The sequence below is a fragment of the Thiohalobacter thiocyanaticus genome (genome assembly GCF_002356355.1).
GTDB classification, from domain to species: domain Bacteria; phylum Pseudomonadota; class Gammaproteobacteria; order Thiohalobacterales; family Thiohalobacteraceae; genus Thiohalobacter; species Thiohalobacter thiocyanaticus_A.
Genome location: NZ_AP018052.1, coordinates 2745535 through 2802894, shown reverse-complemented (window position 1 = coordinate 2802894; position 57360 = coordinate 2745535). Strand labels below are relative to the sequence as shown.

General features: G+C 64.4%; 52 protein-coding genes (2 of these 52 cut by a window edge). 32 read left to right on the top strand and 20 right to left on the bottom strand.

The features are described 5' to 3' along the window. The 5 genes from CFK21_RS12905 to CFK21_RS12885 form a co-directional block, all read right to left on the bottom strand. A protein-coding gene (locus CFK21_RS12905) for a tetratricopeptide repeat protein (protein ID WP_096367042.1) crosses the window boundary here: on the bottom strand, positions 1 to 1875 show its 5' portion. Its footprint begins 162 nt before the window's first position; 1875 of the gene's 2037 nt are visible here — the first part of the coding sequence; it begins with the start codon at positions 1873 to 1875; its stop codon lies beyond the left edge, outside the window. A gap of 62 nt (positions 1876 to 1937) precedes the next feature. Next, the gene (locus CFK21_RS15610) at positions 1938 to 2345 is read right to left on the bottom strand and encodes a pilin (protein ID WP_096367041.1); all 408 of its coding nucleotides are present in this window, start codon (positions 2343 to 2345) and stop codon (positions 1938 to 1940) included. Positions 2346 to 2709: 364 nt separating this feature from the next. Next, positions 2710 to 4059, bottom strand: coding sequence for a sigma-54-dependent transcriptional regulator (locus CFK21_RS12895; RefSeq protein WP_096367040.1), 1350 nt, complete (start codon positions 4057 to 4059; stop codon positions 2710 to 2712). A gap of 306 nt (positions 4060 to 4365) precedes the next feature. Then, complete coding sequence (locus tag CFK21_RS12890; RefSeq protein WP_096367039.1) at positions 4366 to 5988, bottom strand: ATP-binding protein; 1623 nt, start codon at positions 5986 to 5988, stop codon at positions 4366 to 4368. Beyond that, positions 5985 to 6224 (bottom strand): PP0621 family protein, encoded by a 240-nt coding sequence (locus CFK21_RS12885; RefSeq protein WP_096367038.1) that lies wholly within the window; start codon positions 6222 to 6224, stop codon positions 5985 to 5987. Before CFK21_RS12885 ends, CFK21_RS12890 begins: the two co-directional genes overlap by 4 nt. 227 nt (positions 6225 to 6451) lie before the next feature. On the opposite strand from CFK21_RS12885, the gene sucC reads away from it, so the two are divergent. From sucC to CFK21_RS12865, 4 genes are all read left to right on the top strand, one after another. Beyond that, positions 6452 to 7636 (top strand): ADP-forming succinate--CoA ligase subunit beta, encoded by a 1185-nt coding sequence (gene sucC, locus CFK21_RS12880; RefSeq protein ID WP_096367037.1) that lies wholly within the window; start codon positions 6452 to 6454, stop codon positions 7634 to 7636. 211 nt (positions 7637 to 7847) lie between these two features. Continuing rightward, on the top strand, positions 7848 to 8717 hold the full coding sequence (gene sucD / locus CFK21_RS12875; RefSeq protein ID WP_096367036.1) for a succinate--CoA ligase subunit alpha: 870 nt from the start codon (positions 7848 to 7850) through the stop codon (positions 8715 to 8717). A gap of 13 nt (positions 8718 to 8730) precedes the next feature. Further along, entirely contained in the window at positions 8731 to 10383 is a 1653-nt protein-coding gene (locus CFK21_RS12870) for an NAD+ synthase (protein WP_096367035.1), read from the top strand. Between the two features lie 284 nt (positions 10384 to 10667). Further along, positions 10668 to 11006 carry a P-II family nitrogen regulator gene (locus CFK21_RS12865; RefSeq protein ID WP_096367034.1) on the top strand — a complete coding sequence of 113 codons (339 nt, stop codon included), beginning with the start codon at positions 10668 to 10670 and terminating at the stop codon, positions 11004 to 11006. A gap of 197 nt (positions 11007 to 11203) precedes the next feature. Here the strand turns inward: CFK21_RS12865 and CFK21_RS12860 are convergent, their stop codons facing one another. Continuing rightward, positions 11204 to 11956, bottom strand: a complete 753-nt coding sequence (locus CFK21_RS12860; RefSeq protein ID WP_096367033.1) for an outer membrane protein assembly factor BamD — start codon at positions 11954 to 11956, stop codon at positions 11204 to 11206. A gap of 94 nt (positions 11957 to 12050) precedes the next feature. On the opposite strand from CFK21_RS12860, the gene rluD reads away from it, so the two are divergent. From rluD to def, 5 genes are all read left to right on the top strand, one after another. After that, positions 12051 to 13013 (top strand): 23S rRNA pseudouridine(1911/1915/1917) synthase RluD, encoded by a 963-nt coding sequence (rluD, locus tag CFK21_RS12855; protein WP_231971517.1) that lies wholly within the window; start codon positions 12051 to 12053, stop codon positions 13011 to 13013. Beyond that, on the top strand, positions 13010 to 13744 hold the full coding sequence (pgeF, locus tag CFK21_RS12850; protein ID WP_096367031.1) for a peptidoglycan editing factor PgeF: 735 nt from the start codon (positions 13010 to 13012) through the stop codon (positions 13742 to 13744). The genes rluD and pgeF overlap by 4 nt, the downstream gene beginning before the upstream one ends. A gap of 287 nt (positions 13745 to 14031) precedes the next feature. Next, positions 14032 to 14826, top strand: coding sequence for a ZIP family metal transporter (locus CFK21_RS12845; RefSeq protein WP_096367030.1), 795 nt, complete (start codon positions 14032 to 14034; stop codon positions 14824 to 14826). Positions 14827 to 15030: 204 nt separating this feature from the next. After that, entirely contained in the window at positions 15031 to 15552 is a 522-nt protein-coding gene (locus tag CFK21_RS12840; RefSeq protein ID WP_096367029.1) for a glycine cleavage system protein R, read from the top strand. Between the two features lie 25 nt (positions 15553 to 15577). Continuing rightward, on the top strand, positions 15578 to 16087 hold the full coding sequence (def, locus tag CFK21_RS12835) for a peptide deformylase (protein ID WP_096367028.1): 510 nt from the start codon (positions 15578 to 15580) through the stop codon (positions 16085 to 16087). A gap of 138 nt (positions 16088 to 16225) precedes the next feature. Here the strand turns inward: def and CFK21_RS12830 are convergent, their stop codons facing one another. Continuing rightward, on the bottom strand, positions 16226 to 16819 hold the full coding sequence (locus CFK21_RS12830) for a DUF502 domain-containing protein (protein WP_157745682.1): 594 nt from the start codon (positions 16817 to 16819) through the stop codon (positions 16226 to 16228). Positions 16820 to 17067: 248 nt separating this feature from the next. Here CFK21_RS12830 and clpB point away from each other — a divergent pair, with 248 nt between their 5' ends. From clpB to CFK21_RS12815, 3 genes are all read left to right on the top strand, one after another. Further along, a complete protein-coding gene (gene clpB / locus CFK21_RS12825) occupies positions 17068 to 19668 on the top strand; it encodes an ATP-dependent chaperone ClpB (protein ID WP_096367026.1) in 2601 nt (866 codons plus the stop codon). A 395-nt stretch (positions 19669 to 20063) separates the two neighbouring features. Further along, positions 20064 to 21227: an alkaline phosphatase family protein gene (locus CFK21_RS12820; protein WP_096367025.1), complete on the top strand. Its 1164-nt coding sequence runs from the start codon at positions 20064 to 20066 to the stop codon at positions 21225 to 21227. A gap of 147 nt (positions 21228 to 21374) precedes the next feature. Then, positions 21375 to 21593 carry a hypothetical protein gene (locus CFK21_RS12815; RefSeq protein ID WP_096367024.1) on the top strand — a complete coding sequence of 73 codons (219 nt, stop codon included), beginning with the start codon at positions 21375 to 21377 and terminating at the stop codon, positions 21591 to 21593. A gap of 94 nt (positions 21594 to 21687) precedes the next feature. Here CFK21_RS12815 and CFK21_RS12810 read toward each other — a convergent pair whose 3' ends face one another. From CFK21_RS12810 to CFK21_RS12795, 4 genes are all read right to left on the bottom strand, one after another. Further along, a complete protein-coding gene (locus tag CFK21_RS12810; protein WP_096367023.1) occupies positions 21688 to 22527 on the bottom strand; it encodes an SDR family oxidoreductase in 840 nt (279 codons plus the stop codon). 152 nt (positions 22528 to 22679) lie between these two features. Then, positions 22680 to 23330 carry a DUF1614 domain-containing protein gene (locus CFK21_RS12805; protein ID WP_096367022.1) on the bottom strand — a complete coding sequence of 217 codons (651 nt, stop codon included), beginning with the start codon at positions 23328 to 23330 and terminating at the stop codon, positions 22680 to 22682. Then, positions 23330 to 24223: a ribose-phosphate diphosphokinase gene (locus tag CFK21_RS12800; protein ID WP_096367619.1), complete on the bottom strand. Its 894-nt coding sequence runs from the start codon at positions 24221 to 24223 to the stop codon at positions 23330 to 23332. Before CFK21_RS12800 ends, CFK21_RS12805 begins: the two co-directional genes overlap by 1 nt. Positions 24224 to 24473: 250 nt before the next feature. Beyond that, positions 24474 to 26039, bottom strand: a complete 1566-nt coding sequence (locus CFK21_RS12795; protein WP_096367021.1) for a thymidine phosphorylase family protein — start codon at positions 26037 to 26039, stop codon at positions 24474 to 24476. Positions 26040 to 26360: 321 nt separating this feature from the next. On the opposite strand from CFK21_RS12795, the gene pomA reads away from it, so the two are divergent. From pomA to CFK21_RS12780, 3 genes are read left to right on the top strand one after another with little or no spacing between them, the layout of a single operon-like run. Continuing rightward, positions 26361 to 27128 (top strand): flagellar motor protein PomA, encoded by a 768-nt coding sequence (gene pomA / locus CFK21_RS12790; RefSeq protein ID WP_096367020.1) that lies wholly within the window; start codon positions 26361 to 26363, stop codon positions 27126 to 27128. 30 nt (positions 27129 to 27158) lie between these two features. Further along, positions 27159 to 28283, top strand: coding sequence for a MotB family protein (locus CFK21_RS12785; RefSeq protein WP_096367019.1), 1125 nt, complete (start codon positions 27159 to 27161; stop codon positions 28281 to 28283). A gap of 2 nt (positions 28284 to 28285) precedes the next feature. Continuing rightward, on the top strand, positions 28286 to 28903 hold the full coding sequence (locus tag CFK21_RS12780; RefSeq protein WP_096367018.1) for a PilZ domain-containing protein: 618 nt from the start codon (positions 28286 to 28288) through the stop codon (positions 28901 to 28903). 38 nt (positions 28904 to 28941) lie between these two features. Here the strand turns inward: CFK21_RS12780 and CFK21_RS12775 are convergent, their stop codons facing one another. Together CFK21_RS12775 and CFK21_RS12770 are read right to left on the bottom strand one after the other, a co-directional pair. Then, on the bottom strand, positions 28942 to 30288 hold the full coding sequence (locus CFK21_RS12775; protein WP_096367017.1) for a porin: 1347 nt from the start codon (positions 30286 to 30288) through the stop codon (positions 28942 to 28944). A 28-nt stretch (positions 30289 to 30316) separates the two neighbouring features. Beyond that, the gene (locus CFK21_RS12770) at positions 30317 to 30775 is read right to left on the bottom strand and encodes a DsrE family protein (RefSeq protein ID WP_231971516.1); all 459 of its coding nucleotides are present in this window, start codon (positions 30773 to 30775) and stop codon (positions 30317 to 30319) included. Between the two features lie 153 nt (positions 30776 to 30928). On the opposite strand from CFK21_RS12770, the gene CFK21_RS12765 reads away from it, so the two are divergent. Both CFK21_RS12765 and CFK21_RS12760 read left to right on the top strand, forming a co-directional pair. Then, positions 30929 to 31480, top strand: coding sequence for an RNA polymerase sigma factor (locus CFK21_RS12765; RefSeq protein WP_096367016.1), 552 nt, complete (start codon positions 30929 to 30931; stop codon positions 31478 to 31480). After that, on the top strand, positions 31477 to 32181 hold the full coding sequence (locus tag CFK21_RS12760; RefSeq protein WP_096367015.1) for a hypothetical protein: 705 nt from the start codon (positions 31477 to 31479) through the stop codon (positions 32179 to 32181). Before CFK21_RS12765 ends, CFK21_RS12760 begins: the two co-directional genes overlap by 4 nt. Before the next feature lie 225 nt (positions 32182 to 32406). Here CFK21_RS12760 and CFK21_RS12755 read toward each other — a convergent pair whose 3' ends face one another. Next, positions 32407 to 34221, bottom strand: coding sequence for an ABCB family ABC transporter ATP-binding protein/permease (locus tag CFK21_RS12755; protein ID WP_096367014.1), 1815 nt, complete (start codon positions 34219 to 34221; stop codon positions 32407 to 32409). Positions 34222 to 34336: 115 nt separating this feature from the next. Here CFK21_RS12755 and CFK21_RS12750 point away from each other — a divergent pair, with 115 nt between their 5' ends. The 3 genes from CFK21_RS12750 (at position 34337) to aspS (ending at position 36994) form a co-directional block, all read left to right on the top strand. Further along, complete coding sequence (locus CFK21_RS12750; protein WP_096367013.1) at positions 34337 to 34618, top strand: hypothetical protein; 282 nt, start codon at positions 34337 to 34339, stop codon at positions 34616 to 34618. 120 nt (positions 34619 to 34738) lie between these two features. Beyond that, on the top strand, positions 34739 to 35026 hold the full coding sequence (locus tag CFK21_RS12745) for an FmdB family zinc ribbon protein (protein WP_096367012.1): 288 nt from the start codon (positions 34739 to 34741) through the stop codon (positions 35024 to 35026). Positions 35027 to 35197: 171 nt separating this feature from the next. Further along, positions 35198 to 36994: an aspartate--tRNA ligase gene (aspS, locus tag CFK21_RS12740; protein ID WP_096367011.1), complete on the top strand. Its 1797-nt coding sequence runs from the start codon at positions 35198 to 35200 to the stop codon at positions 36992 to 36994. A gap of 132 nt (positions 36995 to 37126) precedes the next feature. Here the strand turns inward: aspS and CFK21_RS12735 are convergent, their stop codons facing one another. After that, on the bottom strand, positions 37127 to 38821 hold the full coding sequence (locus CFK21_RS12735) for a proline--tRNA ligase (RefSeq protein ID WP_096367010.1): 1695 nt from the start codon (positions 38819 to 38821) through the stop codon (positions 37127 to 37129). Positions 38822 to 39043: 222 nt separating this feature from the next. Next, positions 39044 to 39493 carry a DUF4124 domain-containing protein gene (locus tag CFK21_RS12730; RefSeq protein ID WP_096367009.1) on the bottom strand — a complete coding sequence of 150 codons (450 nt, stop codon included), beginning with the start codon at positions 39491 to 39493 and terminating at the stop codon, positions 39044 to 39046. 292 nt (positions 39494 to 39785) lie between these two features. On the opposite strand from CFK21_RS12730, the gene CFK21_RS12725 reads away from it, so the two are divergent. The 5 genes from CFK21_RS12725 to pssA all read left to right on the top strand — a co-directional run bounded on the left by CFK21_RS12725 (position 39786) and on the right by pssA (position 44888). Next, complete coding sequence (locus tag CFK21_RS12725; protein WP_096367008.1) at positions 39786 to 41480, top strand: acetolactate synthase 3 catalytic subunit; 1695 nt, start codon at positions 39786 to 39788, stop codon at positions 41478 to 41480. Between the two features lie 235 nt (positions 41481 to 41715). Then, positions 41716 to 42207 (top strand): acetolactate synthase small subunit, encoded by a 492-nt coding sequence (gene ilvN / locus CFK21_RS12720; RefSeq protein ID WP_096367007.1) that lies wholly within the window; start codon positions 41716 to 41718, stop codon positions 42205 to 42207. Positions 42208 to 42382: 175 nt separating this feature from the next. Continuing rightward, complete coding sequence (gene ilvC / locus CFK21_RS12715; RefSeq protein WP_096367006.1) at positions 42383 to 43399, top strand: ketol-acid reductoisomerase; 1017 nt, start codon at positions 42383 to 42385, stop codon at positions 43397 to 43399. A 44-nt stretch (positions 43400 to 43443) separates the two neighbouring features. Beyond that, positions 43444 to 44088, top strand: coding sequence for a phosphatidylserine decarboxylase (locus CFK21_RS12710; protein WP_096367005.1), 645 nt, complete (start codon positions 43444 to 43446; stop codon positions 44086 to 44088). A 14-nt stretch (positions 44089 to 44102) separates the two neighbouring features. Further along, complete coding sequence (gene pssA / locus CFK21_RS12705) at positions 44103 to 44888, top strand: CDP-diacylglycerol--serine O-phosphatidyltransferase (protein WP_369801208.1); 786 nt, start codon at positions 44103 to 44105, stop codon at positions 44886 to 44888. A 5-nt stretch (positions 44889 to 44893) separates the two neighbouring features. On the opposite strand, the gene CFK21_RS12700 is transcribed toward pssA, so the two are convergent. Next, positions 44894 to 46951 (bottom strand): HD domain-containing phosphohydrolase, encoded by a 2058-nt coding sequence (locus CFK21_RS12700; protein ID WP_096367004.1) that lies wholly within the window; start codon positions 46949 to 46951, stop codon positions 44894 to 44896. A 15-nt stretch (positions 46952 to 46966) separates the two neighbouring features. Continuing rightward, on the bottom strand, positions 46967 to 47596 hold the full coding sequence (locus tag CFK21_RS12695; RefSeq protein WP_096367003.1) for a transglutaminase-like cysteine peptidase: 630 nt from the start codon (positions 47594 to 47596) through the stop codon (positions 46967 to 46969). A gap of 186 nt (positions 47597 to 47782) precedes the next feature. Here CFK21_RS12695 and CFK21_RS12690 point away from each other — a divergent pair, with 186 nt between their 5' ends. From CFK21_RS12690 to CFK21_RS12665, 7 genes are all read left to right on the top strand, one after another. Next, positions 47783 to 49057, top strand: coding sequence for a tetratricopeptide repeat protein (locus CFK21_RS12690; RefSeq protein ID WP_096367002.1), 1275 nt, complete (start codon positions 47783 to 47785; stop codon positions 49055 to 49057). A 266-nt stretch (positions 49058 to 49323) separates the two neighbouring features. After that, a complete protein-coding gene (locus CFK21_RS15325; RefSeq protein WP_157745680.1) occupies positions 49324 to 49749 on the top strand; it encodes a hypothetical protein in 426 nt (141 codons plus the stop codon). Positions 49750 to 49859: 110 nt separating this feature from the next. Further along, a complete protein-coding gene (locus CFK21_RS15435) occupies positions 49860 to 50462 on the top strand; it encodes a VPLPA-CTERM sorting domain-containing protein (protein ID WP_096367001.1) in 603 nt (200 codons plus the stop codon). Between the two features lie 351 nt (positions 50463 to 50813). After that, positions 50814 to 52361 carry a 2-isopropylmalate synthase gene (locus CFK21_RS12680; RefSeq protein ID WP_096367000.1) on the top strand — a complete coding sequence of 516 codons (1548 nt, stop codon included), beginning with the start codon at positions 50814 to 50816 and terminating at the stop codon, positions 52359 to 52361. Continuing rightward, on the top strand, positions 52361 to 53119 hold the full coding sequence (locus CFK21_RS12675) for a uracil-DNA glycosylase (RefSeq protein WP_096366999.1): 759 nt from the start codon (positions 52361 to 52363) through the stop codon (positions 53117 to 53119). Before CFK21_RS12680 ends, CFK21_RS12675 begins: the two co-directional genes overlap by 1 nt. Beyond that, positions 53116 to 53583, top strand: coding sequence for a ribosomal protein S18-alanine N-acetyltransferase (gene rimI / locus CFK21_RS12670; protein ID WP_231971515.1), 468 nt, complete (start codon positions 53116 to 53118; stop codon positions 53581 to 53583). The genes CFK21_RS12675 and rimI overlap by 4 nt, the downstream gene beginning before the upstream one ends. Positions 53584 to 53764: 181 nt before the next feature. Continuing rightward, positions 53765 to 55345: a peptide chain release factor 3 gene (locus CFK21_RS12665; protein WP_096366998.1), complete on the top strand. Its 1581-nt coding sequence runs from the start codon at positions 53765 to 53767 to the stop codon at positions 55343 to 55345. A gap of 314 nt (positions 55346 to 55659) precedes the next feature. Here the strand turns inward: CFK21_RS12665 and glgC are convergent, their stop codons facing one another. Together glgC and CFK21_RS12655 are read right to left on the bottom strand one after the other, a co-directional pair. Next, complete coding sequence (gene glgC, locus CFK21_RS12660) at positions 55660 to 56889, bottom strand: glucose-1-phosphate adenylyltransferase (protein ID WP_172844305.1); 1230 nt, start codon at positions 56887 to 56889, stop codon at positions 55660 to 55662. 289 nt (positions 56890 to 57178) lie between these two features. Further along, positions 57179 to 57360: the end of a YSC84-related protein gene (locus tag CFK21_RS12655; protein ID WP_096366997.1), read on the bottom strand. Its footprint extends 379 nt past the window's final position; the window shows 182 of its 561 coding nt (coding positions 380-561); its start codon lies off the right edge, out of view; its stop codon occupies positions 57179 to 57181.

The following is a 57360-nucleotide window of genomic DNA, read 5'->3' as shown; positions in this document are numbered from 1 at the left end:
CAAGAGGGATTTGGTGGCGGATTTCATATCCTTCAACTCAATGCTGCTGAGGACGGAGCCTTCCAAAGCCATTAGACGATGTATGTACGGTGCATGTGATTGGTATTTTGTCGCTTTGTTAAAGCTTGATCGCGCTGCTTCAGCCTGTCCGTCAGCTAGATAGACACGGCCTAATTGGAGAAGAAGGTAATAGCGTATCTCGTTGTTAATACGATGATTTTCTAGGAAAGCGAGTAGAAACTTTGCAACTTCATTGGTTTTTACTGCAATGCATTCGCCTTTGTTTTTCAGCATGGCTAGCGAGTATGCGCCGTTTTGGGCATAAACCGTGGCGATTCCTGTGCGGAGGGTGTGTACGATCCTGTCATGCAACTCTTCCGGGTAGGAGTCGGCCTTGCAGTATGTGAAAAGCAGGTGAAGTGCCGGGCCGGCCTGATCCGGGGCTGCCTCGACCGCGGATTCGATATAATGGCGAGCGTATTCCACTGAGCCGCGCTTCAGGTTGATGTTGGCAAGATGGCTGAGCGCCCGAACAGAATTCGGGTATTTCTCCAGCGCAGCTATGGTGATCAGTTCTTCTTTTTGCCATGTCAGTGCGCGCGTGTGTGCCATGAATGAGAAAAGTGCAATGATGCTGACGACGGTTGTGTATCTTGCAAATTTCAATTTTTCTGCTTGCCCGGGTGTTCCCACGATATAATACGTCAATGTGAACATTATTCCCCAGGTTGCCAGATAATTCCTGTGCTCGAACACCAGTTCAAGTGGAATAAAGGTGGATTCAAGCGCGTGTGAAATGTAAAAAACGCTTATTCCTAAGGCAAGCACAGGCGCTTTACGTGCCATTGATATCATTGTTATCAACGATATGGCATGGCCGGCGAAAGCGGCTGTGGTGGCAATGTCGAGCTGTGACTGTATTGGATAGGCGTCGTGAAACAGGGTCATATCCGCTACGCGGGGGAATATGATTGCTTTCAAGTAAAACCACACGACATGAGCTTCGGTTAGCAGGCGCTCTGGCAAGGTGAACTGACGATTGGTGTAGCCATGCGTGAGGTCTGACCAATTGATAATGACGTATATAAGAGCGGCGCTAAGCGGTATCACTACAAAAATGGCATGAAATGCAATCAGAATGTGCCGTGCTGCTTTCGTGCCATTCTTGCGGCTGGTGCTCTCTGCGTGTGATCTTGGCTTCTCTGTTCGTGGAAGTTTCCATTGGAAGACGATGCATTCCACGGCTAAGAGATAGAGGGGGAGTAATGCGGCATTTTCTTTGCTGAAAACCCCCATGAGACCGGAGATTCCAACCGTCAGTAACATGCCGGCGCCATACATGAACGGGCGCTGGTGTAGTCTCGCACGGAATGCGACATAGCTGAGCAATGCAATGATAATGAACAGTGTGGACAGCTGTGTCATGCGCTGAACCGCATACAGCGTTGTGCTGACAAGAAGCGGGTGTATCAACCACAGAATGGCGGCGGCTCCAGCGATATACCAGGCACGGGTTTCGGAAATTCGATTAGGTAGACTGATGAGTATTCTGTGGCCCAGCAGCCACAGCAGAATTCCTGTGATCAGATGCAGGAGCAGGTTGTGATACTTGAATGCAGCCGGATCCAGTCCATGAAACAGGCTGGTGAAGGCAAAGCTAGCTGCGGAGATTGGGCGGCCAAGGGTGCCGGAGTCGTTACTGAAGGCGGCGTGTATCCAGGACTCGCTGGTGGATTCTTTGATTACCGCCTGATTGATATTGGCAGTGTCATCGAGAATGAAAGTGCCATCAATTCCGATCCAGTATATCGCGATGCATAGCAGCAGGCCTGCAATGAATAGCGATGAAACGACAGCCTGATTACGTAATTTCATTGTCTTTAACTGAGTGGGCCGCCATGCGGCGGCCCTGTTGTGAGTAAATTGAAGGGTTTTGATTAACGGCAGCTTGCAGGAGCAAGGTTCTGAGCTGCAGTTGCGGCGCAATCCCACTCGACTGCTCCCGCTGCGTTGATTGTCGGGGTGAGTTCAAGGACCAGACCATCAACCTCGGTTGCGTTACCAGTGATGACGATGGCGCTGCCATTCCAGACCATGCTGTCAACGATGGTGGTGGACTGATCCTCGAAGCCGGCTTCTGTCTGGTCTGTCGGCATTGACCCTCTAGTAACAATGTACTCGCCCACAGATGCCTTCGCACCGGAGGCAATGCTGAGCAACTCAGAACCCTTGGCACGCTTGGTGTAGTCCTGATAGGCCGGGATCGCGATGGCGGCCAGGATGCCGATGATCGCGACCACGATCATGAGTTCGATAAGGGTAAAACCCTGTTGTGTCTTCTTCATGGTGAATCTCCCAAAATTTATTTGTCGGTGGCGACGGCGGGGCCATGCTGGCGCCGGTCGTGGTCTTAGGGAAGCATGAGGTGTGCCAGGCTGCCTCCTGTGTGACCGAAAGGCATAAAATAACAAGAAAAATCAATAAATAACTTTCATTTGTGTTGCTGTCAGAGAGTTCTTGGTGGCTCGTGATTGTGAGGCTGGTCACAAATCACAAGGCTGCATGTGACAATTTTTGTCACTCGGGTGACGTGATGTGTCGTTGCTCGGAAGGATGGCGCACCGGTGGCCTTATAGTGATGGCGGTTTCTGGATCCCCGCCTGCGCGGGGATGACGGAAAACACGGATGGGGGATTGGCGCAGCGGGAATCAGTCCAAGCCCAGCTTCTTCAGGCGATAGCGCAGGGCGCGGAAGCTCAGGCCCAGCAGTTCGGCGGCGGCGGTCTTGTTCTGATGGGTCTGGTCGAGGGCGTCGAGGATGGCCTGTTTCTCGATCTCGCCCAGGTAGTCCTCCAGCGGGACGCTGCCGGGCGGCGGAGGACTGCCGGCCGTGGTCGGTTGGTCGCTTGCCGTGTTCGTCTGCAGGTGCAGGTCTTCGGCTTCGATGATTTCACCTTCGGCCATGGTGACGGCGCGCTCCAGGATGTTTTCCAGTTCACGTACGTTGCCGGGAAAATCGTAGGCCTGCAGGGCCTGCACCGCGGTGTCGCTCAGCCGGTGCCGGGCGTCGTGGCCGAGTTTGCTCAGCAGGTGCTCGACCAGCCGGGGGATGTCTTCGCGCCGCTCGCGCAGGGGCGGCACCTTCAGTTCGATCACGTTGATGCGGAAGTACAGGTCCTGGCGGAAGTGACCGTCGCGCACCAGCTGCTCCAGGTTCTTGTGGGTGGCGGTGAGTACGCGCACGTCCACCGGCGTCTCGCGCTGCTCGCCCACCGGGCGCACGGCCTTCTCCTGAATGGCGCGTAGCAGCTTGACCTGCATGTGCAGCGGCAGTTCGGCGACCTCGTCCAGGAACAGGGTGCCGCCGCTGGCGGCCTGGAACAGGCCTTCCTTGTCGCCGGTCGCGCCGGTGAAGCTGCCTTTTTTGTGGCCGAAGAACTCGCTTTCCATCAACTCGGCCGGGATGGCGCCGCAGTTGACCGCGATGAAAGGCTGCTCGGCGCGTGGCCCCTTGTCGTGGATCAGGTGGGCGACCAGTTCCTTGCCGGTGCCGGACTCGCCGCTGATGTAGACCGGGGCCTGACTGCGGGCCAGCTTGGCGATCAGGGCGCGGATGCGCTGCATGGGGGCAGAGTCGCCGATCAGTTCGTCGCGGGAGCGACGGTCGCGCGCGGGGAAGCTGCGGGTATCGGAGAGTTTCAGTGCGGTGCCCACCAGGTTGCGCAGCACCTGCAGGTCCACCGGCTTGGAGACGAAGTCGAAGGCGCCGGCCTTGAGCGCCTGCACGGCGGTGTCCATGCTGCCGTAGGCGGTGATCACGGCCACCGGCAGGTCGGGCCGGCTGGCCTGGATCTCGGCGACCAGGTCCAGGCCGGAGCCGTCGGGCAGGCGCATGTCGGTCAGGCACAGGTCGAAGCGGGCGCCGTTGCCGAGTTGTTTGCGCGCCACGGCCAGGTCGGCGGCGGTGGTGGTGTCGATGTCCATGCGCCCGAGCGTGATCTCGATCAGCTCGAGGATGTCGGGTTCGTCATCGACAACGAGTGCGCGGTAGCGGGCCATGCGGGTTCCTGTTTTGATCAATGCGCGGAAAAATCATATCAAGGAGCGCCACGGAATACACGGAAAACACGGACAAATTCATTATTGCTCAGGAGCCAGAATACATGGACTGCAGTCCCACATCGTCATCCCCGCGCAGGCGGGGATCCAGCAGCCGCAGCGGTCTATGGATTCCCGCCTGCGCGGGAATGACGGTCTTTTCGGTGATGTGGAAAATATTTCAATCCGCTGTGTAACGCCGGCGCTGCGCGCCCGGTGGCATGACCTTTATCCTTTCCGTGTTTTCCGTGGCGCTCTTTATGCAACCTAATCCACCCGGGCGAAGGTGATGCGGAAACAGCTGCCGCCCTCCTCGCGCTCGATATGGTTCAGTCGGGCGCGGTTGATCTCGGCCAGTTCGCGCGCCAGGTACAGGCCCAGGCCGGTGCCGCTGGCCGAGGTGGTGAAGAAGGGCTCGAAGATACTGCCAAGGGTCTCGCTGTCGATGCCCGGGCCGTTGTCGATCACGTCCAGGCAGGGCGCGCCGGACTCCGAGATCCGCCCGACCAGTTTCACCTCAAGTGTCTGCCCGCTGCGGCTGCCGTGGTTGAGCGCATTCTGGATCAGGTTGCATGTGAGTTGATTGAGTTGGCCCGGGTCGAATTCGATCTGCAGGTCGACCGGGTCGATGTCCACCGTGACGGTGTCGCTGTCCAGGTTCTGGTAGTTGATCATGTCGTCGACGAACTCGTTCAGCCAGTCGGCCAGCAGCAGCCGCTGCGGCTGGGTAGTGCCGCGGCGCGAGAGCTGCAGCACGTTCTCCACGATACCGTTGACCCGGTCGGCATGACTGGCAATGATCTCGACCAGCCGCTGGTCGGCGTCCCCGAGGTTCGGGCTCTCGCCCAGGAGTTGATCGGCGTGGCTGATGGCGCCCAGCGGATTGCGGATCTCGTGAGCGATGCTGGCGGTGAGCCGGCCCAGGGCCGCGAGCTTCATCTGCTGGGCCTGCTGGGCCATGAGTGCGGTGTCCTCCAGATAGATCAGGGTGGCCGCATCGGCGCCGCTGCCCAGGCGGGTGAAGCGCGGCTGCAGCACCGCCTCCGAGCGCGGCGGCTGGAAGGCCTCCGGTTCCCGGCCGGGATTCTGCTGCCAGGTCCGCAGGGCCCCGGCCAGTTCCGGTGACAAGGCGGTCAGGCCTTCGGGCCGGGCTTCGGTGGGGATCTGCAGCATCACCCAGGCCGCGTCATTGATCAGCCGTATCCGTTCGCGGTGGTCCACCACCACAATGCCGGACTGCAGCCGTTGAACGATATATTCGTTAAGCCGGGCCAGGTTGGCCAGGTCCACGCCGCGCTGTTCGGCCAGGGCCTCGCTCTCGCGGATCCTTTTGGCCAGCAGCCAGGCCAGGCTGGCGGCGGTGAACAGGGTGATGCCGAGCAGGCCGACACGGGTGAACTGGGACGAGTCCAGGCCGGCATAGGTCAGGTAGCGGTAGGCGAATTCGGCCATCAGGGCCAGGGTGGCGACGGCGGCGAAGAAGAAGGCCATGCGCCCCGGCATCAGCATGGCGCCGGCGATCACGGCCAGCACCAGCAGGATGCCCAGTCCGCTGTCCAGCCCGCCGCTGGCATACATCAGCAGCACGATGGCCAGGATGTCGACCGTGATCTGCAGCAGCACCTGCAGCTGGAAACCCGGGCGGCGCAGCCGGGTGCTGAAGCCGACCACCAGGGCGAACAGAAAGTAGCCCAGGCTGACCACGGCGTAGAGCCAGGGATTGTCGCTGCCCAGGTTGCGTGCGCCGGGGAGCAGGAAGAACAGCAGCACCAGCAGTGCGGCCAGCACCAGACGGTAGAGGGTGAGAAAGCGCAGCGGCTTCCAGGTCAGCGAATCCTGCCGGTCGGCGTTGCGCAGGGCGGAGGGGACGGCGTAGCCGGTCCGCTTCATTGATCCTTGCCGTCGGCCAGGCGGTGCGCCTCGGAACAGTAGTGGCGGCCGTTCGCCTCGATGGCCTCGTCCTTCGGCACGAACAGACCACAGTAATCACAGCGTGCCATGCTGCCGTCGATGCGCTTGTCCCGGGTGTGTGAAACCCGGCTGGACGGTTTGTTCTGCCAGCGCTTGATCAGCTGCCAGACGAGGTAGACGACGATGCCGAGGATGATGAGGCGAATGAGTCCCATTGCGCTAGTTTCCCGTGTCTGGGCGTTGCAGGCAAGCGTGGGTGGTGCGCAGAAACGCCCCTTCCCCTCAATCCTCTCCCACGAGGGGGAGGGGAAGCTGTCTTCCTCCCCCTTGACGGGGGAGGATTGAGCAGGGGGCGACAGGGTATACCAGCAGACGTCGCTTTTGCGCCCGAAGCCGGAATGTTCCAGAATAGCCGCCACAATAACAGTCAGGACGCCTCGCGATGAATCTGCACGAATACCAGGCCAAGCAGCTGTTCGCCGAATACGGCATCCCGGTGCCGCCGGGGTTGATCGTGCGCAGCGCCGACGAGGCCGCCCAGGCCGCGGACAAGCTCGGCGGCAGCCGCTGGGTGGTCAAGGCCCAGGTGCATGCCGGCGGCCGCGGCAAGGCCGGCGGGATTCACATCGTCGACAGCCCGGCGGCGGTGGGCGAGGCCGCGGATTCCCTGCTCGGCAGTCGGCTGGCCACCCACCAGACCGGCCCCGGGGGACTGCCCATCGAGACCCTGCTGGTCGAGCAGCCCAGCGCGGTGGCGCGCGAACTCTATGTCGGTGCCCTGGTCGATCGGGCCGCCGAGCGTTTGGTGGTCATGGCCTCGGCCAGCGGCGGCATGGACATCGAGCAGGTCGCCGCCACCGACCCCGCCGCCATCCTGACCGAGCACGCCGATCCGGCCGCCGGCCTGCAGCCCTACCAGTGCCGCAAGCTGGCCTTTGCGCTGGGGCTGGAGGGCAAACAGATCGGCGCCTTCACCCGGATCCTGCTGGGCCTGGCGCGGCTGTTCCAGGACCGCGACCTCAGCCTGGTGGAGATCAATCCGCTGATCGTCACCGAGGCCGGCGAACTGGTCGCGCTGGATGCCAAGATCAACATCGACGACAACGCCCTCTACCGGCAGACGGCGCTGGGCGAGATGTATGACCCCACTCAGGAAGACGAGAAGGAGCGGCGTGCTCGCGAGTACGACCTCAACTACATCACGCTGGACGGCAACATCGCCTGCATGGTCAATGGCGCCGGCCTGGCCATGGCCACCATGGACCTGATCAAGCTGCACGGCGGCGAGCCGGCGAATTTCCTGGATGTGGGCGGCGGTGCCACAGCCGAGCGGGTGGCGGAGGCGTTCAAGCTGATCCTCTCCGACCCCAAGGTCGAGGCCATCCTGGTCAACATCTTCGGCGGCATCGTGCGCTGCGATCTCATCGCCGAAGGGATCATTCAGGCGGTGCGCGAAGTCCATGTGCAGCTGCCGGTGGTGGTGCGGCTGGAGGGCACCAATGTCGAGCGCGGCCGCGAGTTGCTGGCCGAGTCCGGGTTCAATATCACGACAGCAGAACACCTGACCGATGCGGCCGACAAGGTCGTTGCGGCTGCCGCACGGGGGGAAGCGAGTAGGTCGGGTTAGCGCAGCGTAACCCGACGATGTGCGGCCAAGGTGTCGGATTACGCCCTTCGGGCTAATCCGACCTACGGGCTTCCTTAATTCCTGTCATTGCGAGTACCCAGAGGGCATAAACGAAGCGCGGCAATCTCGTAATGCTGAAGTACCAGGTTGGAGAGTGCCGCGGCGCTATGCGCCTCGCAATGACGATGGACATGATAATCGAAGGTTGCGCATGAGCATTCTTGTAGACAAGGACACCCGGGTCATCTGCCAGGGCTTCACCGGCAGGCAGGGGACCTTTCACTCCGAACAGGCCATCGCTTATGGAACAAACCTGGTCGGCGGCGTCACCCCCGGCAAGGGCGGCCAGACCCACCTGGACCGGCCGGTGTTCGACACCGTCAGCCAGGCCGTGGCCGAGACCGGTGCCGACGCCAGCATGATCTATGTGCCGCCGGCCTTCGCCGCCGATGCCATCCTGGAGGCGGCCGACGCCGGCATCCGCGTGATCGTCTGCATCACCGAAGGCATCCCGGTGCAGGACATGCTGAAGGTGAAGGCCGCCCTGCGTGGTAGCGGGGTGGATCTGATCGGTCCGAACTGCCCCGGCGTGATCACGCCCGGCGCCTGCAAGATCGGCATCATGCCCGGCTTCATCCATAAGCCGGGCGGCATCGGCATCGTCTCCCGCTCCGGCACGCTCACCTACGAGGCCGTCTACCAGACCACCCTGGCCGGGCTGGGCCAGACCACCTGTGTGGGCATCGGCGGCGATCCCGTCCACGGGCTGGAGTTCATCGACTGCCTGCAGCGTTTCGAGGCCGACCCCGATACCCGCGGCATCATCCTGGTCGGTGAGATCGGCGGCAGCGCCGAGGAGCAGGCCGCCGAGTTCATCCAGGCGCAGGTGAGCAAGCCGGTGGTGGCCTACATCGCCGGTGTGACCGCGCCGAAAGGCAAGCGCATGGGCCACGCCGGGGCCATCATCAGCGGCGGCAGCGGCACGGCCGAGGCCAAGATCGCTGCGCTCGAGGGCGCCGGCGTCACCGTGGTGCGCTCCCCGGCGCAGATGGGCCAGGCCATGGCCGGTCTGCTCGGTTAGCGGGACGCAATCCATGAGCCGCAGCCTGCGTCTGGTGATGGCCCAGATGGACTTCCTGGTCGGGGACGTCCACGGCAATGCGCGCGAGGTGGTCGCCGCCGCCCTGCGTGCCCGCGACGAGTTCCAGGCCGATGCGGTGCTGTTCCCGGAACTGGCCCTGACCGGCTATCCGCCCGAAGATCTGCTGCTGCGCCCGGGGCTGCACATCCATGTGCTGGAGGCGCTGGAGTATATAAAGAAGCGGGTCGAAGGCATCCATGTCATCGTCGGCCATCCCCAGCAGAGCCCGGCCGGGCTGCACAACGCGGCTTCGGTCATCCGTGACGGGCGCATCCTGGCCACCTGCTTCAAGCAGCACCTGCCCAACTATCTGGTCTTCGACGAGGTGCGCTACTTCGCCCCGGGCGAGGGCGGCTGCGTGGTCGGGATCAATGGCGCGAAGCTGGGCGTGACCATCTGCGAGGACATCTGGAACCCCGGCCCCTGCGCCCGACTCCGGGAGCAGGGCGCGGATCTGATCGTCAACATCAATGCCTCCCCCTTCCATGTCGGCAAGAGCGCCGAGCGCGAGGCGGTGGTGCGCGACCGGGTCAGGGAAACCGGTCTGCCGGTGGTCTACGCCAACCTGGTCGGCGGCCAGGACGAACTGGTGTTCGACGGCGAGTCCTTCGTCATGGACGGGGCCGGCACCATCACCCAGCGCGCGCCGGCCTGCACGGCCGGGCTGTATCCGGTCGAGTTGCGCGACGGGGGCGAGGGCTGGCGGCCGGTGCCGGGCGAGGTCACGCCGCTGCCCTCGGTGATCGAGAGCGTCTACAGGACCCTGGTGCTGGGCGTGCGCGACTATGCGCACAAGAACAGCTTCCGCGGCGCGGTGCTGGGCCTGTCGGGCGGCATCGACTCGGCCGTGACCCTGGCCGTGGCGGTGGATGCGCTCGGCCCGGATCAGGTCGAGGCGGTGCTGATGCCCTCGCGCTTTACCGCCGACATGAGCATCGAGGACGCCCGCGCCGAGGCCGATACCCTGGGTGTGACCCATCGCACCATCCCCATCGAGCAGCCCTTTGCCGCCTTCCTCGGGGTGCTGGAAAAGGAGTTCGCCGGACGCGAACCGGACGTGACCGAGGAGAACATCCAGGCCCGCTGCCGCGGCATCATCCTGATGGCTATCTCCAACAAGTTCGGGAAGATCCTGCTGTCCACCGGCAACAAGAGCGAGGTGGCGGTGGGCTATTCCACCCTCTATGGCGACATGGCCGGCGGCTTCGCCCCGATCAAGGACGTGCCCAAGACCCGGGTCTATGAACTGGCCGAATACATCAACCGCGAACGCGAGATCATTCCGCACCGGGTCCTGGTGCGCCCGCCCTCGGCCGAGCTGGCCCCCGACCAGCAGGACCAGGACAGCCTGCCGCCCTACCCGGTGCTGGATGCCATCCTGGAGCGCTATGTCGAGCGCGACCAGGGCATCGGCGACATCGTCGCCGAGGGCTACGACGAGGCAATAGTGCGCCGGGTGGTGTGGCTGGTGGACAAGAACGAGTACAAGCGCCGCCAGGCCCCGCCCGGGGTGCGCATCACCGGGCGCGCCTTCGGCCGCGACCGACGCTATCCCATCACCTCGGGCTATCTCGCTACCCAGCTGCAGGACAAGCAGGATGTGTGACAAGAGCGCCACGGAATACACGGAAGGCACGGAAAATCCCACAAAAATAAAAATTGGCTCCGTCATTGCGAGGCGCACAGCGCCGTGGCAATCTCTTGCCGACTGGTGCTTCATTACGAGATTGCCACGCTGCGCTCGCAATGACGTGGATGATTTTTTTATTTGTCCGTGCTTTCCGTGCCTTCCGTGTATTCCGTGGCGCTCTTGATTGTATGCCGGGCGCTTTTCCCGCAACCCGCTTTGCGGTATCGTGCCCGGATTCCCGCATCCGCCGGAGATGAGTAATGAAAAAAGTCGAAGCCATCATCAAGCCGTTCAAGCTCGACGACGTGCGCGAGGCCCTGTCGGAGATCGGTATCGCCGGCATGACCGCCATCGAGGTCAAGGGCTTCGGGCGCCAGAAGGGACACACGGAGTTGTACCGGGGGGCGGAGTATGTAGTCGACTTCCTGCCCAAGGTGAAGCTCGAGATCGTGGTCAACGAGGACCAGGTCGAGCGCTGCATCGAGGCGGTGACCAACGCCGCGCGCACCGGCAAGATCGGCGACGGCAAGATCTTCGTCACCGAGGTCGAAAAAGTCGTGCGCATCCGCACCGGGGAAGAGGATCAGGAAGCGATCTGAAGGAAGTTCAAGAGCGCCACGGAATACACGGACAAAGTGATCAGGATGCATCCGTAGGTCGGGTTAGCCCGAAGGGCGTAACCCGACGTAGCTGCCAGGCCTGTCGGGTTACGCTGCGCTAACCCGACCTACATGTCCCGAAACGGGCAACATGAAATCTTCCGTGCCTTCCGTGTATTCCGTGGCGCTCTTGCTCTTTACAGCTCCGCCGCCCGCTCCGGATAGTTCAGGCGATAGATGCGCAGGGTGTCCGCGGCCAGTTCGTCCAGCCCCAGCTTGCGATAGCCCCGTACCATGATCTCCAGCGCCCCGGGGATTGCCGGGGTGTTCTGGAAATTCCTGATCACCCGTTCGGCGCGGTTGACCGCGGCGACATAGGCCCCCCGGCGCATGTAGTAATCGGCCACATTCACTTCGTGCTGGGCCAGGTTGTTGCGCAGGTGACGCATGCGCAGGGTGGCATCCTCGGCGTAGCGGCTGTCGGGGAAGCGCCGGACCAGTTCCTGGAAGTCGAAGAAGGAATCCCGCGCCGCGCCCGGGTCGCGTTCGGATTCGTCCTGCGGCAGTATCCGGTCGATGATGTTGCGGCCGCGGTTGAAGTTCGCCAGTCCCTTCAGATAGTAGGCATAATCCAGGTGCGGATGGCGTGGGTAGGTCTTGATGAAGCGGTCCAGGGTGGCGATGGCCGAGTCCGGCTCGTCATACTTGTAATAGGCGTAGGCCGACTCCAGCAGCGCCTGCTGGGCGTAGCGGCCGAAGGGGTAGCGGGCCTCGAGCTTCTCGTACAGGTCGATGGCCTGCTCGTAATTCTTGCTCTGCAGCGAGTCCCGGGCCTCGGTGTAGAGCTTCTGCGCCGACCAGTCCCGGGTCTTGTCGATCTTGTCGGGCAGCAGGCCGCAGCCGGCCGTCAGGCTGATCAGGACGAGGAGGCAGAGGATTTTTCGCAGCATGGATGTCGGACTCGCTGGCCTGCTGGGTGACGAACCGGCAGTATAACTGAATCGGTATCGCCTCGTCGCCCGTGGGCGGGAAATGGAAGCAGCGGTGAACGAACGCATACAACTGCAGGCGATCCTGCCGCCGGAGGCGGCCGGCAAGCGCCTGGACCAGATCCTGAGCGAGGTCTTCGCTGACTACTCGCGCAGCCGCATCCAGCAGTGGATCCGTGCCGGCGAGGTGCGGCTGGACGGAGCCGTATGCGCGCTGCCGCGCCAGCGTCTGGCGGGCGGCGAGCGGGTCGAGATCGCTGCCGAGCTGCCCCGGGTCGGGCCGGTCGAGGCCCAGGCCATCCCGCTGGAGATCGTGCACGAGGATGCGGCCCTGCTGGTGATCAACAAGCCGCCCGGCCTGGTGGTGCACCCGGCCGCCGGTAATCCCGACCGTACCCTGCAGAATGCCCTGCTGCACCATGACCCGGCGCTGGCGCACCTGCCGCGGGCCGGTATCGTGCACCGGCTGGACAAGGACACCAGCGGCCTGATGGTGGTCGCCCGTACCCTGCCGGCCCATCACGCCCTGGTCGCGCAGTTGCAGGCGCGCAGCGTGACCCGCGAATACCTGGCCCTGGTGCAGGGCGTGCTGACGGCCGGCGGCACGGTGGAGGCCAACATCGGCCGCCACCCGGTGGACCGCAAGCGCATGGCGGTGCGCCGCAACGGCGGCAAGCCGGCCGTGACCCACTACCGGGTCGAGCGGCGTTTCCGCGGTCACACCCTGCTGCGGGTGCGGCTGGAGACCGGGCGCACCCATCAGATCCGGGTGCATATGGCGCATCTCCGCCACCCCATCGTCGGTGATCCGGTCTATGGCGGGCGGATGAAACTGCCGGCCGGTGCCGGTGAGGCGGCGCGCGCCGCGCTGCAGGGCTTTCGCCGCCAGGCCCTGCACGCCGAACGCCTGGCCCTGGTGCACCCGGCAACCGGTGAGGCCTGCGCCTGGCAGGCGCCCATGCCCGGGGACATGCAGCGTCTGATCGAGGTGCTGGACGCGGACCGGGAGGCCTCATGACGCGCGGTCATGACTGGATCGTCCCCGACTGGCCGGCCCCGGCCGGCGTGCAGGCAGTGAGCACCACCCGTGCCGGCGGTGTGAGCACCGGGCCCTATGCCAGTCTGAACCTGGCCGGGCATGTCGGGGACGATCCGGCGGCGGTTGCCGCCAATCGCGCCCGCCTGCGCGAAGCCCTCTCACTTCCGACGGAGCCGGCCTGGCTGGAACAGGTACACGGTACCGGCATCCTCGACCTGGACAGTGCCGCACCCGGTCCGGCCGACGGGGCCGTGGCCGGGCCGGGGCGGGTCTGTGTGGTGATGACGGCCGACTGTCTGCCGTTGCTGCTGTGCTCGCGCGACGCTGACCGGGTCGGGGCGGTCCATGCCGGCTGGCGCGGCCTCGCCGCCGGAGTGATCGAGGCCGGGCTGGAGCGCCTGGATGTGCCGGGCGGATCGGTGCTGGCCTGGCTGGGGCCGGCCATCGGTCCGGCGGCCTTCGCCGTGGGTGAAGAGGTGCGGGAGGCCTTCGTCAGCCAGGATCCCCATGCCGCGCAGGCGTTTCAGCACCGGGATGGTGAACTGTATGCCGATCTCTATGCGCTGGCACGTCAGCGCCTGGAGGCGCGCGGCGTGACGGCTATCTACGGCGGCGGTCGCTGCACCTGGAGCGAACCGGAACACTTCTATTCCTACCGCCGCGACGGTGCCACCGGGCGCATGGCCAGCCTGATCTGGCTGGGTGGATGAGCCGGGCAGCGGTGACAATAACGCTGAGGATGCAGAGGCGCGGAGACGCAGAGATTTTTTATATTCATGAAGGCCCTGATTTCTCCGTCATGCCGGCGAAGGCCGGTATCTGTATGTCTTAACCCTCTGGATCCCGGCCTTCGCCGGGATGACGAAATGGAAATGGATCATAGTTCCTCTGCGTCTCTGCGCCTCCGCGTCCTCTGCGTTCACGCCGCCACCCCGGGATTACTCCGCACGCCCGCTGCGGTATGATCCCGGTTTCGCCGTAGAATAATGTCGATGCCATGCCGTTACTGAGTTGGATCCTGCTGTTCTGCCTGCTGGGCGGCGCGCTGAGCGTGATTGCCGCCGGCGCCTACCTGCTGTTCCCCGAGCGGGTCAGAACGGCCCTGCTGCCGCACCTGGTCAGCTTCGCCATCGGCGCCCTGCTGGGCGCGGCCTTCCTGGCCCTGCTGCCGCATGCCCTGGCCTCGCCCGGGATCGACGATTACCACATCATCTCCGGCACTGTGCTGCTGGGCGTACTGGGCTTTTTCCTGCTGGAGAAACTGGTGCTGTGGCGCCACTGCCACGAGGCCCACTGCGAGGTCCATGCCGTCGACGAGCCCGAGGCGCACGACCACGGCCACAGCCCGGCCGCCGGCACCCTGATACTGGTCGGCGATGCCGTGCACAACCTGGTCGATGGCGTGTTGATCGGCGCGGCCTTCCTGACCGATATTCATCTGGGAATCGTGACCAGCCTGGCGGTGGCCGCCCACGAGATCCCGCAGGAGGTGGGTGATTTCGCCATCCTGCTCAACAACGGCTACAGCCGCCTGCGGGCCTTCGTCTTCAATATCATTTCCAGCCTGGCGACCCTGGTCGGCGGCGTGATCGCCTATGTCAGCCTCAAGCAGGCCGAGGCCGCACTGCCCTTTGTGCTGGCCATTGCCGCCTCCAGCTTCATCTATGTCGCCGTGGCCGACCTGATCCCGGGCCTGCACAAGCGGGTGCACGCTGCCGCCACCGCCCAGCAGGTGGTCCTGATCGCCGCCGGCGTGCTGGTCATCTACGCCGCCCACGCGACGTTGCATTGAGGAGAAAGAGCGCCACGGAATACACGGAAAACACGGACAATTGCTGGTTGCTTGCTGCAGCATCTGTAGGTCGGGTTAGCGAAGCGTAACCCGACGCAGTCCGCGGTTCGTGTGTCGGGTTATGCCCTGCGGGCTGATCCGACCTACGCATCATTGACTTCATATTTTCCGTGCTTTCCGTGGCCATTTTTTACGGAGAAACTTATGAGCGGATGGTTCATGGTGACGTTGGTCGGCGCGGACCGGGCCGGGATCGTGGCCAAGGTGGCCTCGGCCCTGTTCGAGGGCGGGGCCAACCTCGGCGAGGCCTCGATGATGCGCCTGGGCGGCAACTTCACCATCATGCTGATGGTGAGGTTCGGCGGCAGTGTGAAGCAGCTGCAGTCGCTGCTGGACAACGAGGCCGAATCACTCGGTCTGCGTCTGCATGTGGACCGGATCGAGGGCGGTCTGCATCGGCACCATATTCCGGATGTGCGGGTGACCGTCTACGGCGCCGACCGCGCCGGGATCGTTGCCCAGGTCACTTCGGCCCTGGCCGAGGCGGGCCTGGATATCACCGATCTGCAGTCCGACGTCGGCGGCAGCGAGACCGAACCGCTCTATGTCATGACCATCGAGGGTCGGGCCCGCGAGGGCATCGAGGCGCTGCGCTCGGCGCTGGAGATCGTGCATCGCGAGGGCATGGACGTGGACATCGAGCCGATCGAGACGCTGATCGGGTGAGGCAGCGTTTACCCGGAACCCAAGCATGGCTGTTTTTGACATCCTGACCTATCCCGACGAGCGCCTGAAGCAGGTCTCCGAACCGGTGGCCGCGTTCGATCAGTCGCTGCGTGACTTCATCGCCGATCTGGAACAGACCCGCCGCACCGGTCCCGGGGCGGTGGGCATCGCCGCGCCGCAGGTGGGACAGTTCATCCGGGTGGTGATCGTGGATGTGTCGCAGATGAAAAAGCCGGTGCCGAATCACGGCTACCTGGTGCTGGTCAATCCCGAAATCACCGAGTGGGAGGGCTATGCCCTGGGGCGGGAAGGCTGCCTGTCGGTGCCGGACTACACCGGCAACGTGATCCGGGCCGAACGCGTCCACCTGGAGGCGTGCGATCCCGACGGCAATCCGCTGACCTTCGACATGGAGGGGTTCGAGGCACGCGCCGTGCAGCACGAGATGGACCACCTGGACGGGCTGCTGTTCCTCGACCGGCTGGTCAGCCGGCGCAACGACCTGTTCCGGCGCAAGGTGTACAAAAAATCCTGAGAGCGCCACGGAATACACGGAAAATTGCGTGTAGACAATGCCGGCCTGTTGCCCGGCGCGCAGCGTCGGGGCAACATATTGATATTCTCATGTCCGTGTTTTCCGTGTTTTCCGTGTATTCCGTGGCGCTCTTGAACTTCATTTCTCCCCACCCTTCACCCCCGCGGTGATGACGAACCGCAGCGCATCCTCCATCGGCATGTCCACCGGCTCCAGCCGGTCGCGGTTGATCAGCAGCGTGTAGCCACCGAGCTGGTAGCTCATGGGCAGGTAGACCAGCACCCGCTGGCTGTCGCCGCCCTCCGCGTTGTTTGCCAGCTTCGGATCCGGGTCCGTGACCAGGCCGATCACTTCGGTATCATCCCAGAGCCTGACCTTCACCGGTCGCCCGGTGTCCTGACGGTCCTGCATATGGGCAACGAAATCGGTGAAGTCGCTGATGGTGGAGTAGAGCGTCTTGATGATGGGAATTCGGCGGAACACGGCGTCGTTGAGCCGCAGCAGCAGCTTCATCAGCGGCAGCCGCACCACCAGGCCGATGATCGTGATGACGATCAGGGCCAGCACCAGTCCGGTGCCCGGCCAGTACCAGCCCTCCGGCAGCAGCAGCCGTACTGCCCGCCCCATGATGCGTTCCGCGCCCATGGCGAGCAGCCAGGCCAGGTAGAGGGTCAGGGTCACCGGCAGCACGGTCGCCAGGCCCTGCAGGAATGCCTTGCCGATCTGATTCATAAGCCGTTCCTCCGCTTGCCGGCGATGCCCGGTCGAGCCGCCCGTGGGGCCGATCATACCCATCCCGCCGCCCGCGAGACAGCCGCCGGGGTCACGTTCTGCTGAGTTGAATCAATGCGTTTCCGCCGCTATCTGCTATATCTGACAGAAAACAGGCCGCCGGGAGCCGCCAGCATGGCTTGAAATGTTCCCGTTGCCGCCCCATCTGTAGGGTAATCAGAAATCAGGCGAGTGGAGAGACGAAAATCATGCGGATGGACAAGCTGACCAGCAAGTTCCAGATGGCGCTGGCCGACGCCCAGAGCCTGGCCGTGGGCCAGGATCACCAGTTCATCGAACCGGTGCATGTGCTGATCGCGCTGCTGGACCAGGAGGGCGGTTCGGTCCGCCACCTGCTGACCCAGGCCGACGTCAATGTCAACCTGCTGCGCTCGCAGCTGGGCGAGGCACTGGAGAAACTGCCCCGGGTCGAGGGCAGCGCCGGCGAGGTGCACATCTCCAACGATCTGGGCCGGCTGCTCAATATCACCGACAAACTGGCCCAGCAGCGCAAGGATCAGTACATCTCCAGCGAGCTGTTCGTGCTGGCCGCGGTCGAGGACAAGGGCGCGGTCGGCGAACTGCTGCGCAAGGCCGGTGCCAGTAAGGGACTGCTCGAGCAGGCCGTCGACAACATGCGCGGTGGCGCCAGGGTCGACGACCCGAATGCCGAGGACCAGCGCCAGGCGCTGGAGAAATACACCATCGACATGACCGAGCGGGCCGAGCAGGGCAAGCTGGATCCGGTCATCGGCCGCGACGACGAGATCCGCCGCACCATCCAGGTGCTGCAGCGCCGCACCAAGAACAACCCGGTGCTGATCGGCGAGCCCGGCGTGGGCAAGACCGCCATTGTCGAGGGCCTGGCCCAGCGCATCGTCAATGGCGAGGTGCCGGACGGCATCAAGGGCAAACGCCTGCTGTCCCTGGACATGGGCGCGCTGATCGCCGGGGCCAAGTTCCGCGGCGAGTTCGAGGAACGCCTCAAGGGCGTGCTCAACGACCTGGCCAAGCAGGAAGGCCAGGTCATCCTGTTCATCGATGAGCTGCACACCATGGTCGGCGCCGGCAAGGCCGAGGGCGCGATGGACGCCGGCAATATGCTCAAGCCCGCGCTGGCTCGCGGCGAGCTGCACTGCGTGGGTGCGACCACCCTGGATGAATACCGCAAGTACATCGAAAAGGACGCCGCCCTGGAACGTCGGTTCCAGAAAGTGCTGGTCGATGAACCCAGCGAAGAGGACACCATCGCCATCCTGCGCGGGCTGAAGGAGAAGTACGAGGTCCACCACGGGGTGGAGATCACCGATCCGGCCATCGTCGCCGCGGCCACCCTGTCGCACCGCTACATCACCGATCGCCAGCTGCCCGACAAGGCCATCGACCTGGTCGACGAGGCCGCCTCGCGCATCCGCATGGAGATCGACTCCAAACCCGAGGAGATGGATCGTCTGGAGCGGCGCATGATCCAGCTCAAGATCGAGCGCGAGGCGCTGAAGAAGGAAAGCGACGAGGCGTCCAGGAAGCGCCTGACCACGCTGGAGGAGGAGTTGGTTCGGCTGGAGCGCGAGTTCTCCGACCTGGAGGAGATCTGGAAGGCCGAGAAGGCCTCGGTCCAGGGCACCCATCATGTCAAGGAGGAACTGGAGCGCGCCCGCAAGGAACTGGAGACCGCCCAGCGTGCCGGGGATCTCACCCGCGCCGGCGAACTGCAGTACGGCAGGATCCCGGAGCTGCAGAAGCAGCTGGACCTGGCCACTCAGGCCGAGATGCAGGAGATGAAACTGCTGCGCAACCGCGTCACCGACGAGGAGATCGCCGAGGTGGTCTCCAAGTGGACCGGCATCCCGGTGTCCAAGATGCTGGAGGGCGAGCGCGAGAAGCTGCTGCGTATGGAGGAAGCCATCCGCGACCGCGTGGTGGGCCAGGACGAGGCGGTCAAGGCCGTCTCCGACGCCATCCGCCGCTCGCGCGCCGGCCTGTCGGATCCCAACCGGCCCAACGGCTCGTTCCTGTTCCTGGGTCCGACCGGTGTCGGCAAGACCGAGTTGACCAAGGCACTGGCCAATTTTCTGTTCGACACCGAAGAGGCCATGGTGCGCATCGACATGTCCGAGTTCATGGAGAAGCATTCGGTCGCGCGCCTGATCGGCGCCCCGCCCGGCTATGTCGGCTACGAGGAGGGCGGCTACCTGACCGAGGCGGTGCGCCGCAAGCCCTACTCGGTGATCCTGCTCGACGAGGTCGAGAAGGCGCATCCGGACGTGTTCAACGTGCTGCTGCAGGTGCTGGACGACGGGCGCCTGACCGACGGCCAGGGCCGGACCGTGGATTTCCGCAACACCGTGATCGTGATGACCTCCAACCTGGGCTCCGAGCAGATCCAGCAGCTGTCCGGCGAGGAGAACTACGACCGGATGAAGTCCGCCGTGATGGAGGTCGTGGGCGGCTACTTCCGGCCCGAGTTCATCAACCGCGTCGACGAGGTGGTGGTGTTCCATCCGCTGGGGCGCGAGCAGATCCGCGAGATCGCCAACATCCAGATCGATTACCTGCGCGCGCGCCTGGCCGACCGCGACATGGAGCTTGCGCTCAGCGATGCCGCGCTGGACAAGCTGGGCGAGGCCGGTTTCGATCCGGTCTACGGCGCCCGGCCGCTCAAGCGCGCCATCCAGCATCAGCTGGAGAACCCGCTGGCCCAGCATATCCTGGCCGGCGAGTTCGGTCCCGGGACCCGTATCGAGGTCGATGTGCGCGACGGCGAACTGGACTTCCACAAGACCGACAAGCAGGCCGCTTCGGCGGCCTGATGGCCGGATGTGTGCGGCATAGGTGAAAACTGCTTATGCGGCGGCGGACCCGACGCGCATTTGCGTCATTGCCGTAGGATGGGTGAAGCAAAGCGGAACCCATCATTGCCTGAGAAGCGATGGGTTACGCTGCGCTTCACCCATCCTACGGCGTCGGATTGTTTCAATAGATTTACCTGTCCGGACTTGATTTAGATCAGCGCAGGGTCTATCTAATATCTATACAGTTTGAACCTGGAAATGGTTGGAACTGTGAGACTCCTCCACCTGATACTGGTGACATTACCTCGCCAAGTCAGGCGTGCCCCGTGTCCCCCGCGGGGCTTTTTTTGTCTTGAGTGAGGAGTGAGGGGGGTGTCTTGAACCCGTTGCTGTCCCCGGCGTAAGGTGCCGGTATGATCAAGCCGGACTATCATGGCGGCAGCCTGGTGAACCTGATGCAGAGCCTGCGCGCCGCGCTGGGGACGGGCGGGTCGGATGCATGCCTGCCGCTGACCGGGCTGGACCTGAAGGAACTGGCGGCGGCCCGTCACATCCTGCTGGTCGTCATCGATGGCCTGGGCGAGAACGTACTGCGGCAGTTCCCCGATTCCAGCCTGGCCCGGGCCTCGCGCCGTATTCTGACCTCGGTGTTTCCCACCACTACCGCCAGCGCCATCACCAGCCTGCTCACCGGCCGGCCGCCGCGTCAGCATGCTGTGACCGGCTGGTTCCAGTGGCTGCGCGAGGCCGGGGTCGTCGCGACCATTCTGCCCTTCGTAACCCGGGCCGGCGGCGTGGATCTGCGCAAGCTGGGACTGTCGGTGCCGCAGGTGATCGACACCCGTCCCTTCCTGGCCGATGTCGAGCGGACCTGCCGTGCCTGGCTGCCCGAGGCCATTGTCAATTCCCCCTACAGTACCACCCTGACCGCGCCGGCCGTCCGCACCGGCTATGCCTCGCTGGAACGACTGGGCGAAGGCCTGGTGCAGCAGCTGCGCCTGCAGCCGGAACCGAGCCTGACCTGGATCTACTGGCCGGAACTCGACAGCTGCATTCATCATGAGGGCGTGGCCAGTCCCGCGACGGCGGTGCTGTTCGAGGCGCTTGATGAGTGGTGGGTCGGGTTGACGCGGGAGTTGGCCGGCACCGATAGCCTGGTGCTGTTGACCGCGGATCATGGCCACATCGATACGGCTGCGGATCGTCATGTGCGCCTGGAGCAGCATCCCGAACTGCGCGACTGCCTGACCCTGCCGTTGTGCGGTGAGCCGCGTGCGGCCAGTTGTTATGTGCGCCCGCGTGCCCGGCAGCGTTTCGAGGACTATGTCACCACCCAACTGGCCGGGTATTGCACCCTGCTGCCGGCCGCCGATCTGGTGGCGCAGGGCTGGCTGGGGCCGGGCGAGTCGCATCCGGAGCTCGACAGCCGCCTGGGCGATTATGTGCTGCTGATGAAGGACAACTATGTCATCAAGGATACCCTGGGCGATGAAAGGCCTTTCAGCTTCGCCGGTGTGCACAGCGGTGCGAGTCGGGAGGAGATGGAGGTTCCGCTGATCGTTCAGCCGTGCGGGTGATGTGGACAGCGGCCCTGATCCGGGTCGGTCCTTATCAATGAAATCATTGTGTTATACAGTCCTGCGGCAGCAATCCCAGCCGCCGTTAAAGCCTGCGGCCGGCCGGCCGTTAAACTCGGTAGACCCGCAGACCGCAGAGTAATCGCAATGGATATCAATGGCAGTGGCAGCAGCGTGATCGAATCCGTCATGCGCACGGCGGCTCCCGACACGGCCAGTGCCGTGAAGACGCTGAACAAGGCCGGCGAACTCCAGGCGCAGAGTGCCCGACAGCCGGTCGAGTCCGCACCGGAACCCGTCGCCCCGGAGCGCCCGGCCCCGGATCCCGAGGCCCGGGTCGGTCGCAATCTCGACGTCAGGGCCTGACCGTAGGATGGGTGGAGCGAAGCGCAACCCATCTTTTCCCGAGTGATTGAGGGGTTGCAGCGTCAGCGCCTGCCCCCATCCTGCATTTCCGTATTCATTCAATCCTTGCCAGCACCCGGTCCAGCATCCGGGTCGACAGCAGCCGTTTCAGATACCCGAACAGATATGTCGGCACGGTCACGTAATAACGCGGCCGCGGGCGTGGCTGTTCCAGAGCCAGGACCAGCTTGTCCAGCACCGCTTCGGGGCCCAGGGTGAAGGGTGCCGCCGGCCCCGCCCGGGTCAGGCGCTCCAGCACGGCGGCATAGGCCGCCCGGTGGGCGCTGTGCTCGCTGTCGATATGCTCGCGAAAGCGGGCCAGGGCGTTGGCCCGGAAGTTCGAGCGGATCGGGCCCGGTTCGATCAGTACGCAGTGGATGCCGCTGCCCTGCAGCTCCAGCCGCAGGGTGTCGTAGAAGCCTTCCAGCGCAAACTTGCTGGCGTTGTAGGCGCCGCGCCAGCGTAGCGCGACCAGCCCCAGTACCGAACTGTTCTGGACGATGCGGCCTTCACCGTGGCGGCGCATGGCGGGAATCAGGGCATTGGTCAGTTCCAGGGTGCCGAAGACATTGGTCTCGAACTGCCGGCGCAGTGCCTCCCGCGACAGATCCTCGACCGCGCCGGGCTGGCCGTAGCCGGCATTGTTGAACAGGCCGTAGAGACGACCGTCCGTGCGCGACAGCACCTCCTCTGCTGCTGCCCGGATGGAGGTGCTGTCGTCCAGATCCAGCTGCAGCGCCTCCAGGCCCTGAGCCTCCAGGCGTGCTGCATCTTCCGGTTTGCGCGCTGTCGCGAACACCCGGTAGCCGCGTGCCTGCAGCCCGGATGCGCAGTGTTCGCCGATGCCGCTGGAACAGCCGGTGATGAGGATGGGGCGGTTGCTGTTGTCTTTCATAGGTTATCCAGTGTCGGTCGGGGCGCGATCCGGTTTTCCGTCATCCCGGCGAAAGCCGGGATCCAGACACCGCTGTGGTCACTGGATTCCCGCCTTCGCGGGAATGACGGCTTTTTCGGTACTGTCGTCAATTCTTCCCGATCGTTGTGAGATTACGTCAGCAACACTGCAATGATGCCGGTAATGAAGATGCCGTCAAAGGTGCCGGCGCCGCCGATCGAGGCGATGGGAGTGGCGAGCCGGCGAATATCCCCCAGCCGCAGCAGGTCGGCGCCGACCAGCACCCCGAGGGTGCCGCCGATGTAGGCCAGCGGCGCGGCCTGTTCCAGGTCGATCAGCAGGGCGACCAGTGCAGCCGTGACCGGGGCGATGAAGATGGGCATGCCGATGCCCAGTCCGGCCACCGGCCGGCTGAAGGCGAAACTGATCAGGCTGACGGCGGCCACGGCCAGCAGGGCAGCGCCGAGGCTGACCGGCTGGGTCAGCAGCAGATAGAGCGAGAAGGCGACCGGGATCAGGCCGCCGCCCACATTGACTGCGACCAGGGTGGTGCCGGTGAAGGCCGGCGGGTGACGCAGAAAGCCGTGCGCCCACCAGCTGCGCGGCAGCGGTTCCACCCGGCCGGTATCGATGCGCGCCAGGGGCAGATTGATCAGGCTGCCCAGGATGGAGGCGGTGAGCAGGATGAAACCGCCGGCAGGCGACAGGCCCAGTTTGTCGAAGGCGAGCGTGAGCGCGCCGACCTGGACCACCGCCAGCAGCAGCAGGAGCAGGAACAGAAAGGGCAGCAGGTGCAGCGGCATCAGGCCAGCCGGCGTTCGCGCAGGGCCGTGGCCAGCAGCGGTGCAAGCGGAATCACGTTGCTCGGGTGCGGGATGCTGTCAGTGCTCCAGACCCGGTGGATGCCGGCGGCCCGCAGCCGCTCCAGGGCATCGCCGGCGAACAGCGCATGGGTGAGGGCGGCATCCACCGAGCGCGCGCCGCGGGCCAGTATTGCGGCAGCGGTCTCGGCCAGGGTGTGGCCGGTACTGGCGATATCGTCGATCAGCACCACCTCGCGGCCGCTGAAGTCGCGCTCCGGCAGGGTGATGCGGACCTCCCGGTCGCCGCGACGCAGCTTGTGTGCCAGCGCCGCCTCGGCGCCGGCGGCCTGGGCGGCCTGGTCCAGCCACTGGGCGGATTCCTCGTCCGGTCCCAGCAGCAGCGGGTTCTCGCACCGGCCGGCGATGTAGGCGCCCAGCAGACCGGCGGCCGACAGGCTCAGCGCGGGTTCGACCGGTACGGCGTCGGCCAGATGATGCACCCGGTGCAGGTGCGGATCGACCGTGATCAGGGCGTCGATCTGGCCGGCCAGCCAGCGGCCGATGTGGGTCTGGCTGATGATCTCGCCGGGCTGGAAGGCCGTGTCCTGGCGCATGTAGCACAGGTAGGGCGCGACCAGGGTGATGTGCTGCACGCCGGTGGCGCGGGCGGCGGCGGTGACCAGCTGCAGCTCGACCAGCTTGTCATTCGGATAGTGCAGGCTGCGGTAGAGGAGCAGCCGCCGCGGCAGTTCCGCCGGCAGCCGCAGCCGGGATTCGCCGTCGGGAAAGACGTGGCGGTCGATGGCCGCGTGTTCGAGGCCGAGCGTTTCGGCCAGTGCTTGTGCCTGAGTTTGGCTGTCGGGGAAGCTCAGCAGCAGGGGTGTGCTCAACATCAGCTCCATTGCGAAATTTCATTGGCCACGGAAAACACGGAAAGCACGGACACTCCAATGATCAGCAACGTAGGTCGGGTTAGCCCGACAGGGCGTAACCCGACACTGGGCCGCGGTTGTGTCGGGTTACGCTGCGCTAACCCGACCTACATCTGGATTCCCGCCTTGGCGGGAATGACGGGAAGAAGGATAACCACAGTTTCCTTGATTATTGAAGTGTCCGTGCTTTCCGTGTATTCCGTGGCCGAAGTCAATTGAACGGCTCGATCTGGGCCGGCGGCGGATGATCGCCAAGGCTGTAGCCCGAGTCCCGTTCGCACAGCTGGCGGGCGAACTCGAAATCGGCCTTGACCTCGGCGTGGACGCGATACAGCGGCTCGCCCGCGCGCACCCGATCACCGACCTTGACCAGCAGATCCACGCCGGCACCCTTGCCCATGGGCGCGCCGGCCAGGCGGGCGATGCGGCCCAGGCGGTAGTTGTCGATGGCGGTGACGATGCCGTCCTCCCGCGCCTTGATCTCGAAATTCAGCGGTCCGGGTTCCAGGTCGGCCTCGCGGGCGCCCTGGGCGGCGATAATGGCCTGAAGCTTTTCCAGCGCCCGGCCCGATTCCAGGATGTCGCGGGCAATGGCGTAGCCGAAGCCGCCGCGCACGTCGGGATCGAATTCCAGGATGCGCCCGGCCAGGTGCAGGGACTTCTGACGCAGATCGGCCGGGGCGTCGGGATCGTTCTCCAGCACCTGAAGCACGTCGCGCACCTCCAGCACCGGGCCGATGCCGCGCCCGACCGGCTGGCGGCCGTCGGTGATGACCACCTCCAGGTGGATGCCCAGGTGATCGCCGACGAATTCGAACAGCTTGCGCAGCGCCAGGGCCTGGCGCATGTGCCGGACCTTGGCGGTGGGGCCGACCGGGATGTCGATCAGCAGGTGGGTGGAGCCGGCGGCCAGTTTCTTGGACAGGATGGAGGCCACCATCAGGCCCTGCGAGTCCAGTCCCAGCGGGCGTTCCACCGAGATCAGGATGTCATCGACCGGCGCCAGGTGCGCGGTGCCGCCCCAGGCCAGGCAGCCGCGGTGCTGGTGGCCCAGGTGGTACAGCGCCTCGGGCGAGAGCTCGACGTTGGCCAGCACCTCCATGGTGTCGGCGGTGCCCGAGGGCGAGGTGATGGCGCGGCTGGAGGTCTTGGGGATGAGCATGCCGTGGGCGGCGATGATGGGTACGACCAGCATCGAGGTGCGGTTGCCGGGAATGCCACCGATGCAGTGCTTGTCGGCGACCAGCGGCTCCTCCCAGTTCAGCCGCTCGCCGGTCTCGAACATGGCGCGGGTCAGATACAGGATCTCGTCGCGGTCCAGTCCGGTCTGGCCGGAGGCGACCAGGAAGGCGGCCAGTTCGGTCTTGGAGTAGAGATGGTCGTTGATGTCGCGGGCGATGGCGGTGAAGTCCGCTTCGCCCAGGATCTCGCCGTTCATCTTGCGCCGTACGGCCTCCATCGAGCGCGGCGGCTCGGCATGGGCGGCGCTGACCCGGGCGCCGGCCTCGGCGCCGAACTGGGCGAAGGCCTGCTCCGACAGCCCCAGTTCGCCCGGATCGACGATGGCCTCGTCATCGACCACGTTGAGCACGGCCAGGATGCGGTGCTCGCCATGGCGGATCTGGATCTTGGACAGGGCCTGGAAACCCTCGGCCCGGTAGACGTGGCAGTCGCGGTGCAGATAGGCGACGTTCTCCCGGTAGGTGTCGATGGCGACCCGTTTCAGGGCCAGTTCGCCATTGTGCACCGGGCTGGCTTCAACCTTCTGTTTATTCATGCGTCCTTCCCGCTTGCGCCGGCACACATTGTAACCGATCCGCCCCGGCTCGGGTGCTGCGCCGCCCGCGTACGGCACGCATTTCCGCGCTCAAGAATACCCGGCGGGGGGCGATACAGGGTCAGGGACCGATGGATTTGTGGGTAAATCAATAAATTCATCGAATTCATATAGTTGAAGGGACCCAGGGAGACGGCCGCATGGGCCTGTCCAGGCTGGACACAGGGAACTGCCCGAATAATCCGGTCCACTGGCCCGCCCGCATGGGCGCGGGCCCCGTCCTGCTGTGCTTGATTTGACGCTACCCCGGAGAAACAGACAGTGGATCTCGCGACACTCATCGGTCTGATCGGCGCCATCGGCGTGATCACGGCGGCGATCTTCGTCGGCGGCAGCGCGCTGATCTTTCTCAATGTGCCGTCCTTCCTGATTGTGATGGGCGGCACCATGATGGCCGTGCTGGTGAAATTCCCCCTGGCGCATTTTCTGGGCGCCTTCAAGGTGGCGCTGAAGGCCTTCGTGCACAAGAGCGAGGACCCTGCCGATCTGATCCGTGAGGGCGTAGCCCTGGCCAATGTGGCGCGCAAGGAAGGCGTGCTGGGCCTGGAGAACCAGGAGATCAACAACCGCTTCCTGCGCCGCGGCATCAATTTCTGCGTCGACGGTCACGAGCCTGAGTTCGTGCGCAGTATGCTGAACAAGGACATCGACCTGACCATCGAGCGCCACGAGCGCGGTCAGGCCATCTTCAAGGCGATCGGCGATGTCGCGCCGGCCATGGGCATGATCGGCACCCTGATCGGCCTGGTGCAGATGCTCTCCTCCATGGACGATCCGAAGAAGATCGGTCCGGCCATGGCCATCGCTCTGCTTACCACTCTCTACGGTGCCATCATCGCCAATGCCATCGCCCTGCCCATCGCCGACAAGCTCGAGCACCGCACCATGGAGGAGCGGTTGAACAAGCAGCTGATCCTGGAGGCGATCAACGGCATTCAGGAAGGTATCAATCCCCGGGTCATGGAAGAACTGCTCAAGACCTATCTCCCGCCGAGTCAGCGGGAAGAGGAAGAGCAGGAAGCGGCCTGACAGGCGATTTGAGGCCAGGGGGCAGGTTGGATGGATACGGCAGCGTCAAGGAAGAAGAAGAGCGCAGGCGCACCCGGCTGGGTGATGACCTTCGCCGACCTGATGTCGATCCTGCTGTCCTTCTTCGTGCTGCTGCTGTCGTTTTCCGAGATGGACGTGGCCAAGTACAAGCAGATCGCCGGCTCCATGCGCGAGGCCTTCGGCGTACAGCGCAAGTACCGGGTCAAGGAGCCGCCCAAGGGCATCAACGTCATCGCCAAGGAATTCAGCGCCGGTCGGCCGGACCCGACGCCCTTCAACGTCATGGAGCAGATGACCACCGACGAGATGAAGCGCAATCTCGATACCGGTGACAAACGGCTCAAGAAGAGCGACGGCGCCGAACAGCACAGCGACAGCGGCAAGGACGCTGCCGACCGCCACCGTGACGACGCGCTCAAGGCACCCGATGACCAGCTGGTGGTGATGCCGAAGGCGGAAGCCGAGGAAATCATCAAGGCGCGCGAGCGCGCCGAGCGTCGCCAGCGGCTGGAACAGACAGCGGCGCAGATGCGGGCGGCGCTGGCAAAGGAGATCGAAGGCGGTCAGATCGACATCGAGACCGAGGACGAGAAGATCGTCATCCGTATCCGCGAGAAGGCTTCCTTCGCCTCCGGCGGGGTGGATCTGCGCGACAGCTTCCGGCCGGTGCTGGTGCGGGTGGCGCAGATTCTGCAGGATACCCCGGGCCGGATCGCCATAGTGGGGCATACGGACAATGTGCCCATGGCCGAGGGTCTGTTCCGATCCAACTGGGATCTGTCGGCAGCGCGGGCGGTCTCGGTGCTGCATGGCATGCTGGAATCGGTACAACTGGATCCGGCGCGCTTCTCGGTGCAGGGCGCAGGCGAGACCCAGCCGCTGGTGGACAACGACACACCCGCCAACCGGGCCCGCAACCGCCGGGTGGAGATCATTCTGAAGCAGGGCGAGGACCTGGAGGCCAGCCATGGCATCAGCAGCGGGCTGGTGCCGGTGCCGGATGCTTCCGCAGGCCCGCAGTCCCCGGAGGCCGGGGCTGCGGCACCGGCCGGGGAAGCGTTGCCGGAACCGGCAGCGCAATCCGAGCCCCTGGTGCAATCGACAGCCGGAGTGGCGGAACAGGAAGAGCAGTGACTATGGAACACGAAACCATAAAGTCCGATGACCGCCGCGAATACTTCCGGCTCGATGACGAGGTACTGCTGGATTATGCGCGGGTCGACGAGACGCAGATCGCCGCGCTGCGGGAGCGGATCTTCGACCGGATCGTGGATCGCTTCACCGTGGCAGCGACCTTCGCCACCAGTTCGCGCACCATGTCGCGGATACTCAGCAGCTTCTCCGCCGGGCAGCCGGACCTGGCGCGATACCTCAAGATGATGGATCAGAAGCTCAATCAGCTGGCACGCCTGTTCGTGATCGAGGAGATGAACGCCGGTGAGCACTCGGTCACGCAGGTCAATCTGAGTGCGGGGGGGTTGGTTTTCCCTTCGACCACCGAATTCAGTCCGGACGACATGCTGCAACTGCGCCTGGCCCTGCTGCCGGCCATGACGGGTATCCTGGCAATAGTGCGCGTGATCTATTGTGAACGCAGCGCCCAAGGCAACGGCCTGCCCTGGCAGGTGGCGGTGGAGTACGAATATATCCGGGAAAGTGATCGTGACCTGATCGCCAGCCACATCATGGCGCGTGAGGCGGAACGGCTGCGCGAACGTCGCGAGCAGGAACAGGAAGGCGGTAACGGAGAATGAAACTGCCCGGCGACATCCCTGTCGCCGGGTGAACCATCTCAGAATATGGCCAGGATCTGGGCCGAGATGCGGTCATCCATGCCGTCCAGGATCTGGTTGGCAGGATGCGATGAGGGCAGGTTCGGGGCCTCCGCCTCGCGGAACTCATAGTTCAAGATGAGGCGGGTCTTCTTGTTGAAGAAGTACTGCGCCCCCAGAGTGAGGGTGTCGAAGCGGCGTTCGGCCGGATCCGTGTCCGTGGCCCGGTTGAAGCGGTCGTAGCGGATGTCCAGTTCGATGTCCGGCCGGATCTTGTAGCCGAAATCCAGATACCAGCCGTCGGCCTCGTCTTCCGGCAGTACGTTCAGGCTGGCGCGGGACAGGCCGTTGTTCGACAGGGCGCCGACCACGGCGCCGCCGTCGCTGCCGTTGCGGATCATGCCGTCGGCCACGATGTATTCCGCTGCCGCCCGGTATTTGCCGTTCAGGTAGGTGGTGCCCACACCCCAGCGCTTGCGCTCGAAATCCTCCTCGACGTCATCGGCGGTGCTGTCCGTGCCCTGGGCCAGGGTAAGGGTGCGATCACCCTGCTGGTACCAGACAAAGCCCTTCCAACCCTGCCGGCGCGGGCCCTTGCCGCCGAAGACCTTCTCCGTGGACAGGTACAGGTAGATGTCCTTCTCGTTGTTGTTGTCGGATCGGGCCAGGCCGTTGCCGTTGCCGACCATCACGGCATAGGAGTGCTCCCAGTCGTTCTGACGGAAGGACTGGAACAGCTGGATGCCGATGTCGCGGAAGGCCCCCACCGGGCCGTTGGGGCCGTTGGGGTCATTGGGGGCGCTGCCGTCGGCGTCGATATAGCGTTCCAGCAGTACGCCGTCGGTGACACTGGTGAAGTTGACATAGTCGAACACATGGATCGCCTTCAGGCCTTCTTCCGATCCCGGTGTCTTGAACTGGCCCACCCGGACCCGCGCGGCATCGAAGTGATTGAAGGTCACGCTGGCGTCGGTCAGCTTCAGGCTGCCCAGGCCCCCGCCGGGCTTGGTGATGCCGTTGTTGCCGGCCTCGACCAGGAAGAAGTAGTTGGTGTTGCTGTCCAGCGGAAAGCCCTGGCCGCGCAGGCCCAGACGGGCACGGCGGATGTTGAACTGGGAACTGGCGTCCCGGTCCGGGCCGATGGTGTTGAAGATGGCGTCCTGGCCGCTGAACGGGCCGGCCTCGAGTTTGGTGCCCTCGGTGTACTGGAACTCCGGTTGGATGAAACCCCAGATGCGGGCACGTTCGGCCGCGCCGGCCGGTTCGGTGCCCTGGAGCATGAGCCAGTTGGCGGCCTGTGACGGCAGGGCGGCAGCAAGTCCGGTTGCCGCGATCACGGCGGCAAGGCATGTTCTGGTGTTATACATGTGAATCCTCCCTCTGGATAGTTATAACTTATGGCTTGATCAGGGTGTAACCCTGGTCGATCAGATCGAGAATACGCACTACGCCGGCGGAGACATGCGTGGCATGCGCATTGAGTGCAGGTTCGTGCCCCAGGTTCTGGGTGTACTTGGCCAGGGTGTTTTCGCAGGCACTGAATCTGACCTGCGCGGATTCGACCAGATTGTCGATGCGTCCGGCATTGACGTTGTCATCCAACAGCAGCCGCAGGCCTGGTCCGAAGGCGACGATCTCGACGTCCACCTTGTCAGGTCCATAGTGCTTGACCAGATTGCCGGCCACATTCAGCACCAGGGTCTGCTTGAACGGGTCAGGGTCGCTGATCTGCAGCACCACGTGCTTTTCGGCGAAGGGTTTGTCCGGATTGCCTGCGGCCAGGGCGCCGGTGGACAGCAGGCCGAGGAGCAGGGCGGCCCACAGTCTGAGATGCCAGGGTTGTTTGGATATCACGGTAGCCTCCTGATGTGTGATGGGTGATGGGCAGCGTGGCTACCCGTTTTCCTAGAGCGGTGCCGGTGAGGCTTTATTCCATCCGCCGGGTCTGCCAGGTGACGGTGAAAAAAAATTGAATAAAACGGCCGCGCGGTGCATCTACGGGTAAGGATGAAGATTGTCAGCAGAATCTGTACCACCCTGGCCGTGCGCGAGCGCGTGGGCGGCAGCCGTGGCCGGCTCTACAAGGTCGCCCTGGCCTGGACCGGGGACCGCATGCTGGCCGACGACCTGGTGCAGGAGGCCATCGCCATCGGCCTGAGCAAGGGGCATCAGCTGCGCGATCTGGAGAAACTCTATCCCTGGCTCTACAGTATCCTGAACAATTGCTGGCGCCGGCATCTGCGCAGCCAGCAGCCCGATTCTGGCTGCGAACCCGATTCCCTGGCCTGCGAAACGACGCTGGAGCAGCAGGTCGAGCGTCAGCGGATCGTGCAGGACGTGCGCCAGGCCGTGTTCCGCCTGTCGGTCGGGCAGCGCGAGGTGATCTCGCTGGTTGACCTGGAAGGCTTCAGCTATGCCGATGTCGCGGAAATACTGGAGATCCCGATCGGCACGGTCATGAGTCGGCTCAATCGGGCGCGCAAGGCGCTGCAGCAGACGCTGCGGCGCATGAATCCCGAGGTCGAGCCGGACGTGGCGTTGTTGCGGAGAGTACGATGAAGTCCGAGCGTTTTACCGATTTTGATCTGCACGCCTATATCGACGGCGAGTTGGCCGCCGATCGCAAGCAGGCGCTGCTGGAAGCCATGGAATGCGATGGGGCGCTGGCCTCCCGGGTGTGCGAACTGCAGCGGACCAAGCAGTGGATGCAGTCCGCTTTCGAGGATGCCGAGCCGCCTGCCGAGCGTTGCGAGGTCAGTGCGAAGCACTCGCGCTGGGTGTCGCGATGCGGAATGGCAGCGTCGGTGCTGCTGCTGCTGGCCGCCTTCGCTGCCGGCTGGCTGGCGCGCCCGGTGCAGATGCCGGATCTGTACAGCGCCATGATCGAGAACATCGAAACCAGCGGCTATCGGGTGGTGCTGCACATCGACGAGGCCGACCCGCGCAAGTTCGAACAGGTGCTGCTGCAGTCGGAGCGGCTGCTGGGTGAATACCGGGACCGGGGTATCCAGGTCGAGATACTGGCCAACAGTTCCGGGCTGGATCTGCTGCGGGCGGATACCTCGCCCTATGCGCAGCGCATCGCCAGTATTCTCAATCGGTATGAGAATTTCCGCCTGGTTGCCTGCAATAACGCCGTTGATCGGCTGCGTGAGTCCGGTATCACGCCGGTGTTCTTCGAAGGGACGCGCACGGACGAGAGTGCGGTCGAACACGCCGTGCGCCGTCTGCGTGAGGGCTGGTCCTACATCAAGGTCTGATCCCGGGTTTTCCCTGCAGTTCGTCCTGCAGGGCATCGGTTGGGCTGAACGCGGTGAAGCCCGACCTGTATAGCATCTAAGGAACCTCTGATTAATTCACTTAACCTCGTCATTGCGAGCGAAGCGAAGCAATCTCGTACAGCAGGATCAATCGCTTGGAGATTGCCACGGCGCTACGCGCCTCGCAATGACGGATAAATCAGAGGTTCCCTAAGGGCTGCAGGCTCAAACCTCCACCGCGGCCAGCTGTTCCTGCCGCTTCTCCTCCTGCTGCAACGCCCACAGCCGGGCATAGACGCCGTCCTGCCCGAGCAGTTCGGTATGGGTGCCGCTTTCCACGATCCGCCCCTGCTCCATGACCAGGATGGTGTCGGCGTCCATGATGGTGGACAGCCGGTGAGCGATCACCAGGGTCGTATGCTCGGCCGCCAGCTGGCGCAGCGAGTCTAGAATCACCTGCTCCGATTGCGAATCCAGGCTGGAGGTGGCCTCGTCGAAGATCAGGATGCGCGGGCCCTTGAGGATGGCGCGGGCGATCGCCACCCGCTGCTTCTCGCCGCCCGACAGCTTCAGGCCGCGCTCGCCCACCAGGGTGTCGTAGCCCCTGGGCAGCTGGGCGATGAAGTCATGGATGTTGGCGTGGCGGGCCGCTGCAATGATCTCCTCGCGGCTGGCCTCGGGCCGGGCATAGGCGATGTTGTAGTAGAGGGTGTCATTGAACAGCACCGTGTCCTGCGGGACGATGCCGATGGCCCGGCGCAGGCTGTCCTGGGTGACGCGGCGGATATCGGTGCCGTTGACGAGCACGCGGCCGCTGTCGACCTCGTAGAAGCGCAGCAGCAACCGTGCCAGGGTGGACTTGCCGGCCCCGCTCGGGCCGACCACCGCGACCTTGCGTCCGGGCGGCACCTCGAAGCTGACCTGGTGCAGGATCGGCCGCTCAGGGTCGTAGCCGAAGCTGACCTGCTCGAAGCGCACGCCGCCCTGGCCGGGGTCCAGTTCGACGGCGTCGTCGGCATCGCGGATTTCCGGCTCGGTATGCAGCACATCGAAGATGCGGCGCAGATCGGTCAGGGCATGCTTGAGCTGACTGTAGACGATGCCGAGAAAGTTCAGCGGGATGAACAGCTGCAGCAGAAAGGCGTTGACCAGCACCAGGTCGCCGATGCTCATGCTGCCGGCGACCACGCCGCGTGCGGCCATCACCATGATGACGGTCACGCCGACGGCGATGATGCCCGACTGGACCACGTTCAGCGCCGACAGCGAGGTCTGGCTCTTGACCGCGGACTCCTCCCAGTCGGCCAGGCTGTGGTCGTAGCGCGTGAGCTCATGGCGCTCGTTGCCGAAGTATTTCACCGTCTCGTAGTTGATCAGGCTGTCCACGGCCTGGGTGTTGGCCATGGAGTCCATCTCGTTCATGCGCACCCGGAACTGCATGCGCCACTCGGTGATCCAGAAGGTGAACAGGATGTAGATCACCACCGCGCCCAGGGTCACCACGGCGAACCAGGGGCTGTACTTGCCCAGCAGGATGGCGGTGATCATCAGCACCTCCACCAGGGTGGGGATGATGTTGAACACCATGTAGTTGAGCAGCGAACTGACCGCCCGCGTGCCGCGATCCAGGTCGCGTGACACGCCGCCGGTCTTGCGCTCCAGGTGATAGCGCAGGGACAGCCGGTGCAGATGCTCCAGCACCCGCACCGAAACGCTGCGCATGGCGCCGTGGCGGACCCGGGCATAGACCGAGTCGCGCAACTCGTTGAACAGGGCGGTGCTCAGGCGCAGCAGACCGTAGCCGACCAGCAGGGCCAGCGGCAGGGTCAGTTCGGTCGTGGTGCCCGCGTCCAGGCTGTCGACAATGCCCTTGAGCACCAGCGGCACGGCCACGTTGGCACCCTTGGCCAGAATCAGGAAGCCCAGCGCCAGCGCCACCCGCCCCCGGTACTGCCACAGGAAGGGCAGCAGGGATTTGAGGGTCTTCAGGTCGCTGCGCCGGGTCTCGGGCAGCTCGGTGGCGCGGGCGTAGGTGCGCATACTTTCAACCGGTTGGGATCGATCCGGCCATTGTGGCAAAAACCGGCTTCAGACAACAGTTTGCCCGGCCGATCAAAGGGGTATACCGGTAGCACAGATTCCGACGGAGACAGCAATGAAACCCACCCCCGAACAGATCCGCAGCGCGCTCGCCGCCGCCGAAGCCATGCGCGAACGCGGCGAGGACCCGGACGCCCTGGCGCTGACCCTGCTCTATCTCAAGCGTCACTGCGAGCGCCTGGAACCGGTGTTCCTGCATGCCGAGCGTTTTGTCGGCTTCGGCCAGGACGAGGGCGAGCACCGCCAGCTGGTGCGGGCCATCGAGGCGGCCCGACGCGGCGAGGCGAAGGAGGCGGGCGCGGACACCCAGGACTTCGGCCTGACCTCCTCGGCCTGATCCGCTCCCCCTAGCCCCCGGAATGCTTGACTTTTCGTGGAACAGGCCCCATGTTTCACGCCAGCGCTGTCCCGGCGCGAGCCGGTTTTAACTTGTTGATTTTGTTTGGGGTGACTCAAGATGCCGATCTATGAATATCAGTGCACCAAGTGCGGGCACGAACTGGAGAATCTGCAGAAGATCAGTGATCCGCCATTGACCGACTGCCCGGAATGCGGCGAAGCGGCCCTGCAGAAGCTGGTCTCCGCGGCCGGCTTCCGGCTCAAGGGCGGCGGCTGGTACGAAACCGACTTCAAGAGCGGCAGCAGGAAGAACGTTGCCGAATCCTCGTCCAACTCCGAGTCCTCGTCCAAGCCCGAGAAGAAGGCCGCCGGCGGCTGCGGCTCCGGCGGCTGCGGCTGTCACTGAACCCCTTCGCCAGACCGGTCCGGTTCTGGTCCGGACCGGTCCGTTTCCTCCCATATCTCCCTGAATTGTCCGTCCCGCTCCGGGGCCGCGGCTCGGTTGCGTCCCTTCCGGGGAGGCCGTAACATTGCCGCCTTTCACGCATCTGTCAGAGGTTTGCCACCCATGAGTGCCATGCGTTCCCACATGTGCGGGGAGCTGAACGAGACCCATATCGACCAGGAGATCCGGCTGTGCGGCTGGGTCCATCGCCGGCGTGACCATGGCGGGGTCATCTTCATCGATCTGCGCGATCGCAGCGGCATTACCCAGGTGGTATTCGACCCGGACACGCCGGATTCCTTCCAGGTGGCCGAGCGGGTGCGCGGCGAATACGTGCTCCAACTCGCCGGCCGGGTGCGGCGCCGGCCCGAGGGGACCGAGAATCCCGACATGCCCACCGGGCAGATCGAGGTGCTGGGGCAGACGCTGACCATCCTGAACGCGGCCGAGACGCCGCCGTTCCAGGTCGACGAGGACGAGATCAGCGAGGAGTTGCGGCTGCGCTATCGTTATATCGATCTGCGCCGGCCGGAGATGTTCGAGCGCCTGCGTCTGCGCAGCGAGATCACCCGGCGGCTGCGCTACTTCCTCGACGAGCACGGTTTCCTGGACGTGGAAACGCCCATGCTGACCAAGACCACGCCCGAGGGGGCGCGCGACTACCTGGTGCCCAGCCGCACCCATCCCGGCCACTTCTTCGCCCTGCCGCAATCGCCGCAGCTGTTCAAGCAGCTGCTGATGATGAGCGGCATCGACCGCTACTACCAGATCGTGCGCTGCTTCCGTGACGAGGACCTGCGGGCCGACCGTCAGCCCGAGTTCACCCAGCTCGATATCGAGACCTCGTTCCTCGACGAGGACGACATCATGGGCCTGATGGAGGCGATGATCCGCCAGCTGTTCGCCCAGGTGCTGGAGGTCGCGCTGCCCGATCCCTTCCCGCGCATGACCTATGCCGAGGCCATGCAGCGTTTCGGTTCGGACAAACCGGACCTGCGCATCGGGCTGGAGCTGGTCGACGTGGCCGATCTCATGAGTGAGGTGGAATTCAAGGTCTTTGCCGGTCCGGCGAGTGATCCCATGGGGCGGGTGGCTGCGTTGCGCCTGCCGCAGGGCGGTGAACTGACCCGCAAGGAGATCGACGACTATACGAAATTCGTCGGCCGCTACGGGGCGAAGGGTCTGGCCTATATCAAGGTCAATGATGTCGCCCAGGGCCGCGAGGGTCTGCAGTCCCCGATTCTCAAATTCCTGCCCGACAGTGCCGTGCAGGGCATCCTCGAGCGCACCAATGCCGAAAACGGGGATCTCATCTTCTTCGGTGCCGACAAAGCCACCGTTGTCAACGAAGCCCTGGGCGCGCTGCGGGTGAAGCTCGGCCATGACCGCGGCCTGGTCGAGCACGGCTGGCGACCGCTGTGGGTGGTGGACTTCCCCATGTTCGAGTGGGACGAGAAGGAGGGCCGCTGGTTCTCCCTGCACCACCCCTTCACCTCGCCCAAGGAAGCGCATCTGGAACTGCTGGAGTCCGACCCCGGCAGCTGCCACTCGCGCGCCTACGACATGGTGCTCAACGGTACCGAACTGGGCGGCGGCTCCATGCGTATCTACCGTCCGCAGGTCCAGGCCGAGGTGCTGCGCATCCTCGGCATCGGTGAGGAGGAGGCGCGCGAGAAGTTCGGCTTCCTGCTGGACGCGCTCAAGTACGGCTGCCCGCCGCACGGGGGGCTCGCCTTCGGCCTGGACCGGCTGGTGATGCTGATGACCGGTTCGCCCTCGATCCGCGATGTCATGGCCTTCCCCAAGACCCAGACCGCCAGCTGCCCGCTGACCCAGGCCCCGGGCGAGGCCGGCGAGCGCCAACTGAAGGAACTCGGCATCCGCCTGCGCAAGCCGCCGGCGGCCGCGGGCGGCGAAGCGGCCGGGTAGTGGTTCTGTCGGATAGTTTCAAGGATTAACGCAGAGGCGCAGAGACGCGAAGGTCGCAAAGACAGCATTCAATATCTGAATATTGAAGTGCTCTGCGTTCTCTGCGTCTCTGCGCCTCTGCGTTGACAGCACTCAGGCAAACCGCTCCACCACCTCGTCCACCGGGATCAGTTCCGCGTCCCTGCTTCGTCCCGCCTTGTACTCGACCATCCCGTTCTCCAGGTTGCGGTCGCCGACGATGATGCGGTGCGGGATGCCGATCAGTTCCATGTCGGCGAACATCACCCCGGCGCGGATGTCGCGGTCGTCGAACAGTACGTCGATGCCGGCGTTGCACATGTCCAGATACAGCTTCTCGGCGGCTTCGCGCACCGCCTCCGACTTCTTCATGTTCATCGGGCACAGGGCCACCCGGAAGGGGGCGATGGGTTCGGGCCAGAGGATGCCGGCCTCGTCGTGGTTCTGCTCGATGGCGGCGGCGACCACGCGCGAGACGCCGATGCCGTAGCAGCCCATCAGCATGACGGTTTCCTTGCCGGCCTCGTCCAGCACGGTGGCGTTCAGCGCCTGGCTGTACTTGGTGCCGAGCTGGAAGATGTGGCCGACCTCGATGCCGCGGACGATGGCAAGCGTGCCCTTGCCGTCCGGGCTGGGATCGCCGGCGACCACGTTGCGCAGGTCGGCGGTCTCGGGTTCCGGCAGGTCGCGGCCCCAGTTCACCCCGGTGAGGTGCTGGTCGTCCGCATTGGCGCCGCAGACGAAGTCGGCCAGCTGCGCGGCGGCATGATCGACGAGGGTCCTGATTGTCAGGCCGACCGGGCCGATGGAGCCGGCACCGGCGCCGGTGGCGGCCCGGATCGCCTCATCGGAGGCGAAGGTCAGGGGCGCGGCGATGCCGGGCAGCTTCTCCGCCTTGATGGTGTTGAGTTCGTGGTCGCCGCGCAGGACCAGGGCGATGACCTCGTCCGCCTCGCCCTGGACCAGCAGCGTCTTGACCGTCCGGGCCGGCTCCACCCCCAGGAACCGGCTGACGTCCTCGATGGTGTGCTGGCCCGGCGTGTCGACCGTCTGCATCGCCTGCGTCGGCGCCGGGCGGCCGCCGGCCGGCGGCAGCGCTTCGGCCAGTTCCACGTTGGCGGCGTAGTCGCTGGTGTCGGAGAAGGCAATGGCATCCTCGCCTGATTCGGCCAGGACGTGGAACTCATGCGATACCGCGCCGCCGATCGAGCCGGTATCGGCCTGCACCGGGCGGAAGTCCAGGCCCAGGCGCTGGAAGATGCGTGAGTAGGTCTCGAACATGACCTGGTAGGTCTCGGCGAGCGAGGCCGCGTCCAGGTGAAAGGAATAGGCGTCCTTCATCAGGAACTCGCGTGCCCGCATCACGCCGAAGCGCGGGCGGATCTCGTCGCGGAACTTGGTCTGGATCTGGTAGAAGTTCACCGGCAGCTGCTTGTAGCTGCGCAGTTCGCGCCGGGCGATGTCGGTGATGACCTCCTCATGGGTGGGACCGAAGCAGAACTCGCGCTGATGGCGGTCATGCAGGCGCAGCAGTTCCGGGCCGTACTGGTCCCAGCGCCCGGACTCCTGCCACAACTCGGCCGGCTGCACCGCCGGCATCAGCAGTTCCAGCGCGCCCGCGCGATCCATCTCCTCGCGCACGACGCCTTCCGCCTTGCGCAGCACCCGCAACCCCAGCGGCAGCCAGTTGTAGACCCCGGCGGCGAGCTTGCGGATCATGCCGGCGCGCAGCATCAGCTGATGGCTGACGATCTCGGCATCGGCGGGGACTTCCTTCAGGGTGGAAAGCGGAAAGCGGGAGGTGCGCATGTCGGTGTCCGGGCTGGTGGAGAAAGGCCGGATTGTAACGGCTGGGGCGGGGGGCGTGAAGCGTGAGGAGTGAGGAGTCAGGAGTGAGGAGGTAAGGGCATTCCGTTTCAGCCGTCATCCCCGCCCAGGCGGGGATCCAGATACCGCTGCGGCCACTGGATCCCGGCCTGCGCCGGGATGACGTCTGGGGTGAAATGAGGGTCCATCGGTTACATTCCCCATTCAGTCACAGTATTCCTCGATCTGCTGCTGCGCCTCGGCGATCTTCGCCTGGCGTTCCTCCTCGGGCAGGTAACGGGCCACGCCGTCGGGGCCGGTGATGCGTGCGCGGCCAGTGGTGGTCAGGATCCGCAGGTTGTGGCGGGCGGCCGCGCAGGCCTTCTGGCGCTGCTCGGCCTGTTGTTCGGCGGCGGCGGCTTCCTGCTCGGCCTGCTCCCGGGCCTGGCGCTGCTCGTCCTGACGCTGGAGCAACTGTTCGAGTTCCTGCTGGGCCTGGCCGGCATCACTGGCGGGCGGCGGGGGCGGGGTCAGCGCCTCGTATTCGCGGTCCGGCGGCGGGTACTGGGAATAATGGGTCTGGCCGTTTTCGTCCACCCACTTGTACATGGCCGCAGGCAGGCCGGTGCTGAACAGCAGGGTCAGCGGGAGCAGGGCACGCAGAAGCGATTTCATATTCAATCCCCTTTATTCTGTCAGGTCTACGGTAGGGGGTTTGGCCGGCGGGAACAAGCCCGCCGGCGTGGCGGTGGTCACATTCGGGGCGTTCGACTTGACCTGTCTGCATAATATAAGTAGTTTCTAACCCTTTCCGTCTCCACCGGCCCCGCAGGGGCATGGGAACCTCTGGGCAGGCCGCGCGCCCGCGTTGGTCCGGCCCAGGGGTTCGTTGGTTTGGTGGCGGTCATTCAACGGCACTGGCCATGTGGCGCCAGTGCACGGGCAGGGCAATCGCAGGAGACATTTCGTGGAACTGACCGGCGCCGAGATCTTCGTTCGCTGCCTGCAGGATGAGGGTGTGGAGCTTCTGTTCGGGTATCCGGGCGGTGCCGTGCTGCACATCTATGACGCCCTGTACCAGCAGGACAAGGTCCAGCACATCCTGGTGCGGCACGAGCAGGCGGCCACCCATGCCGCCGACGGCTATGCCCGGGCCACCGGCAAGCCGGGGTGCGTGCTGGTCACCTCCGGTCCCGGCGCGACCAATGCCGTTACCGGCATCGCCACCGCCTACATGGATTCCATCCCCCTGGTGGTGTTCACCGGTCAGGTGCCGACCAGTCTGATCGGCAACGACGCCTTCCAGGAGGTCGACAACATCGGTATCACCCGGCCCTGCGTGAAGCACAATTTCCTGGTCAAGGACGTGCGCGATCTGGCCGTGACCATCAAGAAGGCCTTCTATGTCGCCACCACCGGCCGGCCCGGCCCGGTGGTGGTGGACATTCCCAAGGACGTGAGTGCGGCGCGCTGCGAATACAGCTACCCCAGGAAGGTCCGGATGCGCTCCTACAATCCGACCGTCAAGGGCCATGCCGGTCAGATCAAGCGGGCCGTGGACCTGTTGCTGCAGGCCCGCCGGCCCATGCTCTATACCGGCGGCGGCGTGATCCTGGACAATGCCTCCGAGCAGCTTATCGAGCTGACCCGGATGCTCGGGTTCCCCATCACCAACACCCTGATGGGCCTGGGCGCCTATCCGGCCACCGACCGCCAGTTCGTGGGCATGCTCGGCATGCACGGCACCTACGAGGCCAATATGGCCATGCACAACTGCGACGTGCTCGTTGCCGTGGGTGCGCGCTTTGACGACCGGGTGACGGGCAACATCGAGAAATTCTGCCCCTCGGCGAAGATCATTCACATCGATGTCGATCCGGCCAGCATTTCCAAGAACGTCAAGGTCGACGTGCCCATCGTCGGCTCGGTGGGCAACGTGCTGGAACAGTTGATCAAGCTGATCAAGGCCGGCAAGGAACGCCCCGACCCCGAGGCGCTGGCCGCGTGGTGGGAACAGATCGAGGAATGGCGCGGCCTGGACTGTCTGAAGTACGACCGCGACAGTGAACTGGTCAAGCCGCAGTACGTACTGGAGACGCTGTACAAGGTCACCAATGGCGATGCCTTCGTCACCTCCGACGTGGGCCAGCACCAGATGTGGGCCGCTCAGTTCTACAAGTTCGACCAGCCGCGGCGCTGGATCAACTCCGGCGGGCTCGGCACCATGGGCTTCGGTTTCCCGGCCGCCATGGGCGTGCAGCTGGCCTACCCGGACGAGACCGTGTGCTGCATCACCGGCGAGGGCAGCATCCAGATGTGCATTCAGGAACTGTCCACCTGTCTGCAGTACGGGCTGCCGGTCAAGATCATCAATCTGAACAACCGCTATCTGGGCATGGTGCGCCAGTGGCAGGAGTTCTTCTATCAGAAGCGCTACGCCATGTCCTACATGGAATCCCTGCCGGATTTCGTAAAGCTGGCCGAGAGCTATGGCCATGTCGGTATGCAGATCGACAAGCCGCAGGACGTGGAGGGCGCTCTGAAGGAGGCGATGCAGCTCAAGGACCGGCTGGTGTTCCTGGACTTCATCACCGACCAGAACGAGAACGTCTACCCGATGATCCCGGCCGGGGCGGGCCAGAACGAGATGATTTTGATTTAGCCGGTTGAAACCTCAACGCGGAGGCGCAAAGGGCGCGAAGGATGAATATTGATGAATGATACCCTTTTATTTCATCCGTCATTCCGGCGCAGGTCGGAATCCACAGATCGCAGCGGTTTCTGGATCCCGGCCTGCGCCGGGATGACGGAAAATCTGTCAGATGCCTGCGCAAGGGGCAACGTTGCGCTTTGCGGCCTCTGTGTCTTTGCGCCGCTGCATTAAGGGTTGATCGATCATGCGACATATCATATCGATTCTGATGGAGAACGAGGCCGGTGCCCTGTCACGGGTGGCGGGGCTGTTCTCCGCGCGTGCCTACAACATCGAATCGCTGACCGTGGCGCCGACCGAGGATCCCTCGCTGTCGCGCATGACCATCGTGACCACGGGCACCGAGGAGATCATCGAACAGATCACCAAGCAGCTGAACAAGCTGGTCGATGTGGTGCGGCTGATGGACATGACCGACGGTCCGCACATCGAGCGCGAGATGATGATGGCCAAGGTGCGGGCCGAGGCCGGACAGCGTGAGGAGTTCAAGCGCCTGGCCGACATCTTCCGCGGCCGCATCATCGACGTGACCGAGTCCACCTATGTCATCGAACTGACCGGGGATTCGGCCAAGCTCGACGCCTTCCTGCAGGCGGTGGATACCGGCAAGATCATCGAGGTGGTGCGCTCGGGCGTGTCCGGCATCGCCCGCGGCGAGAAGGCGCTGACTATTTAAATAGAGCTGAAAACCGCCAAGACGCCAAGATATGCATTGAACCGCCAAGGCGCCAAGAGCGCCAAAGGGTATATTTCATGAATGTATTTCTCTGGCGTTCTTGGCGCCTTGGCGGTTCAGAAAGGTTTTTAAGGTTTTCATCAAAAATCGGTAGTGGAGTGATCCAGACATGGCATTGAACATCTATTACGACAAGGACTGCGACCTGTCCCTGATCAAGGCGAGCAAGGTGACCATCATCGGCTACGGTTCGCAGGGCCACGCCCACGCGCTGAACCTCAAGGACTCCGGCGTCGATGTGACCGTCGGCCTGCGTCCGGGGTCGGCTTCGGCGGCCAAGGCCGAGAACGAGGGCCTGACCGTCAAGCCAATCGAGGAGGCGGTCAAGGGGGCCGACGTGGTGATGGTGCTCGCTCCCGACGAGTACCAGGCGCGCCTGTACAGCGACCAGATCGAGCCCAACATCAAGCAGGACGCCACCCTGGCCTTCGCCCACGGCTTTGCCATCCACTACAACCAGATCGTGCCGCGGGCGGACCTGGACGTGATCATGATCGCGCCCAAGGCCCCGGGGCATACCGTGCGCAGCGAGTTCGTGCGCGGCGGCGGCGTGCCGGACCTGGTGGCCATTCACCAGGACGCCTCCGGCAAGGCCCGGGACCTGGCGCTGTCCTATGCCTCCGCTGTCGGCGGCGGGCGTACCGGCATCATCGAAACCAGCTTCAAGGACGAGACCGAGACCGATCTGTTCGGCGAACAGGCGGTGCTGTGCGGCGGTGCGGTGGAACTGGTCAAGGCCGGCTTCGAAACCCTGGTCGAGGCGGGTTACGCCCCCGAGATGGCCTACTTCGAGTGTCTGCACGAACTCAAGCTGATCGTGGACCTGATGTTCGAAGGCGGCATCGCCAACATGAATTACTCGATCTCCAACAACGCCGAGTACGGTGAGTACGTCACCGGACCGAAGGTGATCAACGAGGAAAGCCGCAAGGCCATGCGCGAGGCGCTGCACAACATCCAGAACGGCGAGTACGCCAAGCGTTTCATCCTGGAGGGCATGAGCAACTATCCGCAGATGACCGCCATGCGCCGGCTGAACGCGGCTCATGAAATCGAGCAGGTCGGCGGGCGGCTGCGCGGCATGATGCCCTGGATCGCCGCCAACAAGCTGGTCGACAAGGCCAAGAACTGAGACAATCACAAGCGCCCCACGGGGCGCTTTTTACATTCGCAAGCATGGCCCGTTCCCGTTATCCCCTTGTTGCCCGCCAGGCCTGGCTGCCCATCGCAGTCACGCTCGTCGTGGCCGGCCTGATCTGGTATTTCCTCGCCCTGCTGTGGGCGCTGCCGCTGCTGGTGCTGGCCACGCTCATCGCCTGGCTGTTCCGCGACCCCTACCGCCAGATCCCGTCCACCCCGCTGGGCGTGGTCAGTCCCGCCGATGGGCTTGTGGAGAGTGTCGATACCGTTCATGATCCCTTTCTACAGCGCGATGCCGTTCGGATCGTGCTGGCCATGCGCGGCGGTGACGTCTACACCACCCGCAGCCCGGTCGAGGGCAAGGTCATGGACATGCTGCAGGCCGCGGGCGAGGGTGAGGACGAGTCTGCCGCGCACGGTGTCTGGATCAAGACCGACGAGGGCGACGATATCGTTATCGTGATGGGGCGCGGCCGGCTGGGTAATCCGCCACGCTGCTTCGTGCAATGCGGCGAGCGGGTCGGCCAGGGCCAGCGCTGCGGCTTCATCAATTTCGGCTCGCGGCTGGAGGTCTACCTGCCGGCCAACAGTCGCATCGAGATCAGGCCGGGCAGCCATATCCATGCCGGCGCCGACCTGCTGGGGGTGCTGGTGCACAAGACCGACCGGGCGATCTCCTGAACGGACAGCGTGGCATGATGAACGATCAGCACTCGCATTCGACTCCATCCAACCGCCGCCCGCGGGGTATCTACCTGCTGCCCAACCTGTTTACCACGGCGGCCTTGTTCGCCGGCTTCTATGCGATCGTCTCCGCCACCACGGACCGCTTCGAGGCCGCTGCCATCGCCATCTTCGTGGCCATGCTGATGGACGGCGTCGACGGCCGGGTGGCGCGTCTGACCAACACCCAGAGTGACTTCGGCGTCCAGTACGACAGCCTCTCGGACATGGTCAGCTTCGGCTTGGCGCCGGCGCTGGTGATGTACGAGTGGTCGCTGCACGGCATGCTGGAACATGGCTGGGTCTGGGCCAAACTCGGCTGGCTGGGGGCCTTCATCTACACCGCCGCGGCCGCACTGCGGCTGGCGCGTTTCAACTCCCAGGTGGAAGTGGCGGACAAGCGCTATTTCCAGGGCCTGCCCAGCCCCTCGGCGGCCGCCCTGGTGGCCGGCATGGTCTGGCTGGGAGCGGATGCCGGCATCGAGGGCGCCGACATCTGGCCCCTGGCCCTGCTGATCACCGCCGCAGCCGGGCTGCTCATGGTCAGCAATCTGCGTTATTACAGCTTCAAGGAAGTCGACTTCAAGAACCGGGTTCCGTTCGTGGTGCTGCTGATCGTGGTACTGCTGTTCGTGTTCGTCTCCATCGATCCGCCCACCTTCCTGTTTACGGGCTTCATGCTCTATGTGCTGTCCGGGCCGGTGATTACCATCTGGCGACTGCGCCAGCGCCGGCGGACCCGCAAGGGGACCTCCTGAGCGGCTCACTCCCCTGGCGCTGCCTCCAGGGCCTCGTCGTTTTCCACCACGTGAAACAGGGCCGCGATCACCTGGCGGTCGTAGCTGCTGCCGGCGCCTTTCAATAACTGGTCCAGCGCGGCTTCCGGTGTCAGCCGTTCGCGCCAGGCGCGGGGACTGACCAGGGCGACAAAGGCGTTGGCCACGGCCAGGATGCGGGCGCTGAGGCGGATCTGCTCCCCCTGCAACCCGTTGGGATAGCCTGAGCCGTCCAGGTGCTCCTGTTTCTGGGCGATGATCTCCAGCACCGGGCCGTCGAATTCCAGGTTCGACAGGATATCCAGTGAATACTGCACGTGCTGCCTGAGCTGTGCCTGTTCCGCCTCGCTCAGGGGGCCGGTCTTGGTCAGGATTTCCCTGGGCAGGAAGATCTTGCCCACGTTGGCGAGATTCGCTGCCATGTCCAGGGCCCGCCGCTCCTCCTCGGGCAGTTGCATCGCCCGGGCGACGGCAGCTGTCACCGCCGCGGTGCGGGCGGAGTGATCGGCGGAGTGGGGATCGTGGGTATCCACCGCGCGCATCAACGCCTGGATGGTCTGCTGCAGGGTCTGTGCCCGCTGTTGCTGGGCCCGGTGCAGGGCAGTGACGTCATGCAGGACCACCAGCGTGGTGCGTTCCAGTCCGGCCCGCTCCGGCAACTCCAGCACCCGGCATTCGAATCGGCGCTGGTGCCCGGCGATCTGCAGGTCCAGCAGGCGGCTGGCCGGGTTGTCGGTGCGTGACTGCAGAAATCCACTCAGGGCCCCGGCCATGTCGGTACCCAGCACGCTGGCCAGGCTTTTGCCCGGGATGTCCTCGACCGGGATCGCCATGGTATTGGCCAGCGGCCGGTTGGCGAACAGGAATTTCAGTTCCGGATCGAGCAGGAACAGGAAATCGGTGACATTGTCGGTCACCGCATGCAGCAGCCGGCCCTGTTCCTCCAGCTCCCGCCGCCGTGCGGCCAGCTCGGCGGCCATGCGCTGGGCGCGCAGGCTGGTGCCGTGCCGCCAGGCCGCCACCAGGGCGGCGCTGACCAGGAACAGGGTCAGCAGAAATACGCTCAGCAGGAAGCGGCGATGTTCGCGTGACTCGCTCAGGGCGGTGTCGGCGTCGACCTTGTGCAGCATGACCCAGGGCGCGTGCTCCAGGGCGCGGCTGGTCATGAGTACCTCCTCGCCGCGATAGTCCGGCACCCGGCGGAATTCGCCGGGCGCGTGCAGCGCCTCGGTCGCGGCGAGCTGCTGGATCTGCAGGGTCAGGCGGCGCTGGGTGGGCGGGGTGTCGTCACGCAGGGGCGAGAGATAGACGGCCAGGCCGTCCTGCTCGGCGACCAGCAGGGTCTCGCCCTGCGCCTGCGGTTCCCGTGACGCCAGCAGGGGGAAGAGTTCGGCTTCGGCGTCGCGCACGCCATATAGCACGCCGACCGGGTGTGGCTGGCGGGCCGCTTCCATGCCCTGGACGGCGAACACCGGCACGGCGAAGCCGACCAGGGCATGCCGGTCCGCCCCCAGGAAGATGTCCTGCAGCCGGCGTTCACCGCTGGCAAGCACCGCCTCGATCTGTTCCCGGGTCCGGTCATCGGCGGCGGGCATGTGCGGGGTGCTCACCAGTGTCTGTCCGCTGCGATCGTACAGCGCCAGGCCGGCGTGCCCGCTGCGCGGCAGGTTGGCGGGGATGTTGCCCCCCGGGGATTTGCCCTGGAAGCCGCTGCGCTGGGCCGCGGCCAGGATCAGATTGCGCAGATAACCCAGCGTGGCCTGCCGTGCCTCGGTCTCGCCCTCGGCCGTGCCGACCTGGGTCAGATACATCTGCAGCGAGGCGTTGCCGGCCAGTTCCTCCAGATCGGCGAAACGCTCACCCAGCCAGCCGTCGACGGTCTCGGCGCGGGTTTCGGCCACCACGCCCAGGCGCAGCTGCCACTGGCGCAGATCCCGCTGCTGCTCGAGCGCGAGATACTGGAAGATCAGCACCAGACCGATGGCTATGATCAGGGTCAGGACGCCCAGCCCCAGCCAGAGCGGGTGTTTCAATGCCTTGAACAAGTGTTCGTCCCCATGTCAGCCGGCGGGCGAGTACAGCCACCAGCCGGTTTCGTTGATGGAGTAGACCGGCACGTAGTGCACGATGCTGCGATGGTCCACCACCTGGTCGATCTGATTGTCGAGAATGAGAATGCGCTCGTCCTGATACACCGCCAGTACGGCATGGGGGACACGCAGATTGGTGTCCTGCAGGATCACCAGGCGCATCCGTTCCACCGGCCAGCCCAGCCATTTGAGCGAGAACAGTTTGGTCAGGGCGTAGTCCTCGCAGTCGCCGTGATTGGCCAGAAACTCGCGCGCGATCGCCCAGTAGTCCTCCACCCCGTAGTTGTCGATGTCGAGTACATAGTCCTTGCGGTTGGCATAGCGGTTGACGGCGCTGATCTGTTCGGCGCGCGGCAGGTCGCGCAGCGATGCCAGGAATTCCCGCCATTCATGCAGGTGACAGGCGTTGAACGCGGGACTGCCGCAATCCTCCGTCTCGGGCCGGTCCTGCAGCAGATGCCGCTCCATCACACTGACCCACTGTCCGAACTGGCTGACGTCCGCCTGCGGCACTTCCCGGTAGCCGAACAGCCCCGTGCCGGATGCTGCAGCCGGCAGGCACAACAGCAGCAGAAGACTCGGAAGGATATGGCGCGGCATGGGATATCTGTCTGTAATTGCTGGGCAAAACAAGATACAAGCCTATCAGTTCAACAGCATGTACGCCAATGCCATCCGGCGGCCCGGATTGTATGGGCGGGCATTTTTCCAGTAACATCGGCGGACTTTTGCGCAGCCGTCCGGCTGCGGCTCCAGCGGAACAAGCATTGGGGAGGCGATATGGGGATGCGCGGCTGCACCGCTGTGCGGGCAGGATTACTGCTGCTGGCAGGCCAGCTGGGTTTCATGCCGCCGGGGGCGGCGCAGGAGACGGATGTCGAGGCCCTGTTCCAGGAAGGTATGCAGGCATTGGAGGACGAGCGACTGCAGAGTGCGCGTGAGGCCTTTCAGACCATCCTCAGTATCGAGCCCACGCTGCATCGTGCCCGCCTGGAACTGGCCGTGGCCTACTACCGCATGCTCGATTACCAGCAGGCGGAGGAACTGGCCCGCCAGGTACTGGAGGATCCGGCGACGCCGCCCCAGGTGCGCGTGACCATTACTGCCTTCCTGGCCCAGGTTGCGGCCGACCGCGCCCGCTTCAATCGACGCCATACCTGGCGCGCCTCGCTCGCCTTCGGCGCAATGCACGACTCCAATGTCAATGTGGGCCCGTCTTCGGAGCTCCTGGCGGACAACATCCGCCTGCTGCCCGGGGCGACCGAACGCAGCAATAATGCCCTGTTCCTGCAGCCCGGTCTCAGCCACACCTACAATCCCGGTGTACGTCTCGACCTGGGCGAGCAGGTGGCCAGCCTGCTGTGGCAATCGCAACTGTCCCTGTACCACCGTGAGTATCACGACGAGGACGATTTCAACCTGGGCGTGACCACCTTCAGTACCGGGCCGGCGCTGGTGGTGCTGCAGCGGTGGCGGGCCGGACTCAACCTGACTCTGGATCACATCCGTCTGGGCGGCGATGACCTCGCCCTGTTCAGCACCCTCCAGCCTTACGTGACCTGGCAGTTCGATGGCGGCGAGTTCACCCTGGACGCCGCCTGGAGCCACCGCCGTTATGAGCAGGCCATCGACGCGGACCGCGAAGGTGACTATGCCGCCTTCGGTGCGACCCTGGCGCGCTTCTTCCTCAACCGGCGCCTGTCGCTGCAGGCCGGTCTGCATTACCTGGATTTCGATGCCGATGCGCCGCGCTGGACCTATGACGGCCCCGAGTTCATGCTGGCCGCCGCCTATCGGGCCTGGCCGCGGGGCCGACTGTATGCCCGTGCGGTGCAGCGCAACCTCGATTATGACGGGACCTTTCCGCCTTTCGGCGAGGCCCGCGACGAACGCGAGCGGCGGCTGGTGCTCGGTTTCACCCACCGGTTCGCCCGCGGCTGGCTGGACGACTGGCGGATGACCGGCGAGTACAACCGGGTACTGAACCGGTCCAACGTGGGGCTGTTCGAATACAGCCGCAGCCAGGTCAGCCTGACATTCCGGCGGGACTTCGAATTGTGATCTAATGTCGAAAAAGTTTACGTATTGGCGAGCGCATTTCAGAGGTAGTGAAAATATAGATTTTTACTTATCTATAAAAAACAAATAGTTAAGTATAATCCGCCTCTGTGCGAATGTCGAAATATATTACATAGCCGCAGATGCTGGTCCGGTCGTTATTTCCAACTTATTGAAATCACTTATTATAATTTCGATGGCATGCCAGTTGCTGATGTTTGGCAGATAACACGCAGGACCGCAGCCCGCGGTCCCCGGAGGATATGTCCATGCGGCGGTACTTGAAGCTTGTCACCCTTTGTTCCGGCCTGTTGCCGGCCCTGACCGGAGCGGTTCAGGCCGCCGGATCCGGGCAGGAAGAGGATTCCGTGTATTCCTGGGGACGCTGGGAAGTGCTGGCCCCGGCGGCTGGCGGCATGCCGGCGCTCACGGCCGTGCAGGTCGAATCCGGCGTGGAATTGCGGCCCGGCGATGCCGCGACCCTGACGCCGCGATTCCAGGCAGTCGATCCGACCGGGGGCGGTGGAGGCAATGAGCCGCCGACGCAGATAGAGGAGCCAGTGGTGGTGCCGAATCCGCCGGGTTCGCCGCCGCCGGTGGGGGATCCGCGTACGAGTCCTCAGGGAGATGGCGAACCCGTTGTGGTGCCGAATCCTCCCGGCGCGCCGCCGCCATCCGGTGGGCCCAGGGGTTGAGGCGGCTTGCAGGCAGGAGACAGAAAGCACGCAACCGGGTATGGCGTCGTGACAATCCAGCGTTGCGTCCCGACGTTTCGATCTCAAAGGGGTACGTGAGGAGGGGTTCCATGAAGCAATTGCTGATAATTATATTTGCGCTGTGTTTTGGTCAGCAGGCCTTTGCGGCGAGCACGGTGGCCGGCATCGATTTTGTCGATATCGCTGATGTGCTGGACGCCTCTACAGGCAGCTTCAATTCCAACTCGGTGAGTGGTACGGGTTCGATCGTGGATGGAAACGCAGCTTCCTATATCTGGAGCAATGACGCCCCGGCCAGTGTTGACGTCTCCTTCGGTGGCGACATGTTCGATGTCAGTGAAGTCGATCTCACCGTGCTTTTCGTCGGCGACGGCGGTCATGCCGGTACCGTCACTCTGCTCGGGGGCAGTAGCGGGGGCAGTTCCGCCGGTTTCAGCATTGCCGATGGCGAGAACTATACCGGACATAATTCGGAGCAGGGCGAAACCCTCTACGGTATCTATGCGGCGACCATTGATCTGAGTGGTTTCAGCGGTACCTTCAGCGGAGTCAGGCTCGATATCAGTGGTGCCAGCGCCGTGCCTTCGTTGCTGGGGACCACGGCGCCGGTGCCGGTTCCCGCTGCTGTCTGGCTGTTCGGTTCCGGCCTGTTGGGGCTGGTCGGGGTTGCCCGCAGGCGCGCTACCGCCTGAATTCAACCCGCTGACGGGGGAGCAGGGGCTCCCTGCCGCGATCGCCCGGCCCGACTTGTCAGGCCGGAGCGCTTGGGATATATTCGAGGCTCACAGTCGAGAAAGCGTACCGATCCTTCGAGATGCACACAGCCGCCATCCACAATCTGAACGGCTTCAACCGGGCCCCCGCTGCGGACCTGGTTCTTGTGCTGCGTCTGCTGCTGCCGTCAGGCAGCTAATCTCACTTCCCACAGATCACTGAACACCCTCACCTGGCCCCCGCGGCGGGCAGAGTCCATAATGCTCTGCTATAGTGCGCGTTCGCCACGCGGGGGGGGCGATATACAGCATGATTCCCGGTGAACAGACATGAGCCAAGACAAGTTAATCATATTCGACACGACCTTGCGCGACGGCGAGCAGAGCCCCGGCGCGTCCATGACCAGGGAAGAGAAGATCCGCATCGCCAAGGCGCTGGAGAAGATGCGCGTGGACGTGATCGAGGCCGGCTTCCCCATCGCCAGCCCCGGCGACTTCGAGGCGGTCAGGGCCGTCGCCGAGTCGGTGAAGGACAGCACCGTGTGCGGCCTGGCCCGCGCCCTGGACAAGGACATCGACCGCGCCTGCGAGGCCCTCAGGGGCGCCAACAGTGCGCGCATCCACACCTTCATCGCCACCTCGCCGATTCACATGAAGATGAAGCTGCGCATGGAGCCCGACCAGGTGGTCGAGCAGGCCGTGCGTGCAGTCAAGCGTGCGCGTCAGCACACCGACAATGTGGAATTCTCCCCCGAGGACGCCGGGCGCTCCGAGATCGATTTCCTCTGCCGCATCATCGAGGCGGTCATCGATGCCGGCGCCGGCACCATCAACATCCCGGACACGGTCGGCTACAACGTTCCGGCCCAGTTCGGCGATTTGATCCGCACCCTGATCGAGCGCGTGCCCAACGCCGATAAGGCGGTGTTCTCGGTGCACTGCCACAACGATCTCGGGCTGGCCGTGGCCAATTCGTTGTCGGCAGTCATGAACGGCGCCCGCCAGGTTGAATGCACCATCAACGGCCTGGGCGAGCGCGCCGGCAACGCCGCGCTGGAGGAGATCGTGATGGCGGTGCGCACCCGTCAGGACATCTTCCCCTGCAACGTGGATCTGGACACCACTCAGATCGTGCCCTGCTCGCGGCTGGTCTCCGGCATCACCGGCTTCGTGGTTCAGCCCAACAAGGCCATCGTCGGGGCCAATGCCTTCGCCCACGAGTCCGGTATCCACCAGGACGGCGTGCTCAAGAGCCGCGAAACCTACGAGATCATGCAGGCCCAGGACGTGGGCTGGTCGGCCAACCGCATCGTGCTGGGCAAGCACTCGGGCCGCAACGCTTTCCGCAGCCGCATGCACGAACTGGGCATGGAGTTCGAATCCGAGGAGGCGCTCAACGAGGCCTTCGCCCGGTTCAAGGATCTGGCCGACAAGAAGCACGAGATCTATGACGAGGATCTGCAGGCCATCGTCACCGAGGCCAACCTGGAGGCGATCAACGAGCGCTACAAGCTGGTCGCCCTGCGGGTATGCTCGGAAACGGGCGAGACGCCCCGGGCCGACATCGCCCTGGCCATCGACGGCAAGGAGTACAAGGCCAGCGAGACCGGCGGCGGTCCCGTGGACGCGGCCTTCCGCGCCATCGAGTCCATCGTGAACAGCGGTACCGAGCTGCAGCTGTATTCGGTGAACAACATCACCAGCGGCACCGATGCCCAGGGCGAGGTGACAGTGCGGCTGGAGCGGGCCGGACGCATCGTCAACGGTCAGGGTGCGGACACCGATATCGTCATCGCCTCGGCCAAGGCCTATCTGAATGCGCTCAACAAGGTGATGGAGCCCGGCGAGCGCGAGCATCCGCAGCTGGGCGATGTCTGATGCCTGAGCGGGCCCGGCAGCTGGCCTACCTGCAGCGCATGGGCATCGAGGCCTGGGTGCGGCGGGTGCCGCCGGCGGCCGAATCGCCGGCGATCGCGCCGGAGCCGGTTGTCGAGGCAACGCCGGGCCCTGAACCGGAACCGGCAGCCGCAACCGCAGCTGCCGATAATGATGCAGTGGCGACGCTGGGCTGGGAGGCGCTGCGCGAGCGGGTGCTGGGCTGTACCGCCTGCGCGCTTCACACCAGCCGCACCCAGGCGGTGTTCGGGGTGGGCAACCCGGAGGCCGACTGGCTGATCGTGGGCGAGGCGCCCGGCGCCGAGGAGGACCGGCGCGGCGAGCCCTTCGTCGGCCGTGCCGGGCAGTTGCTCGATGCCATCCTCCGGGCCGCCGGTCAGGACCGCACAAGCGCCTATATCGCCAATATCCTGAAATGCCGGCCGCCCAATAACCGCGACCCGGAGCCGGAGGAGATCGGCTGCTGCCAGGACTATCTGGCCCGCCAGATTGCGCTGATCCGGCCGCGCCTGATCCTGGCCGTGGGCCGCATCGCCGCCCAGCACCTGCTGGCCACGGACCAGCCCATCGGTCGGCTGCGTGGGCGGGTGCATCGCTGGGGCGAGGCCGGTATCCCGCTGGTGGTGACCTACCACCCCGCCTATCTGCTGCGCTCGCCCGGCGAGAAGCGCAAGGTCTGGGAGGATCTGCAGCTGGCCATGCAGAGTATCCGCGAGCCGGCGGAGGCGGCGCGGCAGTGAGCGCCGTCCCCTGTTTCGAGTCCGGGCGGATCCGGCCCATGACCTCGGACGACCTGATGGCGGTGATGGAGATCGAGCGGCGGTGCTATCCGCATCCCTGGACCGCCGGCATCATGCGCGACTGCCTGCGCGTGGGTTACAGCTGCTGGGTCTATGAGCGCGATCAGGTCATCCAGGCCTATGCGATCCTGTCCGTGGCGGCGGGCGAGGCCCACCTGCTCAACCTGTGCGTGCGCCCCGAGGTCCGCAGTCAGGGGGTCGGCCGCCGCCTGCTGCAGCATGTGATCATCACCGCCGGTCGTCTGGGGGGCGATACCCTGTTCCTGGAGGTGCGCCCGTCCAACAAGCCGGCCCTGGCCCTGTACGAGAAGCTCGACTTCAGCGAGGTCGGGCTGCGCAGGGCCTACTATCCCGGCCACCAGGGGCGGGAGGACGCCATCGTGATGGCCCGCCCGCTGAACTGATCCTGCATCGGGTAGTACGGGTAGGATGGGTGGAGCAAAGCGTAACCCATCAGCGGGCATCCGCGATGGGTTACGGCGCCCGCGCCTTCACCCATCCTACCCGTTCTCCTCTTGGGTGGCGTCGGCCGCACCGGTACAATAGATATCTTTCCGCACCAGCATCGAGAAGACCCCGAATCATATGTCGAATATCGCCCAGGAGGCGGCCCGCCGCCGTACCTTCGCCATCATCTCCCACCCTGACGCGGGCAAGACCACCCTGACCGAGAAGCTGCTGCTGTTCGGCGGCGCCATTCAGCTCGCCGGTACCGTCAAGGGGCGCAAGTCCACCCGCCACGCCACCTCCGACTGGATGGCGATGGAACAGCAGCGCGGCATCTCGGTGACCTCCTCGGTCATGCAGTTCCCCTACAAGGACCGTATCGTCAACCTGCTGGACACGCCGGGACACGAGGACTTCTCCGAGGACACCTACCGCACCCTGACCGCGGTCGATTCGGCCATGATGGTGATCGACGTGGCCAAGGGCGTGGAGGCGCGCACCATCAAGCTGATGGAGGTGTGCCGGCTGCGCACCACGCCCATCTTCACCTTCATCAACAAGCTTGACCGCGAGGGCCGCGAACCGATCGAACTGATGGACGAGGTGGAGGAGGTGCTGGGCATCCGCTGCGCCCCGGTGACCTGGCCCATCGGCATGGGCCGGCGCTTCAAGGGCGTGTATCACCTGCTCGAGGATACGGTGCACCTGTACCAGCCGGGCAAGGGCAGCACCCGCCAGGATGTGACCGAGATCCCCGGGCTGGACAATCCCGAACTGGATGCCGTGCTCGGGTCCCAGGCTGCGGAGTTGCGCGACGAGATCGAACTGGTCAAGGGCGCGAGCAATGAATTCGATGTCGCGGCCTACCTGCGAGGCGAGCTCACGCCGGTATTCTTCGGCTCGGCCATCAATAATTTCGGGGTGCAGGAACTGCTGGATTATTTCGTCGAGTACGCCCCTGCACCGCAGCCGCATGTGACTGATGCGCGGGTGGTGGAGCCGGAGGAGGAGAAGTTCAGCGGTTTCGTATTCAAGATCCAGGCGAACATGGATCCGCAGCACCGTGACCGCATCGCCTTCCTGCGCGTATGCTCGGGCCGCTATACCCGCAACATGAAGATGCGCCAGGTACGCATCGGCCGCGATGTGCAGGTGGCCAATGCCATGACCTTCATGGCCGCCGAGCGCGGCCAGGTGGAGGAGGCGTATCCGGGTGACATCATCGGACTGCACAATCACGGCACCATCCGCATCGGCGACACCTTCACCCAGGGCGAAGAGTTGAAATTCACCGGTATCCCTAACTTCGCCCCGGAACTGTTCCGCCGCGCCGTGCTCAGGGACCCGATGCGCATGAAGGCATTGCAGAAGGGGCTGGATCAGCTGTGCGAGGAGGGCGCGACCCAGTTGTTCCGCCCGCTGCGCAACAACGACCTGATCCTGGGGGCGGTCGGCGTGCTGCAATTTGAGGTGGTCGCCCAGCGCCTGCGCGACGAATACAAGGTGGAATGCGCCTTCGAGCCGATCTCGGTGGCAACCGCGCGCTGGGTCGCGTGCGAAGACGACAAGCTGATGCAGAAATTCCGCGACAAGGCCTACGAGAACCTGGCCCTGGATCAGAGCGATGAACTGGTCTATATCGCACCCACCCGGGTCAATCTGCAGATGGCCCAGGAGCGCTTCCCCGAGGTGGAGTTTCACGCCACCCGCGAGCACTGAGACAGCCCGTAGGTCGGGTTAGCCCGTCAGGGCGTAACCCGAAAGCCACTGCGGTCATGTGGGGTTACGCTCCGCTAACCCGACCTGCATGCACCTTGAACTGGCACAGATGAGCGCCGCTGGTGCGAAGCCGTGGCAGCGTCTGCCGGTGCGCTTATCCCAACCTCATGTTTTTGCTTGATACCCAAAGCTGGCACGAAACCTGAAAGAGGCTGACTGTCTGCAGGTGCAGTCACGCGCATGCAGCCATTGTCTCTCCTCTACTACTGACTTGAGGGATGCCATGCATCCCTCTTTTTTATTTCCGGTCCGGATCAGGGCAGATCCTCGAAGCGATAGCCCTTGGGTACCACTACAATGCCGCCGGGCGAGACGCTGAAGCGCCTGCGATCGGCTTCGGCGTCATAGCCGATGCGCTCCTGCGGCGGAATGCGCACATCCTTGTCGACGATGCAGTTGCGCAGCTGCGCCCCTTCACCGACGCGGACCCGGTCGAACAGGATGGCGCCCTGGATCTGGACCTCGTCGTCAATGAAGACGTGCGGGAACAGAATGGAGTGTTGCACGCTGCCGCCGGCAATGACTGCGCCGCCGGCGACGATGGAGTTGATGAAGATTCCCTCGTTGCCGGAACTGCCCGGAACGGTGCGTGCCGGCGGTGTCTGCGGCTGGTAGCTGCGAATGGTCCAGTCGTCCTGGTACAGGTTCAAGGCCGGCAGCGGCTTGAGCAGTTCCATGTTGGCCTCGTAGTAGGCGTCGATGGTGCCCACGTCGCGCCAGTAGCGGTCCGGCAGTACCCGCCCCGTTTCGCCGCCGAAGGGGTAGGCCTGCACCCGGTGCTCCGCCAGCAACCGCGGCAGGATGTCCTTGCCGAAATCGTGACTGGAATCCTCCCGTTGATGATCCTCCTGCAGTGTGCGCTGCAGCAGTTCCATGGAAAAGACATAGATGCCCATGGAGGCCAGGGCAAGATCCGGGTGCCCGGGGACGGCTGCGGGCTGTGCCGGCTTTTCCTGAAAATCCGTGATGCGCTGCCCCGCATCCACCCTGACCACGCCGAAACTGCCCGCCTCGGCCAGCGGCACCTGCATGCAGGCGATGCTGACATCGGCATTGGTTTCCCGGTGCCGGCGCAGCATGGCGGCATAGTCCATGCGGTAGATATGATCTCCGGACAGGATCAGGACCTGCTCGGCGCCGCTGCGTTCCAGCAGATACAGATTCTGGTAGATGGCATCGGCCGTGCCGGCGTACCAGCGTTCGCCGGTGCGCATCTGCGGCGGTACGGCCGTGACATATTCGCCCAGTTCGGGATTGAAGATGGACCAGCCGTCGCGCAGATGCTTGTTCAGCGAATGCGACTTGTACTGGGTCAGCACCAGGATGCGGCGCAGGCCCGAGTGCAGGCAGTTGCTGAGCGAGAAGTCGATGATCCGGTATTTGCCGCCGAAGGGGACGGCGGGCTTGGCCCGGTCCGAGGTCAGGGGCTGAAGGCGTGAACCGACGCCGCCGGCGAGGAGTATGGTCAGGGTCTGTTCCAGCATCTGGCAAGGTCCTGCATGTATGCGTGATTGAAGTGCACCGGGCTGTATCCGTGCCCGCGCACAGATCGCAAGCATCGGTAGCTGAAGCTTAGCAAGCCCCATGCCGGTGCGAAGGGGGTTTTTTCAACCCCATGAAGGGAAGAGCAATTTCGCTGTTGCCGGGAGCGGGGGGTGCAGGAGAGGCGCCAGTGATGCGGTTTTGACCCGCGCGGCGCACCGAACCCGTGCGTGAATCAATCTTCACAGGTTGTTCTGGTGCGCCCGGACGGTTGCCAGCGTCGTGACAGGGTCACTGTGCCGGCGTGAAGCTGAATTTCTGGCCGCCGATGGACGCCTCGTACATCAGCCCGCCCTTGGCCAGGGTGAACACGGCCACTCCGTTGTTGTAGTCGGCATCGGCCGATGCGCCCGCGGTGGCGGCCACTGCGGAAGCCTGGGCGCTGAACTCGAAGTTGCCCGAGGTGAAGTCAT

Coding starts and splice junctions, on each gene's coding strand:
- CFK21_RS12730 (WP_096367009.1), bottom strand. CDS start 39,493: ATGAAATCGCTTCTGCGTGCCCTGCTCCCGCTGACCCTGCTGTTCAGC.
- CFK21_RS12760 (WP_096367015.1), top strand. CDS start 31,477: ATGAAGTCCGAGCGTTTTACCGATTTTGATCTGCACGCCTATATCGAC.
- CFK21_RS12895 (WP_096367040.1), bottom strand. CDS start 4,059: ATGGCCCGCTACCGCGCACTCGTTGTCGATGACGAACCCGACATCCTC.
- aspS (WP_096367011.1), top strand. CDS start 35,198: ATGCGTTCCCACATGTGCGGGGAGCTGAACGAGACCCATATCGACCAG.
- CFK21_RS12795 (WP_096367021.1), bottom strand. CDS start 26,039: ATGAATAAACAGAAGGTTGAAGCCAGCCCGGTGCACAATGGCGAACTG.
- CFK21_RS15435 (WP_096367001.1), top strand. CDS start 49,860: ATGAAGCAATTGCTGATAATTATATTTGCGCTGTGTTTTGGTCAGCAG.
- CFK21_RS12860 (WP_096367033.1), bottom strand. CDS start 11,956: ATGCTGCGAAAAATCCTCTGCCTCCTCGTCCTGATCAGCCTGACGGCC.
- CFK21_RS12755 (WP_096367014.1), bottom strand. CDS start 34,221: ATGCGCACCTACGCCCGCGCCACCGAGCTGCCCGAGACCCGGCGCAGC.
- CFK21_RS12745 (WP_096367012.1), top strand. CDS start 34,739: ATGCCGATCTATGAATATCAGTGCACCAAGTGCGGGCACGAACTGGAG.
- CFK21_RS12675 (WP_096366999.1), top strand. CDS start 52,361: ATGCCTGAGCGGGCCCGGCAGCTGGCCTACCTGCAGCGCATGGGCATC.
- CFK21_RS15325 (WP_157745680.1), top strand. CDS start 49,324: ATGCGGCGGTACTTGAAGCTTGTCACCCTTTGTTCCGGCCTGTTGCCG.
- CFK21_RS12845 (WP_096367030.1), top strand. CDS start 14,032: ATGCCGTTACTGAGTTGGATCCTGCTGTTCTGCCTGCTGGGCGGCGCG.
- CFK21_RS12690 (WP_096367002.1), top strand. CDS start 47,783: ATGCGCGGCTGCACCGCTGTGCGGGCAGGATTACTGCTGCTGGCAGGC.
- glgC (WP_172844305.1), bottom strand. CDS start 56,889: ATGCTGGAACAGACCCTGACCATACTCCTCGCCGGCGGCGTCGGTTCA.
- CFK21_RS12820 (WP_096367025.1), top strand. CDS start 20,064: ATGATCAAGCCGGACTATCATGGCGGCAGCCTGGTGAACCTGATGCAG.
- CFK21_RS12870 (WP_096367035.1), top strand. CDS start 8,731: ATGAGCCGCAGCCTGCGTCTGGTGATGGCCCAGATGGACTTCCTGGTC.
- CFK21_RS12710 (WP_096367005.1), top strand. CDS start 43,444: ATGGCCCGTTCCCGTTATCCCCTTGTTGCCCGCCAGGCCTGGCTGCCC.
- CFK21_RS12735 (WP_096367010.1), bottom strand. CDS start 38,821: ATGCGCACCTCCCGCTTTCCGCTTTCCACCCTGAAGGAAGTCCCCGCC.
- CFK21_RS12885 (WP_096367038.1), bottom strand. CDS start 6,224: ATGGGACTCATTCGCCTCATCATCCTCGGCATCGTCGTCTACCTCGTC.
- CFK21_RS12830 (WP_157745682.1), bottom strand. CDS start 16,819: ATGAATCAGATCGGCAAGGCATTCCTGCAGGGCCTGGCGACCGTGCTG.
- CFK21_RS12810 (WP_096367023.1), bottom strand. CDS start 22,527: ATGAAAGACAACAGCAACCGCCCCATCCTCATCACCGGCTGTTCCAGC.
- pgeF (WP_096367031.1), top strand. CDS start 13,010: ATGACGCGCGGTCATGACTGGATCGTCCCCGACTGGCCGGCCCCGGCC.
- pssA (WP_369801208.1), top strand. CDS start 44,103: ATGATGAACGATCAGCACTCGCATTCGACTCCATCCAACCGCCGCCCG.
- sucC (WP_096367037.1), top strand. CDS start 6,452: ATGAATCTGCACGAATACCAGGCCAAGCAGCTGTTCGCCGAATACGGC.
- sucD (WP_096367036.1), top strand. CDS start 7,848: ATGAGCATTCTTGTAGACAAGGACACCCGGGTCATCTGCCAGGGCTTC.
- CFK21_RS12865 (WP_096367034.1), top strand. CDS start 10,668: ATGAAAAAAGTCGAAGCCATCATCAAGCCGTTCAAGCTCGACGACGTG.
- CFK21_RS12780 (WP_096367018.1), top strand. CDS start 28,286: ATGGAACACGAAACCATAAAGTCCGATGACCGCCGCGAATACTTCCGG.
- def (WP_096367028.1), top strand. CDS start 15,578: ATGGCTGTTTTTGACATCCTGACCTATCCCGACGAGCGCCTGAAGCAG.
- CFK21_RS12815 (WP_096367024.1), top strand. CDS start 21,375: ATGGATATCAATGGCAGTGGCAGCAGCGTGATCGAATCCGTCATGCGC.
- CFK21_RS12805 (WP_096367022.1), bottom strand. CDS start 23,330: ATGCCGCTGCACCTGCTGCCCTTTCTGTTCCTGCTCCTGCTGCTGCTG.
- clpB (WP_096367026.1), top strand. CDS start 17,068: ATGCGGATGGACAAGCTGACCAGCAAGTTCCAGATGGCGCTGGCCGAC.
- CFK21_RS12680 (WP_096367000.1), top strand. CDS start 50,814: ATGAGCCAAGACAAGTTAATCATATTCGACACGACCTTGCGCGACGGC.
- CFK21_RS15610 (WP_096367041.1), bottom strand. CDS start 2,345: ATGAAGAAGACACAACAGGGTTTTACCCTTATCGAACTCATGATCGTG.
- CFK21_RS12775 (WP_096367017.1), bottom strand. CDS start 30,288: ATGTATAACACCAGAACATGCCTTGCCGCCGTGATCGCGGCAACCGGA.
- CFK21_RS12800 (WP_096367619.1), bottom strand. CDS start 24,223: ATGTTGAGCACACCCCTGCTGCTGAGCTTCCCCGACAGCCAAACTCAG.
- ilvN (WP_096367007.1), top strand. CDS start 41,716: ATGCGACATATCATATCGATTCTGATGGAGAACGAGGCCGGTGCCCTG.
- CFK21_RS12665 (WP_096366998.1), top strand. CDS start 53,765: ATGTCGAATATCGCCCAGGAGGCGGCCCGCCGCCGTACCTTCGCCATC.
- CFK21_RS12890 (WP_096367039.1), bottom strand. CDS start 5,988: ATGAAGCGGACCGGCTACGCCGTCCCCTCCGCCCTGCGCAACGCCGAC.
- CFK21_RS12765 (WP_096367016.1), top strand. CDS start 30,929: ATGAAGATTGTCAGCAGAATCTGTACCACCCTGGCCGTGCGCGAGCGC.
- CFK21_RS12695 (WP_096367003.1), bottom strand. CDS start 47,596: ATGCCGCGCCATATCCTTCCGAGTCTTCTGCTGCTGTTGTGCCTGCCG.
- CFK21_RS12840 (WP_096367029.1), top strand. CDS start 15,031: ATGAGCGGATGGTTCATGGTGACGTTGGTCGGCGCGGACCGGGCCGGG.
- CFK21_RS12785 (WP_096367019.1), top strand. CDS start 27,159: ATGGATACGGCAGCGTCAAGGAAGAAGAAGAGCGCAGGCGCACCCGGC.
- CFK21_RS12750 (WP_096367013.1), top strand. CDS start 34,337: ATGAAACCCACCCCCGAACAGATCCGCAGCGCGCTCGCCGCCGCCGAA.